We start from the raw sequence: 46,080 nt of genomic DNA on the forward strand, positions 1-46,080 counted from the left end.
GCGCGCTGCCGAACGAGAAATTCCCGCTGGATGCCATCGACATCAGCAAGGTCGACAAGCGCTACCTGCGCCAGCAGGTCGCCTACCAGACGCACGAGCCGCCGGGAACGATCGTCATCGACACCCAGAACCGCTTCCTCTACCTGGTCCAGGACGGCGGCATGGCGATGCGCTACGGCATCGGCGTCGGCAAAGCCGGCCTCGAATTCGAAGGCGAGGCGCGCATCGCGCGCAAGGCCGAATGGCCGCGCTGGACGCCGACGCAGGAGATGGTGGCGCGCGAACCCGAACGCTACGGGCCGCTTGCCGGCGGCATGGAGCCCGGCGTGCGCAACCCGCTCGGACCGCGCGCGCTCTACCTTTTCCAGGGCAACCGCGACACGTTGTTCCGCATCCACGGCACGACCGAAGCCTGGTCGATCGGCAAGGCCGTGTCGAGCGGCTGCATCCGCCTGTTCAACCCCGATATCATCGACCTCTACAGCCGCGTTCCGCTCGATTCGCGCGTCGTCGTGCTGCAAGCGGAACCGCCGATGACCGAGCCTGCCGGCGGCATACCGATGGCGAGCGCCACCAATGGCGGACTGCCCCCGGTCTACTAAGACTACATTTTGCAGCGGAGGTCGGGCGCCTGCAAGGCGTCCGGCGCCGGATGAACGGCGTTAGCCTTGCGGCTCGAGCGCCGGCTTGCCGGAGAGTTCGCTGAGGTAATAGCCGTCGCGCAGGTTGATGCCGTATTCGAGCCACGCCTTCATGCAGGCCAGCATCTGCGACCAGCCTTCGCAGTTGACGTAGGAGCTCTTCTGCCCCTGCCCGTTCTCGCGCCAGCCCGTTTCGGCGATCGTCACCATCGTGGCGCCATCCTCCAGCGGCTGGAAGCGCATCTCCACACGGGTCTGGTAGGCGTCCTCGCCGTCGGCGACCATGGCGCCCCAGCGAAAGACGATCCGATCATTCGGTTCGACCACCTCGACCTCGACCGGTACCTCGCCCCACCAGGTCACGGTCGCGCCGGCGACCAGCGGCCCGCTGATGCCGCCGAGCGTCACGAAATAGCGGCTGAGCTGATCCGGATTGACGACGGCATCAAAGACCTCTGCGACAGGGCGACCGATCCGTCCATTCACACGAAATTCAAAGGGCATGGCATATTCCTCCTGTCGAGGCCAACGAGAATATGTTATAGAAACGCAACATGTCAACCGATTCGAAAGACGACCTGGTTTTCAAGGCGCTCGCCAACGGGCTGCGCCGCCAGATGCTCGACGCCATGCAGCAGGAGCCGCAGACCACCGGCATGCTCTGCGAGCGCTTCAGCAATCTTGACCGTTGCACGGTCATGCAGCACCTGAAGGTTCTCGAGCAGGCCGAACTCGTGCTCGTCCGCCGCGAGGGGCGTGAGCGCTGGAACCATCTGAACGCGTTGCCGATCCAGGCGATCCATGATCGCTGGATCAGCCAGTATGCCGGCCATGCGATGTCGATCCTGTCCACCCTGCAACAGGACCTCGACCGGTAACCAGACCGACGGTTTCAGCTTTCAATCGATCGGCTTTCTTCGTATGAACGGCCGACATGCAAATTGGGGACATCGTCGTGCGCTACCTCATCACCGGCACCGCAGGCTTCATCGGCTTTCATCTCGCCAAGCGGTTGATCGACGAAGGGCATTTTGTGGTTGGCTTCGATGGCATGACCCCCTATTACGACGTGACGCTGAAAGAGCATCGGCATGCGATCCTCGCCCGTTCGAACGGCTTCAAGCCGGTCGTCGGCATGCTGGAGGACAGGGACGCGCTACGCCGGGCCGCCGAGCTCGCCGAGCCCGAAGTCATCATCCATCTCGCCGCCCAGGCGGGCGTGCGCTACAGCCTCGAGAACCCGAAGGCCTATGTGGATTCCAATCTGGTCGGCTCCTGGAACATGCTGGAACTGGCGCGGGAGCTTAACCCGAAGCACCTGATGCTGGCTTCGACCTCCTCGATCTACGGCGCCAACGAGAAGATCCCGTTTGCGGAAACCGACCGCGCCGACGAGCCGATGACACTCTATGCCGCTACCAAGAAATCGATGGAGCTGATGGCGCACAGCTATGCCCATCTCTACAAGGTGCCGACGACCGCCTTCCGCTTCTTCACCGTCTACGGCCCCTGGGGCCGGCCCGATATGGCGCTGTTCAAGTTCGTCGATGCCATTCACAAGGGGCAGCCGATCGACATCTACGGCGAAGGCCGCATGAGCCGCGACTTCACCTATATCGACGACCTCGTCGAGGGCATTCTCAGGCTTTCCCATGTCGCGCCGGCGGAGGAAAACCGCGCGCCTCGAGAAAAGGCCGAGGACACGCTGTCACGCCAGGGACCATTCCGCGTGGTCAACATCGGCGGCGGCCAGCCGGTCGAACTGATGACCTTCGTCGAAACGGTCGAAAAGGCCGTCGGCAAGCCGGCGGTGCGCAACATGCTGCCGATGCAGCAGGGCGACGTGCCGCGCACCTATGCCTCCCCCGACCTTCTCGAAGCGCTGACCGATTTCAAGCCCTCGCTTCCTGTCGAAGAGGGCGTGGCGCGCTTCGCTGCCTGGTACAAGGATTACTACAAGGCGAGCCGGTGAACCGCTCACCAGCTACTCACTACTGAGTATTCTGCTGGCGGGACGGCTTGCCTTAAGCGAAATCGAGCATAAATGGGTGTGAACCTGAGCGCATAAGCAATTGCAAAAATACACATTTGCACGTTGTATGATCTGAGCTCGCGATGGGACACAACAAAGGAAAGAGCCTATGAAAATCACGATGATCGGCGCCGGCTATGTTGGCCTTGTTTCCGGCGTGTGTTTTGCGGATTTCGGTCACGACGTCGTCTGCCTCGACAAGGACGAGAGCAAGATCGACGCCTTGATGCAGGGCCGCATCCCGATCTTCGAACCCGGTCTCGACCAATTGGTGGCAAGCAACGTCGCTTCAGGTCGACTCACCTTCACGACCGATCTCGTTGCGGCTGTCGCTGACAGCGACGTCATCTTCATCGCGGTCGGCACCCCGTCGCGGCGCGGTGACGGCCATGCCGACCTTTCCTATGTCCATGCCGCTGCCCGCGAGATTGCCGAGAACCTCAAGGGGTTCACCGTGATCGTGACGAAATCGACCGTTCCGGTCGGCACCGGCGACGAGGTTGAGCGCATCATCCGCGAAACCAATCCGGACGCCGATTTCGCCGTCGTCTCCAACCCGGAATTCCTGCGCGAAGGGGCGGCGATCGAAGACTTCAAGCGGCCCGACCGCATCGTCATCGGCCTGGCCGACGACGATGCGCGGGCGCGCGAGGTGATGACCGAGGTCTACCGCCCGCTCTACCTCAACCAGTCGCCGCTCGTCTTCACGTCGCGCCGAACGTCGGAACTGATCAAATATGCAGGCAACGCCTTCCTGGCGATGAAGATTACCTTCATCAACGAGATGGCTGATCTGTGCGAGCGGGTCGGCGCCAATGTCCAGGACGTGGCCCGCGGCATCGGCCTTGACGGCCGCATCGGCTCGAAGTTCCTGCACGCAGGGCCAGGCTATGGCGGCTCATGTTTCCCGAAGGACACCTTGGCGCTGGTCAAGACGGCACAGGACTATGACAGCCCGGTTCGACTGGTCGAGACGACGGTGGCCGTCAACGACAACCGCAAGCGGGCGATGGGACGCAAGGTGATCGCGGCGACCGGCGGCGACGTGCGCGGCCGCAAGATCGCAATCCTCGGCCTCACCTTCAAGCCGAACACCGACGACATGCGCGACAGTCCGGCGATCGCGGTCGTCCAGACGCTGCAGGATGCCGGCGCCCATGTCATCGGATATGACCCGGAAGGCATGGAAAACGCGAAGAAGGTCATCGACGGGATCGACTATGCCAGCGACCCCTACGAGGCCGCCAACGAAGCCGACGCGCTGGTGATCGTTACCGAGTGGAACGAGTTCCGCGCCCTTGATTTCCGTCGCCTGAAGACCGTGATGAAGACGCCCATTCTCGTCGACCTCCGGAACATCTACCGCCAGGACGAGGTGGTGAAGCACGGCTTTACCTATTCGAGCGTCGGCCGGTCGAACTGATCGTCGGCTTCTCGCAAAGCCTAGGCTTTCGGCATCGGCAGCGCCGGCAAGGTCTCCCAGCTCTTGCCGGCGAGAATGACGCAGCTTCGACCGTTGACGTCGGTGACGATCAGCGTCCAGCTGCCATTGTCGGCGGCATAGACCTCCAAGATGGCCTGCGGATTGATCTGGGCGGTCGCGGCCGGCTTCTCCCGGTACTGCCGCGCCAGAAACGCGATCACCTCGGATCGCTCGGCGCAATTGATCGGGGTTTGCGAGACTGCTGGAACGGGGCGGGCCGTGACGCCGGCGAGAAGAAGTGCTGCCAGCGCGAGACCGCGGAACGCCTTGCGTATCATAACGCAACTCCTTTCACCGGGAGCCCGGCGGAGGAGATTCCGCTGACGTGTTCCGCCGCCGACCGGCCGCTACATCGGCACCGCACTCAGGAACGTCAAACAGGTGCCGCCACAAGAAGAGTATGGCGGAAAGCCTGCCTTATTACAATTATCTAATTTATAAATCATGCCATCGGGACACCGAGGTGCCCCGACGGCAATGGCTCATTTGCGCTTCATCGCTTCCATCAGCGCCGCACCGAAGGCGCCCTGAGATGGCGCCTGCGGCTTTTGCTGCGGCCGCGCCGGCGCAGTACCGCGGTTGTTGCCGTTCGGCGCGCTCCCCCGGGCCTCACGGCCGGTCTCGGCGCCACCATCCTTGCGCATGGTCAGGCCGATCCGCTTGCGAGGTACGTCCACTTCGGTAACACGAACCTTCACCACATCGCCGGCCTTTACCACCTCATGCGGATCCTTGACGAAGCGATCCGCGAGCTGCGACACGTGCACGAGGCCGTCCTGATGGACGCCGATATCGACGAAGGCGCCGAAGGCGGCGACATTGGTGACGGTGCCTTCGAGCTGCATGCCGACCTTCAGGTCCTTGATGTCGTCGATACCGTCGGCAAAGGTCGCGGTCTTGAAGCTCGGGCGCGGGTCGCGGCCCGGCTTTTCCAGTTCCGCGAGAATGTCCTTGACCGTCGGCAAGCCGAAGCGCTCGTCGACGAAGGCCTTCGGGTCAAGGCTCTTCAACGCAGCACTGTCGCCCATCAGCGCACGCACGTCGCGACCACAGGCAGCAACGATCTTCTTGGCAACCCCATAGGCCTCCGGATGGACCGAGGAGGCGTCGAGCGGTTCCTTGCCGCTCGGAATGCGCAGGAAGCCCGCGCATTGCTCGAAGGTACGCGCGCCGAGCCGCGGCACGTTCAGCAGCTCCTTGCGGCTCGCAAACGGGCCAGTCGCGTCGCGATGGGCGACGATCGCCTCGGCCGAGGATTTCCCGAGGCCGGACACACGCGCAAGCAGCGGCGCCGAGGCGGTGTTGACGTCGACACCGACGGCATTCACCGCGTCTTCGACAACCGCGTCCAGCGACCGGCTGAGCTTCGACTGGTCGACATCGTGCTGGTATTGGCCGACGCCGATCGACTTCGGCTCGATCTTCACGAGTTCGGCCAGCGGATCCTGCAGGCGGCGGGCGATCGAAACTGCACCGCGCAGCGAAACGTCGAGACCGGGAAACTCCAGGGCGGCCGTTTCGGAGGCCGAGTAGACCGAGGCGCCGGCTTCCGAAACGATGACCTTGGTCGGCTTCGGCGCCGGAAGCTGCTGGAGCATATCGGCCACGAGCTTTTCCGTTTCGCGGCTGCCGGTGCCGTTGCCGATGGCGATCAGCTCCACCTTGTGCTTGCGAACGAGCGACGCCAGTTCGGCCTGGGTGCCGCGCACGTCGTTTTTCGGCGGGAACGGATAGACGGTCGTCGTCTCCAGCAGCTTGCCCGTGCCGTCGACGATGGCGACCTTGACGCCGGTGCGGATGCCCGGATCGAGCCCCATCGTCGCGCGCGAGCCCGCGGGTGCCGCCAGCAGCAGGTCCTTGAGGTTGCGGGCAAAGACGTGGATCGCCTCCTCTTCGGCGCGCTCGCGCAGTTCGCGCATCAGATCGAGCGACAGCGACATCGAGAGCTTCACGCGCCAGGTCCAGCCGATCATTTCGGCGAGCCATTTGTCGCCCGGCAGCTGGGCGCCGACGGTGTAGGCGGCGGCGATCATGCGCTCGACCGGCTTGACCGGCGATGTATCGTCCTGGTCGACGACGATGTCGACGGAGAGCACCTCCTCGTTCCAGCCGCGCAGCATGGCAAGCGCCCGGTGGCCCGGGGTCGTCGCCCAGCGCTCGGAATGATCGAAGTAGTCGGAGAACTTGGCGCCCGCCTCCTGCTTGCCGTCGACGACCTTGGCGCGCAGGAAGGCGGCGCCCTTCATGTGGTTGCGCAGCCGGCCGAGCAGATCGGCATTCTCGGTCATGCCTTCGGCAATGATGTCGCGCGCGCCATCGAGCGCCGTCTTCACGTCGGGCACGTCCGCGGTCAGGAAGGCGGCGGCGCGATCGGCCGGCGCAACCGCGCGGTCGGCAAGGATCGCCTCGGCGAGAGGTCCAAGCCCACGCTCGCGCGCGATCTCGGCCTTGGTGCGGCGCTTCGGCTTATAGGGCAGATAGATGTCCTCGAGCTCCGCCTTGGTTTCGACGGCGGCGATCTTGGCTTCGAGTTCGGCGGTCAGCTTGTCCTGCCCGCGGATCGATTCGAGGATCGACGCCCGGCGCGCCTCGAGTTCGCGCAGATAGGTCAGCCGTTCCGAAAGCACACGCAGCTGCGTATCGTCGAGCCCGCCGGTCACTTCCTTGCGGTAGCGCGCGATGAACGGCACCGTTGCGCCCTCGTCGAGCAGCTCGACCGCTGCAACGACCTGCGATGGTGTCGCCTTGATTTCGCTGGCGATGATGGCGGCGATAGATTTTGCGGGGCTGGCCATAGGGGAGTTCCGTCTTTGCTGTTTGGTCGGCGACCATAAAGGCGCAGACCTTGAAGGCCAAGTGAAGGCCTTCGGCGGAAAACCGGAACTCCACAGAAGATGGATCGGCCGCCCCGCTTTCAGGCGGAACGGCCGAGGATTCAGCACGCCATGGCGGCAGGCTCGACATGCTCTTGTTCAGGCACGACGTCCCAGGTGTTGACGGGTTCAAGCGGCGGCCGGCGCTTTTCGAACTCGATCAATTGCCGTTCCCTTTCCTCGATATAGCCGCGCGAGACCGGCACCGCACCGAGAGACGGCGAGATCTGCAGCTGGAAGATGAAATGCTTGTCGTAGAGGAAAGCCGTCTCCGACGCGGCCAGATAGAACTCCCACATGCGGAAGAACCGCTCGTCATAGAGCTTGATCGCCTCTTCGCGTCGGGCGACGAAGCGCTCGCGCCAAGCCCGGAGCGTCCAGGCATAGTGCATCGGCAGCACTTCGACATCCTTCACCAGCAGCCGCGTGCGCTCGACCGAGGGCAGAACCTCCGAAAGCGCCGGAATGTAGCCGCCTGGGAAGATGTACTTCTCGATCCACGGGTTGGTGGCCCAGGGCTTGTAGATCTGGCCGATCGAGTGCAGCAGCATGACGCCGTCCGGTTTCAACAGCTCCTTCATCTTGTCGAAGAAGTTGCCGTAGTTGCCGATGCCGACATGCTCGAACATGCCGACCGAGACGATGCGGTCGAACTGCCGACCTTGCAGCGTGCGGTAGTCCTGCAGTTCGAAGCGGACCCGATCGGAGAGCCCGCGCCTGGCGGCACGATCGCGCGAAACCTTCAGCTGCTCTTCGCTGAGCGTGATGCCGGTGACCTCCACTCCGGAGGATTCGGCCAGATACATCGCCATGCCGCCCCAGCCGGAGCCGACCTCGAGCACCTTCTGGCCCGGTTCGAGCAGGAGCTTTGCTGCGACGTGCCGTTTCTTGGCGAGTTGGGCGGCATCCAGCGATATGCCCCGCGGCTGAAAATAGGCGCAGGAGTATTGCCAGTCCTCATCGAGGAACAGATTGAAGAGCTTGCGATCGAGATCATAGTGATGGGCGACATTGTGCCGGTTGCGATTGACCGGCAGGCGGCTTACCACCTGTTGGCGCAGGACATGCCAGAGCGCCGTCAACGTATTGGTCGCCGTTACCGCGTTCTCGAGCCCGTTCTTTTTCACGATCGAGATCACGTCAAAGATGTCGCCCTTTTCGATGACGACACGCCCGTCCATGTACAATTCACCGAAGCGAAGCCCGGGATCCCGAACGATCGCCGCCTCCGCCTCCGCATCGACGATGCGGATTGATGCCGGCTTTCCGCTGCCGTCACCCAGTTGCACTTCTTCACCGGAAGAAAAGACAACCGCCAGGTTACCGTTGCGCACCAGACGGCGAAGCATTGTCAACAACGCTGCATTCATATCTCACCCCTACCAGACCGACCTGTCGTGTCCTGGTGCATGAGAGATGCGAAGGGTCGGCTCCTTCGGGGCTTCCGGAGTAGTGGCGCAGGGCGCATCGGGAACAGGCGCCAGCGCGTCCGGAAGCGGCGAGAACCGGCACGGGCATAGCCTCACGGGTATCCGGCGGGCACATCTGGCTCCTCGTGCGTGCATCGCCGCGAATTCGTCAGGCAGCCGCCATCGGGCTCCTATCCATCAGAACTCAAGTTAAGGTAGGAAGTTTCGATCGCTTGACAATGGGTTCTTTATGGCCCCTCATAAATTTGTTTCCTTAGCAAATACTGAGAAACAAACCGAGAGCATGTCGCGCGAAGGTGCGCAGCGGCTTGCGGCGACGACATGCGCCAAATCCATAACCCAAAGCGCATCGACGCGCTTCAGGCGCCGGCGACGGCCCGACCGGGCAGGCGCGCACGGTCATGCGGCCGGTCGAAATCAAGCACAGGGCCTGCCGGCACGACGCGGGTCGGGTTGATGTGGGCGATACCGTAGTAGCCGCGCTTGATATGGTCGACGCGCACGCTGTCGCGGATGCCCGGCCATTGGTAGATCTCGCGCAGGTAGTTCGACAGCGCCGGATAATCCTCGATCCGGCGGATGTTGCATTTGAACGCGCCGTGATAAGCCGCATCGAAACGTACGAGCGTGACGAAGAGGCGAATGTCGGCCTCGGTCAGGTTCTGGTCGGCGAGGTACCGGTTGTCCGCAAGGTGGGCCTCCAGCTCGTCGAGCATGCCAAACAGGCTTGCCACCGCCTCGTCATAGGCGTCTTGCGTCTTGGCGAAGCCGGCGCGATAGACGCCGTTGTTGACGCGCTCGTAGATCGGGCCGTTCCAGCGATCGATCTCGGCACGCAGCGCCTCGGGGTAGAAATCCAGGCGGTTGCCGGTAAGCCCGTCAAAGGCGGAATTCAGGATGCGGATGATATCGGCGGACTCGTTGTTGACGATCCGCCCTTCGCGCATATCCCAGAGCACGGGGACGGAGGCCTTGCCGGTGTAGGTCGGGTCGCTCGCCACGTAGAGCTCGTAATGGAAGCGGATCTTGCCGACGCGCTCGCCGGCATCGACCGGCTCGTCATAGACCCAGCCGTCGTCTCCGAGTTCCGGATGAGAAACAGTCAGACCAACAATGTCCTGCAAGCCCTTGAGATTGCGGAAGGCAATCGTGCGCGAAGCCCAGGGGCAGAGATAGGAGACGAACAGCCGGAAGCGACCGGCCTCGGCCGGCAAGGCCTCCTGTCCGTCCGGGCCGGGCCTGCCATCCGGCGTGATCCAGCGGTGAAAGCGTGTCGGCTCGCGATGGAACGCACCACCCTTCATTTCGCTTGCCGCAACGTCGCCTTTGACCCATTTTCCCTCGACAAGCTGCGGCATCTCTCTTCTCCCGGATTGCAAGTCAGTGACGGCTACCTCTCACGGGCCTTGGGCCACGGTCAACCGCGCGCGCGGGTGACACATTGTTCGCAATCCGCGACCCGCCCGCACGCGATACGTGCAAAACATCATCGTCGCGCCACAATGTCGGGCAATCCCGATTCCAAGAGGAGAATCAGGATGAAGAAAGCTCTTGCCATCGTCGTGCTGTTTGTCGCGGTCGTGTGGTTGATGAACACATCGCTGTTTATCGCGCCGCCGGCGGGCACCGCAAAGCTGCTTGCCCACCGGGGCATGCACCAAACCTATCCAAAGGAGAACGTCGGCAGGGATACGTGTACCGCCACGATCATAAATACGCCGGCGCATCCCTATCTCGAAAACACGATCGCCTCGATGCAGGCTGCCTTCGACGCCGGCGCCGATGTCGTCGAACTCGACGTGCATCTGACCCCGGACAGACAGTTCGCCGTCTTCCACGACTGGACGCTCGATTGCCGGACCGAAGCCAAGGGCGTGACCGAGGAAACGCCGATGGCAACCCTGAAGTCTCTCGACATCGGCTACGGCTATACGGCCGACGGCGGCAAGACCTTCCCCTTCCGCGGCAAGGGCGTCGGCCAGATGCCGACGCTCGAGGAAGTGCTGGCCGCCCTGCCCGACCGCAAGTTCCTGATCAACTTCAAGAGCCGTCGCGCCGAGGAAGGTGCTGAACTCGCAGCACGGGCCGAAGCGCAACCGCAATGGCGGGAGGCGGTGTTCGGGGTCTATGGCGGCGAGGAGCCGACCCGCGAGACGCTAAAGCGCCTGCAAGGCATGCGCGGTTACGATAGGACGTCAACGATGGCCTGCCTCACCCGCTATCTCGGCTATGGCTGGACCGGCCTGATGCCGGACGCCTGCAAGAACACGTTTGTGATCGTGCCCGGCAACTATGCGCCGTTTCTCTGGGGCTGGCCCGACCGTTTCGCTGCGCGGATGAAAGCGGCCGGCAGCGAGATCATCCTGCTCGGCCCCTATGATGGTGGTGACTCCACCACCGGCATCGACACGATGCAGGACCTGGAAATGGTGCCGCCGGGGTTTTCCGGTTACATCTGGACAAACCGCATCGAGATGATCGGCCCGGTGCTCGCAAAGCGGCAGGTGGCCGAAGCGAGCGTGAACTGACACCGCAGGCGGCCGACTTGCCTCCAGGCGGCTTCGACCCTATGGCTTTGAGAAACCGTTAGGACCGGCGGAAATGCCGGTCTTAACTTCGCGGAAGGCAAGCGCATGACTGTCACGATCTACCACAATCCCGCCTGCGGCACCTCGCGCAACACGCTGGCGATGATCCGCAACGCCGGCATCGAGCCGACGGTGATCGCGTATCTGCAGGCGCCGCCGTCGCGGCAGGCACTGGAAAGGATGATCGCGGATGCCGGCCTGACCGCGCGTGAGGTCATCCGCGAGAAAGGCACACCCTATGCGGAACTCGGGCTTGCCGACCCCACCGTCAGCGACGAGCAGCTGCTCGACGCGATGATCGCGCATCCGATCCTCATCAATCGTCCCTTCGTCATAACACCGATGGGTACGAGACTGTGCCGCCCGTCCGAACGGGTGCTCGACATCCTGCCCGACACCCACGAGGGACCGTTCTCGAAGGAGGACGGCGAAGCGGTTCTCGATGCGAATGGAAAGCGCATAGCCGGCGCTTGAGACCGCCTGCGGCGGTGAGCGGTACGGCACCCGTTTCAACGGGTGCCGAAAACATCACACCGGACGGTGTGCGTGCGGCCTTATCGCGGGAATTCCAGGCCCATTTCGCGGAAGCGTTCGGGGTCGTCGCCCCAGTTCTCGCGTACCTTGACGAACAGGAACAGGTGCACCGGCTGCTCGAGGATCTCGGAGATTTCCTTGCGCGATGCCGTCGAGATCGCCTTGATCGCATCGCCGTTCTTACCGAGTGCGATCTTCTTCTGGCTCTCGCGCTCGACATAGATCACCTGCTCGATGCGCACCGAGCCGTCCTTGCGCTCTTCCCACTTCTCGGTCTCGACATGCGAGGCATAGGGAAGTTCCTGGTGCAGCCGCAGGAAGAGCTTTTCGCGGGTGATTTCGGCGGCAAGCTGGCGCATCGGCAGATCGGAGATCTGGTCTTCCGGATAGTACCAGGGGCCTTCCGGCAGCGTCTCGGCCAGGTAATCCATCAGATCCGCACAGCCCGAGCCGTTCAGCGCCGAGATCATGAAGGTGCGCTCGAACTTGATCGTCTCGTTGGCGGCGGCCGCCAGCTTCAAGAGGTCTTCGGGACGAACCTGGTCGATCTTGTTCAGCACCAGGATCTTCGGCTGGTGCACTTCCTTCAACCCCTCAAGGATCGCTTCCGCATCGCCCTTCAGGCCGCGCTCGCTGTCGATCAGGAACATGATCACGTCCGCATCCTTGGCGCCGCCCCAGGCGGTCGTGACCATGGCGCGGTCGAGCCGGCGGCGCGGCTTGAAGATGCCGGGCGTGTCCATGAAGACGATCTGGGCGTTGTCATGAATGGCAATGCCACGCACGATCGCGCGCGTCGTCTGCACCTTGTGGCTGACGATCGAAACCTTGGCTCCGACGAGGCGGTTAACCAGGGTCGACTTGCCGGCGTTGGTCGCGCCGATCATCGCCACGAAACCCGAGTGGGTCGGCGCGCCTTCGGCGGCCGTATCTTTTTCCATGTCCGTCATGTTTTCCGTCAATTTCCGGCGGAACTCTTCCGCCACACGCCTTCGCGTTCCAATAATTTCGTCGCGGCCACCTGCTCGGCTCCGCGCTTGGACCTGTCCGTTCCGGTCTCCGGCGCGACACCCGCGACTTCGACGGTTACCGTGAAGCGGGGGTCGTGGTCGGGGCCGGAGCGCTCATCCGTCCGGTAGGCCGGGGCGATGCCGAACTTGGCATGCGCCCATTCCTGCAATTCGGTCTTTGCATCGCGACGCGCGCCGTCGGCGCGCACCGCGCGATCTTTCCAGTGACGCAGCACGAAACCGCGGGCAGCTTCGAGACCGCCATCGAGATAGATGGCGGCAATCAGCGACTCTACCACATCGGCGCGCACATTCATCATCGCCTTGCCGGTTATCTTCTTGACGTCCGAGCCGGTGCGGATGAACTGGTGCAGCTCCAGGTCGTCGGCGACCTTGGCGCAGCTTTCGGCGCTGACGAGCTGGTTCAGCCGGACCGAAAGCTCGCCTTCGTTGGCATCGCGGAAGATCTGGAACAGAAGCTCCGCCACGCATAGCCCGAGCACGCGGTCGCCGAGGAATTCGAGGCGCTGGTAGTTGGAACCCTTGGCGCTGCGCGCGCTGGAATGGGTGAGCGCCCGGTCAAGGCGCTCCTTCTCCGCGAACTGGTAACCGATCACGGCCTCAAGCTTTACCCGATCCTCCGCGCCCAGCGACCGAGACTTCATCATTCGACCGCCTTGAACAGACGGTCGTAGCGCAGGTTCGCCGGCCACTTCCACACTTCGCGGAACGACGTGTCGTTGCCCAGCGAGAAGAAGATCATGCTGGCGCGGCCGACAAGGTTTTCGGCGGGCACGAAGCCGACGTCGAAGCGGCTGTCAGCCGAGTTGTCGCGGTTGTCGCCCATCATGAAATAGTGGCCCTCAGGCACGATGAATTCGCGCGTGTTGTCGCCACGCGAGTCCGGGAACTGGTCAAGCGTGTCGTAGGATACGCCATTGTCCATCGTTTCGCGGAAAACCGGAACGTCGCCGCCGGTGTCGTACTGGTCGTCGGCGCGGAAGGCGCCGTCCGGCGCGCGCTCGATCGGCTTGTCGTTGATGTAGAGGATGCTGTTGCGCACCTGAACGCGGTCGCCCGGCAGGCCGACGAGGCGCTTGATGTAGTCGATATCCGGGTTCGGCGGGAAGCGGAAGACGACGATATCGCCGCGCTTCGGTTCGCTTGCGAAAATGCGTCCGGAGAAGAGATCGGGCGAGAGCGGCAGCGAATACTTGGAGAAGCCGTAGGCGAACTTGTTGACGAAGATGTAGTCGCCGACGAGCAGGGTCGGCATCATCGAGCCCGAGGGAATGGTGAAGGGCTGAAAGAGAACCGTACGGATGACCACGGCCAGGAGCAACGCCTGGATGACGACCTTCACGTTCTCCCAGAGGCCGCTCTGCTTCGCTTCTGTCTTTTCTGCCACGCTACTGTCTTCCTTTATCATCGCAACGCCCGCGCGGGGCCTGCTCTCAACTTTCATCCGCACTCTCGGTCCGGCTTTGGACTGCGCGCAATCCCGGTCTCATATGCTGCAAACCGCCGCCCCTTCAATCGGTCCGGGCCGGTTTTTCCAGCGGAATGCTCTAAACCGTTCCCTCAATCGGGGCAACGGGCAGCGCCTCGATAATCACGAAGGCCTGGGCCAGGGGAAAATCATCGGTAATCGTCAGGTGAATGGCGGCGCGATGATGCGGCGGCAGCATCTGCGCCAGACGTGCTGCCGCACCGCCGGTCAGGTTCATTGTCGGCTTGCCGCCGGGCAAATTGATGACACCCATGTCCTTCCAGAAGACGCCCTGCGCAAGCCCCGTGCCGAGCGCCTTCGAACAGGCTTCCTTGGCGGCAAAGCGCTTGGCGTAGGATGCCGCGCGGTTCTTCCGCCCTTCGGACTTTGCAATCTCGATCTCGGTGAAACAGCGCTGAACGAAGCGCTCGCCGAAGCGGGAAAGCGAGTTTTCGATCCGCCTGATGTCGATCAGATCGCTGCCAATGCCTATGATCATGAAGGGGATCCGAGCTCCTTGGTGCGTGCCCGGCGGCGCTTCTGGAAGAGCCGGGCTGCCTGGTAGGCCGCGATGTAGGAAACGAGGGCGCCGGCTGCCGCCAGCGGCAGTGACCCGACCAGCATCGGCTTGAACACCGGGCCCCAGAGGGCCGAAAGATCGAGGTGCTCGACCATGCGCATGACGTCGGCCGGGCTTGCGGCATGCGCGCTCTCCACGCCCAGGATTGCCGTCCCGAGTTCGTAGGACGCCGTCAGGATCATCGGAATCGTCACGGGATTGGCGAGCGCGGTCGTGATCGCCGCTGCGACCAGATTGCCCGAAAGAACGAAGGCCAGCGCCACGGCGATGACGATGTGCAGGCCGAAGAACGGTGTGAAGGAGGATGCGGCACCCGCCGCCACGCCGACGGCAATCGAATGCGGGGTCGAGGACAGGCGCAGCACGCGCAGCGTCACGTAGCGCAGGCCGCGCGCAAAGCCCTTGCGCGGCCAGATGATAGACCGCAGCCTTTCGGAAATCGTAACCGGTTTTCTGCGCCTGAATAACATTATGCCGTCATGACCGCGTCTTGAAGCCATCAGCCGGCACAAGACCGCGCGTCCGCCTGTTTGCTGGCCGCAAGATAGGCGTCCTGCCTGTTGCTTGCAACCCGCCCAAGCGCCGCGCACAGGTCGCAGACGTGCCATCTGTGCAACGCATGGCTCACCATCCCGCCAGAAGACGGGACGCGACGGGCTTAGTAGTTGCGGAACAGGCCGCGATCGATCTGGCGCTGACGGTATTCGAGATCGATACGGTCGACCGAGCTATTGAGATAGGCGAGCTCGCGCTCTTCCTGGGTGGGGACGCGCAGAGCGCGGGTGATCTTCTTCAACTGATTGAACATGGCAAACCTCTTTGTTTACCTCCCGACCGAGAAGATAGTTTAGAGGTCCCTGTTCTACCAGAGCCAGGAAATGGCGGCAGCCATGCACAAGTGACATGGCTTGCCGCTTCGCCATGCGGTTCGTGCCTGTTTTGCAGGCACATGCCCGGCAGATGCGCGTGTGAGCCTTCGACCTCGGCGGTTCACACGCAGATCGCGACGCCCGCTCTGCCTATTCGAACAGGCGCTTGACCATCGACACGCTCGGCAGTTCCTTGAGCTGCGTGATCAGGTGGTTGAGCTGGCGCAGGTCCCAGACCTCGAGGTCGAACTGTAGTTCGCTGAAGTCGGCAGCCACGCGGCCCATCGACAGCGACCGGATGTTGACGTCGCTGGTGGCGATCGCCTGCGCCACTTCCGCCAGCGTCCCCGGCTCGTTCAGGGCGCTGATCGCGATGCGCGCGATGAAGCGGCTGCTGTTGGCCTCGTCCAGATCCCAGCGCACGTCGATCCAGCGCTCCGGCTCGTCATCGAACTTCTGCAGGATCGGCGACTGGATCGGATAGATGGTGATCCCCTTGTCCTTCTCCATGATACCGACGATGCGGTCGCCCGGGATGGCCCCGGCCGGGCTGAAATGCACCTCGGCATTGCCGGAAAGACCGCGGATCGGCAGGGCTTCCGGGCCTTCGGCCTGGGCGACGCCGTTGGCATCCTTGCCGCGGCCCGGCAGCTTGAACACCATGCCGGCGGCACTGCGCATGTTGAACCAGCCGTCGTCGGCGCTGGGCTTCACGGTCACCCGCTCGTCCTGATGATCCGGGAACACAGCACGCAGCACGTCGAGCGAGGAAAGCTCGCCACGGCCGACGGACGCGATCGCGTCTTCGACTTCCTTCTGACCGAGCCGATGCAGCGCCGGTTTCAGCGCCTCGCGGGAAAAGCTCTTGCCGGCGCGCTCGAAGGTGCGCTCGAGAATGCGGTAGCCGAGGCCGGCATATTGCTTGCGGATGGCCGCACGCGTCGCACGGCGGATCGCCGAGCGGGCCTTGCCGGTGACGACGATTTCCTCCCAGGCCGGCGGCGGCACCTGGATGCCCGAGCGGATGATCTCAACCTCGTCGCCGTTGTTGAGGCGGGTGACCAGCGGCATGATGCGGCCGTTGATCTTGGCACCGACGCAGGTATCGCCGATGTTGGTGTGAACGGCATAGGCAAAGTCGATCGGCGTTGCGCCGCGCGGCAACGCGATCAGCTGGCCCTTGGGCGTGAAGCAGAACACCTGGTCCTGGAAGAGTTCGAGCTTGGTGTGCTCCAGGAACTCTTCGGGGTTGTCGCCCTCGGCAAGCGATTCGATCGTGCGCCTGAGCCAGGAATAGGCGTTCGACGTAGGCGAAAGCGCCTGGTCCGCCGATGCGCCCTCCTTCCCCTCCCCGTCCTTGTAGAGCGAGTGCGCCGCGATGCCGTATTCGGCAATGTCGTTCATGCGTCGGGTGCGGATCTGCAGCTCGATGCGCTGGCGCGACGGACCGACGATGGTGGTGTGGATCGACTGGTAGTCGTTCTGCTTCGGCGTCGAAATGTAATCCTTGAAGCGCCCCGGAACGACGCGCCAGCGCGTATGGACGATGCCGAGAGCGCGGTAGCATGACGGTATGTCGTCGACGATGATGCGGAAGCCCCAGACGTCAGACAATTGCTCGAAGGACAGCGACTTCGACTGCATCTTGCGGAAGACCGAATAGGGCTTCTTCTGCCGGCCCTTGACCTGCGCCGCCTTCAGGCCCTCGGCCTGAAGCAGTTCCCTGAGTTCGTCCTCGATCTTCTTGATCAGGCCCTCGTTGCGCTCGGACAGTTCCTCCAGCCGCCGGGTGACCGTCTCGAACGCCTCGGGATTGATATGGCGGAAGGAGAGATTTTCGAGCTCCTCGCGCATGTCCTGCATACCCATGCGACCGGCGAGCGGCGCGTAGATATCCATCGTCTCCTCGGAGATGCGGGCGCGCTTTTCCGCCGACATGTGGTCGAGCGTACGCATATTGTGCAGGCGATCGGCCAGCTTGACCAAGAGCACGCGCACGTCGTCGGAGATGGCGAGCAGCAGCTTGCGCAGGTTCTCCGCCTGCTTGGCCTTCTTGGTGACGAGATCGAGCTTCTTGATCTTCGTCAGGCCCTCGACCAGTGCGCCGATATCCTCGCCGAAGAGATCGTCGATCTCCTGCCGCGTCGCCGTCGTGTCCTCGATCGTATCATGCAGAAGCGCGACGGCGATGGTTGACTCGTCGAGACGCATCTCGGTCAGGATCGCCGCCACCTCCAGGGGGTGGGATATGTAGGGGTCGCCGCTTGCCCGCTTCTGCTGGCCATGCTTCTGCATCGCATAGACGTAAGCCTTGTTGAGCAAGGCCTCATTGACGTCGGGCTTGTACTTCTGCACGCGCTCAACGAGCTCGTATTGGCGCATCATTCGCTGGCGGTCCCTTGGAAGAAATCAATAAAAAAGTGCGCCAATCATACGAGTGGCGCACTGCTTTGAAAACACGTGGGAACGGGCGTTCCGCGACGGATCTCAGTAGTCGTCGCTCTTTTCCGGCGGTACCAGACCTTCGATCCCGGCAAGCAGTTCTTCTTCCGACATGCGGTCGAAGGTGATGGCTTCCGGCTGATCTTCGTCTTCGGCGACTTCGGTAAACGTCGTCTCTGCATCGGTCTGAAGCAGCGAAGCCGGATCGGGCTCAGGCTCGTCAACTTCGACATGCTTCTGCAGCGAGTGGATCAGATCTTCCTTGAGGTCGCCGGGAGACAGTGTCTCGTCTGCGATCTCGCGGAGCGCGACGACAGGGTTCTTGTCGTTGTCGCGGTCGATGGTGATGGCGGCGCCCTGGGAAATCAGGCGCGCGCGGTGGCTGGCAAGCAGAACGAGTTCGAAACGGTTATCGACCTTGTCGATGCAATCTTCGACGGTGACGCGGGCCATTGCCTGTCCTTTTGGGCTCGAAGCGCGGCGGCATCGCCGCTGCACGGATTGACAACACGAAACCGGAGCAGTCGCCTGAGGCGCCTCATCGGATCCGATTTCTGGAATTAAGCGCCCGGATACAATCAAAACAAGGCAAGTTCAAGTTTTTCCTTCAAGGGACGCTCACGTAACGTCACACTTCGTGATAAAATGCGATGGGAATGGGCTGGAGACGCCTTTTGCACATTAGGGTTGCATATTTGAGCGACCGACGAAGCTCCTGATAGAAAAGGCGACCCAGAGGTGTGGACGATCTATAGCAACTGCTAAAACTAGCTATATTCGCGAGCGCGCCGCTGGAATAATGCAATACATAAGCTACATTATTTGCCATATCAGCAATTATTAATGTAATCGACTTACTTTTGCGCACCCGCCGGCAGGCGGTCTTTGACGCGCCGCCATTAAAAAAGGAAAGACGATGTTCGACCCCCGCGAAAAAATCGCACTTTTTATCGACGGCGCGAATCTTTACGCGGCATCGAAAAGCCTCGGCTTCGACATCGACTACCGCAAGCTCCTGAAAGCATTCCAGAAACGCGGTTATCTGCTGCGCGCCTACTACTACACGGCCCTCATCGAAGATCAGGAATACTCTTCCATCCGCCCGCTCATCGATTGGCTAGACTATAACGGTTACAAGGTCGTGACGAAGCCGGCCAAGGAGTTCACCGACTCCCTCGGCCGCCGCAAGATCAAGGGCAACATGGATATCGAATTGGCGATCGATGCCATGGAACAATCCGAAACCGTCGATCACCTCGTCATTTTTTCCGGCGACGGCGATTTCACCACGCTGGTGGAAGCGCTGCAGCGCAAGGGACGCAAGGTTTCCGTCGTCTCGACCATGTCGACGCAGCCGCCGATGATTGCCGACGACCTGCGCCGCCAGGCCGACCACTTTATCGACCTCGCGACACTTCGTGCCGAAATCGGCCGCGAACCCTCCGAGCGCACCCCTCGGCACAACAGCGAACCGGTGGCGGATCCGGTCGAGATCTGAAACGCTCCTCTGAGCGCATCCGCTCTGTCGCCATGGCGCTGCAAGGACCGTCCCGCATCAGCGACGTCGATCGTTGAGTTCTCTCAATAAATCTCAAAGATTGCCAGGTTTTCAGCGCCGTGAGCGAGCGCCGCGTTGCATCGGCCCGTCCTTGGCGGATGCAACGCAAAGACTTGTCTCTTAACCGCGGTCCTTCAGAAGCCGGTTCTTCTGGCGGTTCCAGTCGCGTTCCTTCGACGTCTCGCGCTTGTCGTGCAGCTTCTTGCCCTTGCCGAGCGCCAGTTCCAGCTTGGCGCGGCCGCGATCGTTGAAGTAGATCTTCAGCGGAATGAGCGACATGCCTTCGCGGTTGACCGCGCCCTGCAGCCGGTTGACCTCGCGCTTCGACAGAAGCAGCTTCCGCCGCCGCCGCGTTTCATGGTTGAAGCGGTTCGCCTGCAGGTATTCCGGCAGATAGGAATTGATCAGCCAGATCTCGCCGCCCTCGTCCGTCGCGTAGGATTCGGCAATATTGGCCTTGCCTTCGCGCAACGACTTGACCTCGGTGCCGGTCAAAACCAGACCGGCCTCGTAGGTGTCGACGATCTCGTAGTTGAAGCGGGCCTTTCGGTTCTCCGCCACAACCTTGTTGACCGTGCGCTGGCTTCCTTTGGGTGCCATCAGTTCATCAATCCTGCGTGTCTGAGCGCCGCATCGATTGCGGCCTCGGTTGCCGGTTCGAGCGTCGGCAACAGCGGCGAGCGCACGGCGCGGCTCATGCGGCCGAGGCGGTTCAACGCATATTTCGCGCCGCAGAGGCCCGGCTCCATGAAGATCGCCTTGTGCAGCGGCATCAGCTTGTCCTGATAGGCGAGCGCCTTGGCGTAATCGCCGGCAAGCGTTGCCTCCTGGAATTCGGCGCAAAGGCGCGGCGCGACGTTTGCAGTCACCGAAATACAGCCGACGCCGCCATGGGCGTTGAAGCCGAGCGCGGTCGCGTCTTCGCCGGAAAGCTGGACAAATTCCGGCCCACAGGCCATGCGCTGCTCGGATACGCGCTCGATCTTGCCGGTCGCGTCCTTGACGCCGATGATGTTGGCATAGGCCTTGCTGAGGGCTGCCATGGTCTCGACACTCATATCCACGACCGAGCGGCCGGGGATGTTGTAGATAACGATCGGCAGCTTCACGCTTTCGGCGATCGCGGCATAGTGCGCGAACAGGCCCTTCTGCGTCGGCTTGTTGTAGTAGGGCGTGACCACCAGGATGGCGTCAGCGCCGGCCTTTTCGGCGTGCTGGGCAAGCTCGACCGCTTCCGTCGTATTGTTGGAGCCGGCGCCCGCGATAACAGGCACGCGCTTGGCGGCCGCTTCGATGCAGAGCTCCACCACCTTCTTGTGCTCGTCATGCGATAGGGTCGGAGACTCGCCGGTGGTGCCGACGGGCACCAGACCATGGCTGCCTTCTTTTATCTGCCATTCCACATGCGCGACGAAACCATCCGCATCCACCGCGCCGGCCGCGGTGAACGGTGTTACGAGAGCGGGAATGGAACCCTTGAACATGCACAACTCCTGACGGCGTAAAAGCGAGCCTGCACTCATGCTTTGGCCGTAATCGACGGTTAAAAAACTGCCGCACCATAATCATGTGACGTGGCTGCGGCAAGCGTTGTAACACGGCATTTCACGCCGGTTTTCATGCAAAAGCTTGATGTTTCGCCCGCATAATCGCAACCGCCCAACCGGGGCGGGAACGGGATTGGCGCAATTTTTATCATCGATACTGGCCGCTCGGCTTGTCCTCGGGCAATCTGCGGCGGATGACACGGGGAACACGGGGCTCTTGATGCGCGGCACAATCTATCTGCCTGTTGCCGCCATCATCGGCGCGGTGCTTCTGGCCGCGCCGGCAGGCAACGCAGAAGCGCTCGACCGCGTCCCGGTTCCATCGCGCAAGCCCGAATTTTCGAACAGGGCGGCACCCGTTGCCGAAAGCGAAACCACGAACGCCATCGCGGCAACCGCTTCGCCAGTCAGCAGCGCGCTCAAGACGGGGCTCGACGCACTCTCCAACAAGCAGCCCGCCGTGGCGATCGCCGTGCGCGATGCCATGGACGCAGGCGCGCTCGACCGGCATATATTGACCTGGGCGATCGCCGTTTCCGGCCAGCGAGGCGTTCCGTCCTTCGAAATCGCCGACGCCCAACGCGAATTGCAGGGGTGGCCCGGGCTGAAATCTCTGCGCGCCAACTCCGAACGGGCGCTTTATCGAGAAGACCCGGCGGCGGCGGATGTGCTTGCAGCCTTTGGCAACACCCAGCCTGAGACGACCGAAGGCGCACTCGTTCTTGCCCGCGCGCTCGTGGCCAGCGGAAAGGCCGATACGGCTGCGAAAAACCTGCGCGCGATCTGGCAGCGCGACACACTCGACAAGGACATCGAGACCAAGATCCTCGACGAGTTTTCCAGTCTCCTGGCCACCGAAAACCACCAGCGCCGGATGGTGATGCTTCTCTACCGCAATCGCGTCGAGCAGGCCGAACGGTTCGGAGAGCTCGGCAAGGCCCAATCGCTCTATCGCGCGTGGGCGGCGGTGGGCCGCGGCAACGACAAGGCGCCTGCGCTCATCGCCGCGGTCGATCCGACCTGGCGCAAGGACCCCGCCTATCTCTTCATTCAGATCGAATACCTGCGCAAACAGAAGAAATATGAGGAAGCGGCCAAGCTCCTTGCCCGCATGCCCAAGGACAAGAGCAGCCTGGTCAACCCCGGCGAATGGTGGGTCGAACAACGTGTCGTCAGCCGGGGCCTGCTCGACGGCGGCGACTTTCGAAGCGCCTACCGGATCGCCGCCAGCCATCTCGCGACGGAGCCGACCGACATCATCGACGCCGAGTTTCATGCGGGGTGGTACGCGTTGCGCGGGATGGAGGATCCGGCAACGGCGGCGCGTCATTTCCGCCGCATTCTGGACGTTTCGAGCCGTCCCCTCTCCGCTTCGCGCGCGTGGTACTGGCTCGGGCGGTCCGCCGAAGCGGGCGGACCGGGTGACGCCGGCGAATATTTCGCCAATGCGGCCCGCTATCCCGGAACGTTCTATGGGCAACTTGCGGCTGCCCGGCTCGGTCGCAAGACGCTGAACGTCGCCTATCCCGCCCCGACGGTGGAGGATCGATCACGGTTCGACAACCGCGAGGCGGTGCGCGCGATCGCACGGCTAGAAGGCACAGGCCACGCCTGGCGCGCCGACAGCATCTATCGGGCGCTTGCCGACGAACTGACAAGTCCGGGCGAACTGGCATTGCTTTCGGCACGCGCGGAAAAAACCGGCAATCACCAGCTTTCGCTCCAGGTCGGCAAGATCGCCTTCGGGCGCGGGATCGATGTCGCGGCACTCGCCTTTCCCGTCGGCGTAATCCCGTCGAGCGCCAATATCGACGGCTCCGGCAAGGCACTCGCCTATGCGATCGCGCGCCAGGAGAGCGCCTTCAACCCGGGCGCCATCTCCACCGCCAACGCGCGCGGCCTGCTGCAACTCATGCCGGGGACAGCCAAGGGTGTTGCCAGCCGATACGGGCTTGCTTATTCGCAGGACCGGCTGACGAGCGACGCCGGCTACAACGCCACGCTCGGCGCTCACTACCTCGGCGAGCAGATCAGCAGCTTCGGCGGTTCCTACATCCTCACCTTCATCGCCTACAACGCCGGTCCCCGCCGCGTTCCGGAATGGCTTGACCGCTACGGCGATCCGCGGGGCAAGCCGATCGACGAGGTCGTCGACTGGATCGAGCGCATTCCGTTTCAGGAAACACGCAACTATGTCCAGCGGGTGATGGAGAATTATCAGGTCTACAAGTCGCGGCTCGGGCAAAAAGCCGATATCGTCGAAGATCTGAGGATGGGGCGGCAATAGTAACCGGCGCACCGATCAAATAATTGTGATCGGTATTGGCGGCACAAACCGCGGCTTCAACCATTTCCTCGTTAAAGCCCGGATTTCCGAAGGAAATGGTGAGCATCATGAGGACCTTGACAATCGCTGCCCTTTCGCTGGTGACCGCATTGACCAGCGTGCCGCCCGCCAGCGCGCTCCCGAACGTTCCGTCAGTCGTCTCCGCCCCGAGCAATGTGCAACAGGTTCAGTTCAACTATGAGCGCGGGGAAGAACGCAAGAACCGTTCCAGCTGCGCCGTTCCCTATTGCGAACTTCGCGGGCGATATGGCGACTACCGCGATCGGGATAGGAACTACCGCGGCGGCTACTATCGTGACGGATACTACAGAGATCGATATCGCCGCCACTATGACCATGACGACAACGACGTCGGGGCGGTCATCGGCGGATTGGCCGCGGGCGCGATCATCGGCGGCCTGCTGAGCCAACCCCGTTATTACAACGGCCCGAGATACTATAACGGGCCACGAGCGGTCAGCGGTACCGCACATCAGCGCTGGTGCTACGCACGCTATCGGTCCTACAGGGCCTGGGACAACAGTTACCAGCCCTATGGCGGCCCGCGACGCCAGTGCAACTCGCCCTATTGAGGGACGATCACACCGATCGGTGCCGACAGCGGCGGATAAGCCAGGACAAATGGCCGATCCGCCGTCGCATGTTCTTGACGGACTGAAGACGTCCACCTCGGCTCGCATTGCTTGCCCTTCGCCTTCAAACGGTTAGGATTTCAACCGCCTGAAGGGGGGGAGCAACATGAGCCAGTGCGTATTCCGCGAACACCACTTCCACAGTTCCGACGGCTTGACGCTGTACGCGCGAAGCTACGGCCCTGCCCCCTCGGCATCCGCGGCAACACCGATCATCTGTCTACCCGGGCTCACCCGCAACAGCCGGGACTTTCACCAGCTCGCAAGCTTTCTTTCGATCTCGCGGGAAATTCCTGTCATCTCGCTGGATTACCGCGGCCGCGGCAACGCGCAGCGCGACGCGGACAAGAGCCGCTATACGGTCCCCGTCGAAATGGCCGACGTCATGACGGCCTGCGCTCACTTTGCGGTCGAAAAGGCAATCTTCATCGGCACATCCCGCGGCGGCCTGATCCTCCATCATCTCATCGGCAGCGCCCCATCATTGATTGCAGCAGCGACCCTCAACGACATCGGTCCCGTGATCGAAATCGAGGGATTGCTTGCGATCCGGGACTATCTCAACTCCAAGGACGCTCCGACCAGCTGGGCGACCGTCGCCGCCTACCTGAGAACGTTACACGGCGCGGACTTTCCAGCGTTAAGCGACGCAGATTGGTCCGACATGGCGAAGGCTATTTATCGCGACGAGGATGGCGTCCCGGTCGCCGATTTCGATCCGGCAATCGCGCTGCCACTGCGCGGCCTGACGCCCGAAACACCCTTGCCCGATCTCTGGAAATCGTTCGACGCCCTGAGCCAGGTCCCCCTCCTGGTCGTCAGAGGCGAACACTCACGGCTTCTTTCGGGCGCCACGGTGCGCGAAATGCACCGGCGACATCCTGGAATGACCGACTTCACCGCACCTGGTCAGGGGCACGCGCCGCTGCTTCACCTCGACGGTCCGCGCGAAGCCGTTGCCGCGTTTATCGACGGCGTCGCGCGCGCACGCTGACGGCCCGGCGGTCCGCGGCCCCCAACTTGCCGTCGTTTCCCGAGTACGGCCGAAGTGCACCCGCGTCTAGGGTCGGTGGCACGAGCGGCACGGTCTGCCATCGAAGACGAAACACCAAAACGAAAAAACCCGGCTCGAAAGCCGGGTCTCTCTCCTCTGACCGAAGTCAGACGATCTTAGAAGTCGCGCTGCAGGCGGACGAAGCCAAATACCTGGTCTTCAGCACCGTCAGCATCTTCGTACTGAACCGACACGCGGGTCGCGAGACCTTCGGTGATCTTGTAGTCGAGGGTTACGCCAGCGCGCCATGCGTCGTCGTTGGTGAAGTCGAACGTGCCATGGCTCAGGCCGTCGAAGTACTGAACGCCGGGGGTGATGGCGAGCTTGTCGGTGGCGTTGAAGCGGTACGACGCAGCAACGGTCCACTCAGACTTTTCCCAGTAAGCGTTCGGGTCCGAAGCCCAGATACCAGCGAGCTGGAAGACGCCCGGGCCGAGGTCAGCCGAGAGCAGAGCGCGGATTGCGCCTTCTTCGAGTTCCGAGTCGTAACCGCCGAGCAGGTCGAAGGAAACGCCGCCGAGCGAAGCCGAAACGATACCGGAAACGCCTACGCCGTTCGGGTGAGTCGTAGCACCTTCGAGTTCGTCGATCGAGAGACCGGCCTGGAACGAACCGCCGTCATAGAGGTAGGCGATCGAGTTGAATTCGGTGACGTTGCCGAGCGAGTCGGTTTCGCCGTTCAGGCCCTTATCCCACCAGTTGTAGAAGAAACCGGCCTTGAGGCCACCGAGCTGGATGTAGGCTTCATCAACGTCGATCAGGCTGTCGCCAACGTCGGAGTCGTTGTCGGCGTTGAACTCAGCGGCGAAGAAGCCGGTGAGCGTGCCGTACTCGGTGTCGCTCTTGGCGTCGAACGAGATGTATGCGCGCGAGAAGGCATCCCAATCGGAGTCGCCTGCTGCGCCCCAACCCTGACGCTTGTTAACAGCGTGATCACCGTAGTCTACCTGGAAGCGGATGAAGCCACCGATCTTGAGGCAGGTTTCGGTGCCCGGGATGTAGAAGTAGCCAGTGCCGAAAGCGTCGCAAACGCGAACGTATTCCATGGGCTCCGGCTCGGCTGCGACGATTGCGTCGGCTGCCTGTGCGCCGGAAACTGCTGCGAGAGCAGCAGCGGAGCCGAGAAGAAGGCTCTTGATGTTCATTTCTGACCTCCAGTCAAAAGTTTCAAACGGGTCTGGGTATTTTGCTGAAGGACAGCTTTCCCTGCCCCATCCCCTAACGTTCAAGAAGTCGGACGATCAACCGCCCTTGCTTCCGGAGTTGAAAATACAAGACCGGATCACCGGCGCAACGTCCAACTGGCGAGATCACGTCCTTTGCATCGCCCTTCGCCGAGGCCTGTTGCTGAAACGACACAAAATCGCCGCAGACCCCCGGAGAAAATTAACAAACCATTAAGAAAACCCTTTACTGACGGGGGGTTAGCATAAGGAAGACAGGGGTAGCCTGTTTCAGAAAGAGGCAGAAAGCCGCCCAAAACAGGGGAAAAGCCGGGCGCGGACTTCGATTCAGAAGGTCCATCGAATGCCTAAAACAGCAATCTCTCCCCAAATGCGCTTCGTGAAGAAATCATCGAGACCTGAAGAATCGTCAGAATCGGCAAAGAGATTCGCGAACCAGACCGCACGGGTGATTCTGAGCGGCGCAAGATTGGCCACTGCGAAGCATCAAGGATGCGCAGGTGACCAAGACGACGATTGCCGCCACGACCAACGAACCACGACAAATGGAAATTCTGCAGAGAGCCCGCGGAGACCGACCGGTGAGGTGGGACATGAGACAAGCGGGGCTTTGAGGATACTGGCGGAGAAGAAGGGATTCGAACCCTCGATACCGTTTCCGGTATACTCCCTTAGCAGGGGAGCGCCTTCGACCACTCGGCCACCTCTCCGTTAGCGCCTGACTAGTGTCACTCAGCGACCAATGCAAGATTTTTTTGTCGGATTACGGGAATTCCTCGCATTTTCGTGTGGGCCGATCGGTAGCGCCGGCCGCGCAGCGTCAGGTCGCGCCGATCTCTTTGAGCAAGAACCGCGGAGCGCGGCGGCGCCAATCCCCTTCGGCGCAGCCGCTTGCGCCTAGGATTTGCGCGCGAGGCGCTCGATTGCCTGCTGGGTCGCCGCGCCGAACTCACCGTCGACCGGACCGCCATAATACCCGCGATCTTTCAAGAGGTTCTGCATTTCCTTGCGAAATGCCGGTGTGAAGTTGTTCGGCTGGTTCTTCACCTCGTCGAGCTTGGCCGGATCGCCGCCCTCGATGCTGGCGGCCGCCCAGCGGACTGCTTCCTTCGCGTCGGCTTTGGTGCCGAGGCCGTAATCATAGAGGCGACTCAAGTTGCCCATCGCATAGGCGCTGCCGGCGTTGGCGGCCATCTCGTACCAGGTGCGGGCCTGCACGTAATCCTGAGCGACGCCGTTGCCGATATCGTAGAACCAGCCAAGCAGCGCCATGGAGTAGGAATCGCCCATATTGGCCGCCTTCTCGTACCAAGCCTTGGCTTCCGGATAGCTCTGCTCGGTTCCCAGCCCATTTTGATAGGCCCAGCCGAGCGACGACATCGCATTGGCGTCGCCGCTTTCGGCTGCCTTCTTGTACCAGGCGAGCGATTGCCCGAGGTCCTTCGGCAGGCCAAGCCCTTCCCGGTAGAACCAGCCCATCGTCGCCATGGCGTTGGCATAACCCTGATTGGCGGCCAGCTCATACCACCGGGCGGCCTCGGCATAGTCCTGCGCAATGTCGCCATAGCCTTCGCGATAGAGCCAGCCCAGTGACGCCTGCCCATAGGCATTGCCAGCGCGAGCCGCCTGGTCAAACATGCGCTTGCCCTGATCTACATCCACCGGCCCATCGGTCCCGTAGACCGAAAACCAGGCGAGATTGGTCAGCGCATACATATTGCCGCCATCGGCCGCCTTCTGGTAGTTGCGCCGCGCCTCGACATAGTTGCGTCCGGCGTCCTGTGCGCGGCCCAACATGTTGACGAGCATCATATCGTCGGGATTTTCGTTGACCGCCTGGGCACAGGCGGTCAACGCCCTCTCGGCATCGAGCTTCAGGAAGTTCACCCCGAGGAAGCCGGGCATCGACTGCGGCTCGCCGGCGAGCAGATAGCAATCGCGCGAAGCCTGGGTGTCCTTGCCGGTCGGCGAAACGTTGAGGCCTTTCTGCGGCTCGAGGGCTGCAATCTGCTTTTCGGCTTCGGCCTTGTGCTTGCTGTCGGGATAGCGCTCGATGAAGCGCGTCAGCGCCGCCGCGTCGGTCGACTGCTTCAAGGCTTCCCACGCAATCTCGTCCGGCGTCACGTTCGATGTCTGCTCGGTTTCGGTCAGAAGCTTCAGCTTCTTTTCCGCAAGCATCCTGTAGACCGGGTCCGAGCCGTGCTTGGCCAGGAAGGCGGTCAAAAGGTCCTTGTCGGCGAGGTCGCGGATGTTCTGCCAGTCGGCAGCCGCCTCCGACTGGCTGTTGGGCGAAAGCTGTCCGCCATTGGTGGTGACGTTGATGTTCACCTCTTTGATATTGAGGAAGATCTGGGCGCCGCCGAGCGAACCGTAGACGAACGGCTCCTGGCCGCGATTGGTCACCGACACCACCTCGTCGCGAACCTTGCCAAGCGCGATGCGGACATCGACACCCGGTTCCGTCAGATACTTGGCGAGGGCTGTCGCGAAGGGGCTGTTCCTGCCCTCCCCGTCGAGCGCGACCGTGCCGGCCTTCGAAGCAAAGGCAACGAGCAGATCGGCCGATTCCGGCTCGACGCGCGCCAGTCCGCGGGAGACCGCCCGGGTCGAGATCGAGCGCGTCATGCTCTGCTCGAAGGGATTGTTGCGACAGGCGTCGAGGATGACGAGCTTGAGCCGGGTCGCGCCCTCCAGCGACCGTTGAACGCGGTCGAGGCCGATCGCCTCGTCCTCGACGTCCTTGTCCGTCTTCAACTGCACATCGACGGGAAGCAGGAAGTTCTCGCCGTTCATCTCCATGCCATGACCGGAGTAATAGACGATTGCGACTTCGGCACCGCTCGCCAGATCCTCGAAGTCGCGCAGCGCCTTGACCATGTCCTGGCGACCGACGTCGTGCACTGTCGTGACCGAATCGAAGCCCGCGTCCTCGAAGGAGGCCTTCATCAGCTCCACGTCGTTGGCGGGATTGTTGAGCGGCGAGGTCGCCTCATATTTCTCGTTGCCGATCAGGAGCGCGACGCGCTTGGCAGCCCATGCCCCTGATGGCATCGACGCCAGCAGCGCCACACAGATGATAGAAAGCGGCAGCCACCGCCGCAAAAGCCCCAAGGCCATGCCCTTCCCTCCGGCGCCGACCATCGTTTCCGCCTTGCCCGGCTCGAACGACGGACGATGCCTCGCCCGATTGCCTTCGGAGCCGCCCACAGGACGCCCCGGTCATGCCTGACGAAAGTATTACGTATGAGGTTGGGGCTTTCAATGTGCGCGGATGCCATAATTTGGCGAAGGCGCCTGCCGGGGCCACAAGCTCGAAGCAAGTCGGCGTGCTTAGCTCAATCACTGTCGCCAAGCGGAAACGAGTCCGCCAAGAACACCACAGATCCGCCGAGGGCTGCGCTGATACGGAGCTTGCCATGTCGATGAAGATGCATGTCGCCGAGGGAAAGCCCGGCCAGCTCGCCACGACCCATCAGCATTATTTCATCGAGCGGCCGTGTCGGATCCTCGTCATTGGCCAGCACCTGAAGGCAAAGACAAAGTATCGGTGCCTGTTGCGCCATATCTCGATTGCCGGCGCGATGCTCGACTTCAATGCGACGATCCCGCTGCCGAAACACTTCTTTCTCGAGATCGAGGGCTTCAAAGAGGAAATCGGCAGCTCCGAGGTCTACCGCGAAGGCACGGAACTAGGCGTGCGTTTCAACATGCTGCTCTCGCCGGATTTCCTGAGACGCCTGATCCGCATGCAGTTTTCCAGCGGCGGACTTTGATCTCTCCTCAAATCAAGCAAGCCCCGACATTAGATTTTTAGTGATCGATTTCAGGGGATTGCAAGTTTCTTCTGCAAAACTGATTCTAGCATCGGTGGAAATCGCCCACCGATATGATGTGGGACAAATGAATTGTCCGGGGTCCAGGAATGCGGTCAGAGGCTGATCGCTCCGTCCGACCCGGCACTGGCGGAGAAAGACGCATGCAGAACCAGACCATGTATTCCTGCGTCCCCTCGCCTTTTTACGAGCGGCGCTACGAGCGTTTCTCCATCGGGCACGCGGGCACGCTGACGGCCGTGCAGCCGGGTCTCGGCAATGTCTCGGTGCGGTCCTGCCGCATGATCGACATATCGCGCGGCGGCGCCAGCTTTGCCGTCGACACCAATATCGGCCTGCCGCAACATTATTATCTGCATATCGTCGGCACATCGCTTCGGATCGGCTGCGCCGAGGTCTATCGCAACGGCGAGCGCATCGGCGTCCAGTTCATCAAGCCGATCGAACAGACCCTGCTCAGGGAGATCATCCGGCAAGAGTTCTTCACCGGGCAGGTCAAGAACGCAAAGCCGCGGCGATAGGCGGGCAACGCACCGCGACGGAATTCAGCAGCTTTTCTTGCGGTAACGATTCCGAATTGCCGAAGCATGCGATAAGTTCCTCGCTACGTCATTCGAACGGGGCCCTATCTTCAGCATGTCCGCATTCTCTCGCTTCACGCCGCTCATCCAATCCCTTCCATCCACCATTCCCTTCGTCGGGCCGGAGGCGATCGAACGCCAGCGCGGCCGCGCGATCGCAGCGCGCATCGGCGCCAATGAAAGCGGCTTCGGTCCGGCCGAAAGCGTGCTTGCGGCGATCAGGGAAGCGGCCGGTGGAACCTGGAAATATGCCGACCCCGAGAACCACGACCTGAAGCAGGCGCTTGCTGCCACTCTCGGCACCACGCCAGCCAATCTCGCGATCGGCGAAGGCATCGACGGGCTGCTCGGCCAGATCGTCCGCATGGTCATCGAGCCGGGCATGCCGGTCGTCACCTCGCTTGGGGCCTACCCCACCTTCAACTATCACGTCGTCGGCCATGGCGGTCGGCTGGTCACGGTGCCCTACGCCGGCGACCGGGAAGATCTCGACGGCTTGCTGGCGGCGGTAAAGCGCGAAAACGCGCCGCTCGTCTATTTCGCCAATCCCGACAATCCGATGGGAAGCTGGTGGCCCGCCGATCGCATCGCCGAATTTGCGAGAGCCCTGCCCGAGACGACGCTTTTCATTCTGGACGAAGCCTATTGCGAAACGGCGCCGGTGAACGCGCTGCCGCCGATCGACGCTTTGATCGACATGCCAAACGTCGTGCGCACGCGCACGTTTTCGAAGGCCTACGGGCTTGCCGGTTCGCGGGTCGGGTATGTGATCTCCACGCCGGGCACGGCTCAGGCCTTCGACAAGATCCGCAACCATTTCGGCATGAACCGAATCGGGGTTGCCGCAGCAATCGCAGCACTTGCGGACCAGGGCTATCTGAAGGAAGTGACGGAAAAGATTGCTGCATCCCGGCAGCGCATTACGGCCATCGCCGTGGAGAGTGGCCTTGCGCCGCTCGGCTCGGCCACCAATTTCGTGGCGGTCGACTGCGGCCGGGACGCGGTTTACGCCCGCGCGATCGTCGATACCTTGATGAGCGACCACGGCATCTTCATCCGCATGCCGGGGGTAGCACCGCTTAATCGCTGCATCCGCATCAGCACCGGACCGGAAGCGGAGATGGCGCTGCTCGCGGCAGCCCTGCCCGCGGTTCTGAAGAAACTCGCCTGAGGCGGATTTCAAGTTCCGGCCGTTCCGCGGCGCCTTCGGGCGCCGCCCGTCCGATCAGTGAACGGTCATCCATTCGCGAGCGGCGCGCAGGGCCGCTGCGAGGTCCGACTTGCTCATCGTCATCGCCAGGTCGGCGCGCAGATCGACGGCGCGGTCGCAGCCCTTGATCGCCGCAATGTTCAGCCACTTGTGGGCGGCGACCAGATCGACCGGGCGTCCGTGGCCGGTCGCGTAGGCCAGACCCATGTCGCAAAAGATTTCCGCCTGGTTGTCACCACCCATCGCGGCATCCGAAGCAATCTGCATATCAAAGCGTGCCATTGTCGTGTCCCTGTCTTGCCTGGTTGGTTTTTCCGAAGCGGCCCGCCCGTTTGGGGCGGACCATGCTCCAGATCAGCACTTGTTTTTGGTCCCTGTTCGACCTTGCCTCTTTGCGGGCCTTTCCGAAGCGCGCCGTCTTTTGCGGTGTCGTCCTCGGTGGTTTGTCGGAGCGTTTCGTTCCGCTCGTCTTATGGCTTCATTATGCAGCAGGCGCTTCAATGGGCGCTTAAAATGCATGCTTAATTTGCGACAAACAAAGTTCAAACGCTTGGTAAACTTGAGTTTTTGTTAAACATCAGAAGGCCGGAAATCCGGCGCATTCGCCTCAAAATTTACGAAAAATTCAACCCGCGATTTCAACCAAACGCTAACCACGAAAAAGATCGGTACCAGCAAGGTCCGCGCAATTCCTTGCGCAAAAAGCGCTCAAAACCGGCCAGGAAAAGCAGCGAAAGCCGCGATTCGGCTTGTTTACCTTTACGTGCGCGTAAGCTATCGTGCCCGCGGCGGTGAGGAGACTGCCTTTTCATACGAGGACATCTAAAGCTGCCGGCGGAGCGGACCACGCCGGCAGCCTCGATCTGGAGGATAATAATGCTACGTACATTGCTCATCACCGCGACGCTGGCTCTCGGCGTTGCCGGAACGGCGGCGGCGGCGGAACCGATCGTCGGCAACTGGAAGACGGCGAGCGGCGCGACCGCAGAGATCGTTCCTTGCGGCGGCGCTTTCTGTGTGACGCTCAAGACCGGCAAGCACGCCGGCAAGCGCATCGGCAATCTCGCCGGCACAGGCGGCTCCTACTCCGGCGAAATCACCGATCCGGATACCGACAAGACCTACAGCGGCTCTGGAGCCGTCAACGGCAACTCGCTCAAGATGAAGGGCTGCGTGCTGAAGGTGCTGTGCAAATCGCAGACCTGGACGCGCCTCTAGAAGGGCGAGCATCGCAGACAAGGGGAGAGTTGAGGGCGGCCAATGGCCGCCCTTTTTGCATGGGAGCCAATCCTGCGCCGGCAATCAGAGCGTTTCACGACCGCCGTGCATCTTGGGCGCTGCTCAACCGAAGATGAACGCCAGATGAACGGACATCTCAGCATCAATTCAGTTTGGGTATGCGAAAACACACTCAATCGATTTGAACCTGCCTCCAAACAACGGACAGAACCATGGATATCCTCGCTCGGCGCCTCACCATCATCAGCCTTCTGATGGTCGTTTTCGCTGTCACTCTTGCCGCCGCAGTCAGCGCAGATACCGAACGTCGCCGCAGCAACACGTATCTTGGTTCGCTGACGGATTGCACCGCTCACACGGCGCAATACTGCCAGGCCAAGCTCTAACGCAGCAGGCCGACGCAAGTTCCAAGGCCCCAAACCGAAACCGATCACCTCGTGATCCGATGGAGAGACGAACATGCTGGCAGCACTTTCGACTTCCGCGTTTCTATCGCTGCGGGTGCTGGCACTCGCCAGCCTGCTGATGGCACCGGTCGGGGCGCTCGCTTACTCCAAGGCGAGCGGCAACGGCATCGGCAAGCAAGGCGCCGGCCTCGTCCTCTTCGTCACGCTGCAGCGCCAGGCCATGACCTGACGCACCGCGACGAACCGGAGCCATGAGTTGAAAAGGGCGCCCATTGCGCCCTTTTGTTTTGGTCGACTTGCGCATCAGCGCGCCGCTTTCCTATTCTTGTGCCTCAAGAGGATTCGTCAAAGCCAAGGCCGCCAGACCCCGAACCGATGCCCGCCTATCTCATCTACGCCCTCGCCGCCCTTGCCGAAATCGCCGGCTGCTTTGCCTTCTGGGCGTGGCTGAAGCTCGACAAGTCGGCCCTCTGGCTCGTTCCCGGCGTGGCGTCGCTGGCGCTCTTCGCCTGGCTGCTGACGTTGATCGACAGCGAGGCCGCGGGCCGTGCCTACGCGGCCTATGGCGGCGTCTACATCGCCGCGTCGCTGATCTGGCTCTGGCTGGCGGAAGGCGTCAAGCCGGACCGCTGGGATCTCACCGGCATGACCGTCGCGCTGATCGGCAGCGCGATCATCCTTGCCGGGCCGCGCTGAACCGCGCGCCCCAGATCGCCTCGCGGTTGTGAGCGCCGCCATCTTGTCGTTTGCTTGTCAGAAGCCGCAGCCTATAATGCGACATGAACAAGCGAATCTCTTCACACTCCGTGCTTTCCACCGCCACGCCCGAACCCTTCGAGCCGCAGTATTTCGATGATCCTGCGGCCGCTGTCGATTGCCTTGAGGCGCTTTACGAGCGCAACACCCGGTTCCTCTGCGAAGCCTTCGAGGGGTTGGGCAAGACCGACAAGCCGTTGACCCGCTATCGCGCCTGCTACCCGCAGGTCAGCATCGAAACGAGCAGCTTCGGCCATGTCGATTCCCGCCTCTCCTATGGTTATGTCAGCGCGCCCGGCGTCTACACGACGACGATCACGCGGCCGAAGCTCTTCCGGCACTATCTGAAGGAACAGCTCGGCCTGTTGACGCGCAACCACGGGCTCGGCGTCACCGTGTCGGAATCGGCCACCCCGATCCCGCTGCATTTCGCCTTTGGCGAAGGGGCCCATGTCGAGGCATCGGCAGCGAGCACCATCGACATCCCCTTGCGCGACCTGTTCGATGCGCCCGACCTGACGACCACGGACGACGAGATCGCCAACGGCTCCTACGAGCCGGGTCCGGGCGAACCGTCGCCGCTGGCGCCGTTCACGGCGCAGCGCATCGATTACTCGCTGGCGCGGCTCAGCCACTACACGGCAACGAACGCCAATCATTTCCAGAACTTCGTGCTTTTTACCAACTACCAGTTCTACATCGACGAGTTCTGCGCCTGGGCCCGCCAGCAGATGGCGGAAGGCGGTAACGGTTACACGGCCTTCGTCGAGCCCGGCAACATCATCACCCCGGCCGGGGCCGACAAGCCGGAGACGGACTTTACCCTTCCCCGGCTGCCGCAAATGCCTGCCTATCACCTGAAGAAGAAGGGCCACGGCGGCATCACCATGGTCAATATCGGCGTCGGCCCGTCCAACGCCAAGACGATCACCGACCATATCGCCGTGCTGCGCCCGCATGTCTGGCTGATGCTCGGCCATTGCGCGGGCCTCAGAAACAGCCAGCGCCTCGGCGACTACGTTCTTGCCCATGCCTATATGCGCGAGGATCACGTCCTTGATGATGACCTGCCGGTCTGGATCCCTCTGCCGGCACTCGCCGAGGTGCAGGTGGCGCTGCAGGATGCGGTGGCCGAAGTGACGGGCTACCGTGACTACGATCTCAAGCAGATCATGCGCACCGGGACCGTCGCCACCATCGACAATCGCAACTGGGAACTTCGCGACCAGCGCGGCCCGGTCAAGCGGCTCTCGCAGGCGCGCGCCATCGCGCTCGACATGGAATCGGCAACGATCGCCGCCAACGGCTTCCGCTTCCGCGTGCCCTATGGAACGCTGTTGTGCGTCTCCGACAAGCCGCTGCATGGCGAATTGAAGCTTCCGGGCATGGCGACAGCCTTCTACAAGACGCAGGTCAGCCAGCACCTGAAGATCGGCATCCTGGCACTGCAGAAGCTCGCGGCCATGCCGCCGGAAAAGCTGCACTCCCGCAAGCTCAGAAGCTTCTACGAAACCTCGTTCCAGTAACGGTCAAAACGTCGCTAGGGCACTGCGCCCAAGCCATCGCTCTAGCGACGTTTCCCCAGAACCATCGACAACAGCGTGCCCGCGACCGCGGACACGATGATCAGAAGATGCGCGTTGACGCCGGCCGTCGCGAGCAGTTCGAGACCCGCCTTGCCGGCGGGAGCGCCGAAGGAGACGGCACCGGCCGCGATCGCCGCGGGATAGGTGCCGACGCCGGCCGGCGCATGCATCGGCAGCACCGAGGAAAGCTCGCCTCCGAGCGCGCCGCCAAAGCAGGCGGCCAGCGGCGCGACCCCCATGAAGGCCAGCACCCAGGCAAGGACGATCACCTTGACCGCCCAGTTGAGGATGGTCATACCCCAGGCGCGCAGGAATGCGGCCAAGGTGCCCGGCAGGCCCGCCTCCAGTTCATCCACGATCGACTCAAGTCTTGTCGGCAGCAGCCGGCGCGCGAGCGCAATTGCACGATCCTTGAGGAGAAAGAAGAGAAGCGGCGAGCCGAGCGCCGCAAACCAGATGACCCAGAGCGCGATCGACCCTCTGCCGAAGACGAGCCCGACGACAGCGACGACAAGGAGCGCATGCAGGTCGAGCAGGCGCATGACGAGCAAAGCGGCCGTGCCCCTGGCGAGCGGAACGGAAAACTCCGAACGCATCAGCAGCGGAAAGCTGGTCTCGCCGGCGCGAAACGGCAGCATGATGTTCAGGAGATTGTGGACCTGCGTGACGCGAAAGAGCGGCAGGAAGCGGCCCGAGGTTTCGTTCGGGAAGTAGTCATAGATGCGATAGCAGCGGATGAAGTAGGTCGCGATGAGAAGCACGAGGGCCGAAAATGCGGCGCTGAGGCCGATTTCCGACCATTGGCGCAGCAGTGCCGGCCATCCCCAGAACCATTCGACAAAGGCCGCATAGGCCGCAATGGCGCCCGCCGACAGCAATGTCATCCGGTTGCGGACGAGCCAGGATCGCCGGTCAGGCTCGCAATCCGATATCATCAGGCCTCGATTTCCCGTGTTGAAGGGCAAGATTGAACGTTGGTTATCACTGATAACTATGCAAGAAAACGATTATGTAAGCACAGTCCAATCCCTGCGGCAGCGCGAGCGCCGCATGTATGAGCGGTTCCCATGCATTCTATCGAACTATCCGTCGTCATTCCCGTGTTCAACGAAGAAGACAGCATTCAACCGCTCATCACGCGGGTCCGTGATGCGCTTGCAAGTTTTCCGTCCCCCTGGGAACTGATCCTCATCGACGATGGCAGCACCGACCGAACGCTCGTGAATGCAAGGCGGGCTCTTTCCGATCCGGGCCTCGACCTCAAGATCGTCGAGCTGCAGAAAAACTTCGGGCAGACGGCCGCCATGCAGGCTGGCATCGACGCCGCCGCCGGCCGCCTGATCGCCACACTCGACGGCGACCTGCAGAACGATCCGGCCGATATTCCCGAGATGGTCGCGGCGATCGAGGAACGGCAGCTCGACCTGCTCGTCGGCTGGCGAAAGAACCGGCAGGATGGCCTCCTGCTTCGCAAGATCCCGTCCTGGTGCGCCAATCGCCTGATCGGCAAGATCACCGGCGTCAGGCTTCACGACTATGGCTGCAGCCTGAAGGTCTATCGCGCGTCGATCATCAAGCAGGTGAAGCTGATGGGGGAAATGCACCGCTTCATCCCCGCCTGGGTCGCGGGCGTCGTGCCGAGCAGCCGCATCGGCGAGATGCCGGTCACCCATCACGCGCGGCAGCACGGCCAGTCCAAGTATGGGATCTCGCGAACCTTCCGGGTGATCCTCGACCTTCTGTCAGTGCTGTTCTTCATGCGCTACAAGGCGCGCCCGGGACATTTCTTCGGCTCGATCGGCCTTGCAGCGGGGGCACTCAGCGGGCTGATCCTGCTCTATCTCGGCTTCGACAAGTTCATTCTCGGCAACGATATCGGAACCCGGCCGCTGCTGATCGTCGGCGTCATGCTGTTCCTGTCCTCCGTGCAGCTCATCACCACGGGCATTCTCGCGGAGATGATGGCGCGCACCTATTTCAGCGACGACGGCACCACCAACTACATCGTGCGGCAGGTGTTCGAGCGGGACGAGACCGATGCTTGAGGTCGTCAACCGCCGGCCGAACCTGGTCATTGCACTGATTGCGGGCTACTTCCTGCTTTGCATCGCGCTCAGGCTATCCGCCTCGACGTCGCTTGAGATCGACGAGTCCGAGCAGGCCTTCGTCTCGCAGTTCCTGATGCTCGGCTACGGTTCGCAGCCGCCCTTCTACAATTGGCTGCAGTATGGCCTGACCGCGCTTTTCGGCCCGTCCGTCGCAACGATAACGGTGCTCAAGAACGGCCTGCTGTTCCTCTGTTGCCTCTTCTTCGGCCTGGCCTCACGCGAGGTCCTCGTCGACCGGCGCCTTGCGGCAAGCACGACGATAGGCATCCTGGCTCTTCCGCCCATCTTCCTGCTTGCCCAGCGCGACCTCTCGCACACGGTCGCCGCGCTGTTTGCCGTCTCCCTGTTCCTGTACGCCTTCCTGCGCACCATGACCCGGCCGACGCTCTTTGCCTATGCGCTCACGGGCGTGGCCGTCGGGCTCGGCGTCATCTCGAAGTACAATTTCGTGCTTGTTCCCGCCGCCGCGATCATCGCGATCCTGCCGGAGCCGAAGCTTCGCGCCCGGCTGTTCGACTGGCGCATCCTCGTCGCGATCGCCGTCTGCGCGCTGATTGCTCTGCCGCACGGAACCTGGATCCTTCAAAATATCGGCGCCGCATCGAGCAATACCTTCAAGGAAATGGGAACGGCGCAGGACGCAGGCTTCGCGTCGAAGGCGCTCAAGGCGCTGGTCGCGCTTGCTGCCGCGACGCTGCGCGGCTCCGCGATCATCCTCGTCGTCTTCGCCGTCGTGTTTCGCAAGGACCTGCCGGCGATCTGGCGCGCAGACAGCCTCTGGGCTCGCGTCGTCGGGCGCATGCTCGTCATTTGTCTCGGTGCCGTCCTCGTCATCATGCTCGTCGCCGGCGCCACCCATATGCGGGAAAAGTGGCTGGTTCTCTTCCTTGCCCTGCTGCCGCTCTACCTGGCTCTCAAGGTCGAGGCGTCCGGCGTCGACACGACCCGCAGCGTCCGCCCCATCGTGCTGATGATCGGCTTCGTGATCGTGACGACGCTGGTGGTGGTTTCCACCCGCGCCGTCGTCCGCCCGTGGATCGGCAAGGTTTCGAGATTGAGCATTCCCTATAGCACGCTCGTCGACACCATCGTTCAGCAGCAGGGACAAGAACCCGCAATGGTTCTGGCCGCGAACAAGCAGGTGGCCGGCAATCTGCGCACGCGTCTGCACGGGGCCAAGGTTTTCGTGCCGGGCAACAGCAGCAGCCCTGCGATCGACCATCTTGCCGGACCGCTTCTCGTTGTCTGGAGCGAGGACGGCAAGGCCGGCACGCCGCCGGCGCAACTCGTCGACACGCTGAAATCGCTGGGCGTGCCGGAAACCGCGCTCAGCCCGCAGCAGCTAACCCTGCCCTATCTCCACGGCACGCTCGAGGATCGCTACGGTTTCGGCTACTTCTGGATCGACGATCCGTCACGATCCGCGCCGACGAGCAGCTTGAGTTCGCCGGGGTGAATGCGAAGCGCGACGTCGCGGCCCATGGGCAGAAGTTCGCCATCTATGACGCAGTTGATCCTGCGCTCGACCTTCGGGAAATGCAGATCGAGCGCGTGGCCGTTCATGGCCGTGATCAGCGGGCTGTCACGAAACTTGCCGCGCATCACATCAAGCGCGAGCTTGGCGACACCCGGCGGGCTCAGGGGCGGCGCCGTGTAAAAGCCGAGATGGCCGGCAGTCACGTCGTCGGCATACATCAGGGTATCGCGGCCGAACGGGTTGTTGGACACCGAGACCGCCGAGACATGGCGGCTCTCCTTGTGACCATCGACATCGAACTCGATCTCGAAATCCGGAGGGTTGAGAATCACCCCGACCGCAGCACGGGTGCTGGCGGCGATCTTTCCCGCCCTTGAGCGAAAACTGTAGGATTCGCGGTAGCGCACCATGCGCGCATGCAGCCCCATGGAAAACTGATGCACGAAGGCACGGCCATCGGCGCTGCCGATGTCACCGTCGATGATCACGCCACGCGCCAGCACTTCCGGCACTTTCCAGATATCGAGCGGCAGTTTTAGCGTGCGGGCGAAGAGGTTCATCGTTCCGGCAGGAACGACGCCGAGCGGCATGCGGTTCTTCCAGGCCACACCAGCGGCAGCCGAAATCGTGCCGTCGCCTCCGCCGGCAAGAATGGCATCGAGGTCGTCGCGACGGCATGTCCGCTCCAACGCATCTTGCATTTCGCTTCCGGAGACCGCCGCAATCTCGATCTCGTGCCCCGCGGCGTGGAAGACGTCTTCGACCTTCTGGCCATAGGCGGCCATGTCCGTCGTGCGGAACGTTCCGCCGTCGCGATTGAAGATTGCCTTGATTTTCATGAACGGGTCATCGGCTCCATCGCCGCGGCAATGCGGCTCACCGCGATCAGATAAGCGCGATCGCGGCCAATTCCAGAACCTTACCGAAACTTAACGGGAGCGCCGGCCCCTTCGCCCGTTCCATCGCAGCGGCACAATGGAAGCCGAAAGGCTCAGGCTGCGCAACGCTCATCGCGGTTCGGGCAACTTCAGCGGTCCACCCGTCTTGATCGAGCGGATCGCGAAATTGGACCGGATGTCCGTCACGCCGGGCAAGGCCAGCAGCGTCTCGGTCAAGAGCTTCTCGTAGGCAGGCAGATCCTCGACGACGACCTCGGCGAGGAAATCGGCATTGCCCGAGATCAGGAAGCAGGACACCACCTCGGGGATGGCGAGCAGTGCCTCCTGCTGCTGCTGCGCGTTCTCGCGGCTATGGCGCCCGACCTTGATTTCGACGAAGACGGTGAGCCCGAGGCCGGCTTCCTTACGATCGATGTCGGCTCTGTAGCCACGCAGGATGCCGGATTTTTCCAGGTTGCGGATGCGCCGCAGGCAGGGTGACGGCGAAAGATTGACCTTTTCGGCAATCTCGACGTTCGTTGCGCGCGCGTCCTCCTGAAGGATTCTAAGGATGGCGAGGTCGAATTTATCGATACTTGGCATTTTTACAAACTTCAGTGGTTGTTATTGGCACATTGTTGCTGACGATAGTCTATTTCAGGCACAAATCGCAAGGACATGCCCCGCTATCAGAGCGTAATCTTCCTTCCAGACCCAAAAGCCTCTCAGGTATCCAATTCGGGAAGGAAATTCAAATGGTTGCGCTCGCTCTCGATCGCGGCAATACGACGTCTGTCGCCGCCGGCTACGCCGGCGCCTTCATAACGGTCCTCATCTGGGCGGGCTGGATTCTCGCGACGCGCCATTCCGCCGGCACCGCGCTTGGCACGATCGATCTCGGCCTGATCCGCTACGGCGTGCCTGCGCTCCTTCTTGCACCGGTCTGGCTGAAGACCGGGCTCCTGCCGCGCAAGCTGCCGATCCTGCTGCTCGTCCTGATGGTCGCAGGCTCCGGCGCCCTGTTCTTCCAGGTTTCGGCCTACGCAATCCACGCGGTTCCCGCCTCCTCTGTCGGCGTTCTCCTCGGGGGCTCGATGCCGCTTGCCACCGCGCTCATCGGCATCACGGTCTTCGGCGAGCGGCCAGACCGGATGCGGGTGCTCGGCTTTGCCGCAATCCTTTGCGGCGTCGCCATTCTGTTGGCGCGCAGCCTCGGCAGTGGGGCATCGTCGGGCTGGAGCGGTTACGCGCTGCTTCCGGCGGCAGCGACACTCTGGGCGATCTATACCCACGCCTTCCGCCGCTCCGGCCTCAGCCCGCTGCAGGGAAGCGCCCTGATCGCCATCTGGTCGTTCCTGATCCATCTGGGCCTTGCCGCCTGTTTCGGCAGCACCCTTGCCAGCGTTCCGGTCGAGGAGATCGCCTTGCAGGTCACCAGCCAGGGTATCCTGTCCGGCCTCGTCGCCATGGTGGCCTACGGCTTTGCCGTGAAGAGCCTCGGCAGCACGCAGGCCGCCGCCTTCACGGCGCTGACCCCTGTTCTCGCGATGATCGGCGGCGCCATCATTCTTGGCGAACAGATCGGCCCCTTCGAGATCCTCGCCGCGGTCGTCACCGCTACCGGCGTCGCGCTTTCGACCGGCATTCTCTCGTCCAGGGCCTGAACGACGCCCCTAAGATAGAAAGGCCCCGGGGCGTGTCCGCTCCGGGGCCTTCTCTGTTTCAAAGGCAGGCTCAGCCGTGAATGATCTCGCGGTGCTTCTGCAGGCGGTGGCCATAGGCCTGGCTGACGCGATCGAAGATGATGGCGATGCCGACGATCGCAAGGCCGTTGAAGATGCCGAGCGTGAAGTACTGGTTGGCGATCGCCTTCAGCACCGGCTGGCCGAGGCCCTGAACGCCGATCATCGAGGCGATGACCACCATGGCAAGCGCCATCATGATCGTCTGGTTGATGCCGGCCATGATCGTCGGCAGAGCAAGCGGCATCTGCACGTTCTTGAGCTTCTGCCAGGCGGAGGATCCGAAGGCGTCCGCCGCCTCCAGCACATCCTTGTCGACGAGCCGGATGCCGAGGTTTGTCAGACGGATCATCGGCGGGATCGCGTAGATCACCACGGCGATCAGCCCCGGAACCTTGCCGATGCCGAGCAGCATCACGACCGGGATCAGATAGACGAAACTCGGCATGGTCTGCATGACGTCGAGAATCGGATTGACGATATTCTGAAACCGATCCGATCGGGACATGACGATGCCAATCGGTATGCCGATGGCGATCGACAGGACGGTACAGACGAAGATCATCGAGACCGTCTTCATCGTGTCGTCCCACATGTCGAAGTAGCCGATCAGCAGGAGCGTGCCGATGCAGCCGGCGACGATCTTCCAGTTGCGGCTTGCCACCCAGGCGATGAAAGCGATCAAGATCAGGATGATCGGCCAGGGCGTCTTCGTCATGAAACGCTCGGACTGGATGAGGAAAAACTGCAGCGGCTCGAAGAACCCCTCGATCGCATCGCCATAGGCGCGCGTGAAGCCGCGAAACCCTTCGTCGATCGCCTTTTTCAGCGCCCTCAGGCTTTCGTCGTCCATATGCGGAAACTGGGTCAACCAGTCCATTCCAATTCCCCTTCACATCTTCCCGGCCGCGATTGTTGTTTTGCTGTTGCCGGACATCGAACATGAGGCGGCGCAAGGACTGCGCCGCCATGGTTCAAACGCTCGCGATCAGAGCGCGGCCTTCACCTTCTCGGCGACTTCAGGGGAAACCCACGGGGTCCAGATATCGGGGTTCTCCTGCAGGAAGTGCTTGGCGCCCTCCTCGCCGCTCGCCTGGTTGTCGGTCATCCAGGCCATCAGCTTGTTGACCGTGTCGTTGGTCCAAGCACGCTTGTTGAGATAGTCCATGGCCGGGCCGGCGCGATCGGCAAAGGCCTTGGTCACCAGCGTCTGGACCTTGTCCTTCGGCCAGTCGTTCTTCTTCGGATCCGGGCAGTCGGCAACGGTGTTGCAGCGCTTCCACTCGGCCGCATCCGCTTCGACGCCATGGCCGAGCTTCACCATCTCGTATTTGCCGAGAAGTGCAGTCGGCGCCCAATAGTAGCCGACCCAGCCCTGCTTGCGCTCATAGGCCTTGGCGATCGAGCCATCGAGGCCTGCGGCCGAGCCGGTATCGACCAGCGTGAAGCCGGCGGCTTCACCGCCATAGGCCTTGTAGAGCTGCGTCGTCACCACCGTGCCGCCCCAGCCCTGCGGGCCATTGAAGACGGCGCCCTTGCCCGCGTCTTCCGGATCCGGGAACAGCTCCTTGTGCTTCAGGGCGTCATCGATCGTCTTGATGTCGGGATTGGCGTCGACGATGTACTTCGGCACCCACCAGCCCTGGACGGCACCATCGGAAAGCGCCACGGCGGCGCCGACGAGCTTGCCTTCCTCGAGACCGCGGTTGACGACGTCAGGAAGCAGGTCGACCCAGCCTTCCGGCGCCACATCCGGCTGCCCCTTCTCGATCATCGAGGTGATCGTCGGCACCGTGTCGCCTACCACCAGGTCGGCATTGCAGCCGTAGCCTTCCGTCAGGATGATCTTGTCGACACTCGCCAGCACCTCGGCGCTCTGCCAGTTCATGTTGGCGATCGTCACGTCGCCGCATTCGGCGGCCGAAGCGGCGCCGGCAAGGCCAAGGAGGCCGGCGGCCAGGCAGGTGGTTGCAAGAAGCTTCTTCATTTCCGTTCCCTTGTTTTGGCGGTGCATCCCGTCGCACTGCCGATCTCACCGCGGGGATCGACAGCGTCACAGGGCTCGGTCCAACTCAACACAACAGGGACCGAGAGGCCTGCAGATCCGTCGGTTTCAAGCCGATGACACCATGAAAGCTAACGGGCTTTTCCGGCAAGGACTTTCCCATTTGCGTCAACGCGTGCCTTTACTAATGTTTGAATATGGTTGAGGCCGGCGTCAGGACGACTTGCTGCGCTGATAGTAACGCGACACGCGGATCCGGTTTCCGCAACGCGCCGCCGAGCACCAGCGCCGCCGGGCGTTGTTGCCGACGAACAGCATGACGCAGTCGTCCGCCTCGCATTTGCGGATCAGCCGGCCTCCCGCCCCCGCCAGGAGCGCCGCCGCATCCTCCGCAAGGAAAGCTGCGAGGCGCACGGCCGTTGATCCTTCCCTGCGGCTGCCAAGCGTTGGCGGGTCGCCCCAGTCGAGCTGGCGGATGGCGGGTGCCGCGCGGATTGCGGCATTGAGCCCCTCTACGGCTGTCGCAGGCACATCAAGCCCACGCATCTGACGGTCGATGGCTGTCGCCACATGGTCGCGAACGGCATGGATGAGCCTCAGATCGGCGGCCGAGATCGAGGCGGTCTCTGGCGAAAACACCTCTGAAAGGCGATCCTTCTCCAGTTCCAGCCAGGCTTGCAGCCCTTTGCCATCGGCGATCAGGTCGACGATTTCCGCCGAAACCTGCGGTCGCGTGTTGACGAGATCGAGCGCCAACGGCTCCCCGACGAACGGCGTCACATCCATTTCGACCCCATGCGCTTCTAATGTCTATTTTTATAATTGACACATTAGTTCAGCCGATGCAATTCTAATGCATAAATTTAGAAACAAGGAGTGTTAAATGCCCATCGCTCGCATTCCAGTCATTCGTCATCGCTCCATTGATATCGACGGTGTCCGTCTGTTCTACCGGGAAAGCGTACCGAACAACGCAGACGCTCCCATCGTTCTGCTCTTGCACGGTTTTCCGTCCTCGTCGCATCAGTACCGCCGCCTGATGGATGCGCTCGGCAACGATTACCGATTGGTCGCGCCTGACTATCCGGGGTTCGGCCACAGCGACGCGCCTGCCTCCGCCACCTCGGGCGGCCGCTTCACCTACAGCTTCGACCGGCTGGCGGATTTGGTAGAGGGCTTTGTCGAGGCGCTGAAACTCCGGCGGTTCATGCTCTACGTCTTCGACTTCGGCGCACCGGTCGGCTTCCGGCTCGCCACTCGCCGTCCGGAATTGATCGCCGGACTGATCGTACAGAACGGCAACGCCTACCACGAAGGCCTGTCGGAGGCTGCACAAGGCTTCATTGCGCTCACGCCAGACGACGTCGACGCCGGCGTCAGGATCGAACAGCTGCTGACGCTGGAAATGACCCGCGCGCAATACGAAGGCGGCACGAGCGACCCCGAGCGCATCGCGCCGGACGGCTGGACGATGGACCAGCATTTCCTCGATCTTCCGGAACGACGCCAGGCGCAATACGACCTGTTCTTCGACTACAAGAGCAACCTTGCGCGCTATGCCGAGTGGCAGGAATGGCTCCGGCGCGATCGCCCGCGGACATTGATTGCCTGGGGCAGGAACGACCCCTTCTTCACCGAGCCTGGCGCCCGTGCATTTCTGCGCGACGTACCGGAGGCAGAGCTGCACCTCTTTGATACCGGCCACTTCGCCCTGGAAGAATTCCTGCCCGAGATTGCGCCGCTGATCGCCGACTTCATCGATCGGACCTGGTAGCGCGGCCATAAAACGAAGCGGCGCCGGAGACTATCTCCGGCGCCGCTTCGTTGTTATCTCGGGAACTCTGCCGAACCTTACATGTTCGGATAGACCGGGCCTTCGCCCGCTTTGCTCACGGAGGTCCGTGCGGCCCGCCTGCCGAACCTTACATGTTCGGATAGACCGGGCCTTCGCCTCCTTGTGGCGGC

General features: G+C 62.3%; 46 protein-coding genes and 1 tRNA gene (1 of these 47 cut by a window edge). 22 read left to right on the forward strand and 25 right to left on the reverse strand.

Annotated elements, in window-relative coordinates:
• Window positions 1–602, forward strand: partial view of a L,D-transpeptidase gene (locus C1A35_RS19330; protein ID WP_199772973.1) — the 3' portion only. It extends 142 nt beyond the left edge of the window; the window shows 602 of its 744 coding nt (coding positions 143–744); the start codon falls outside the window, past its left edge; the stop codon is at window positions 600–602.
• Between the two features lie 60 nt (window positions 603–662).
• Here C1A35_RS19330 and C1A35_RS19335 read toward each other — a convergent pair whose 3' ends face one another.
• Window positions 663–1,145 carry an SRPBCC domain-containing protein gene (locus C1A35_RS19335; protein ID WP_104665865.1) on the reverse strand — a complete coding sequence of 161 codons (483 nt, stop codon included), beginning with the start codon at window positions 1,143–1,145 and terminating at the stop codon, window positions 663–665.
• Window positions 1,146–1,195: 50 nt separating this feature from the next.
• Here C1A35_RS19335 and C1A35_RS19340 point away from each other — a divergent pair, with 50 nt between their 5' ends.
• The 3 genes from C1A35_RS19340 to rkpK all read left to right on the forward strand — a co-directional run bounded on the left by C1A35_RS19340 (window position 1,196) and on the right by rkpK (window position 4,096).
• Window positions 1,196–1,519 carry an ArsR/SmtB family transcription factor gene (locus C1A35_RS19340; protein WP_104665866.1) on the forward strand — a complete coding sequence of 108 codons (324 nt, stop codon included), beginning with the start codon at window positions 1,196–1,198 and terminating at the stop codon, window positions 1,517–1,519.
• Window positions 1,520–1,596: 77 nt separating this feature from the next.
• Window positions 1,597–2,613 (forward strand): NAD-dependent epimerase, encoded by a 1,017-nt coding sequence (locus tag C1A35_RS19345; protein ID WP_104665917.1) that lies wholly within the window; start codon window positions 1,597–1,599, stop codon window positions 2,611–2,613.
• 169 nt (window positions 2,614–2,782) lie between these two features.
• Window positions 2,783–4,096 carry a UDP-glucose 6-dehydrogenase gene (gene rkpK / locus C1A35_RS19350; protein ID WP_104665867.1) on the forward strand — a complete coding sequence of 438 codons (1,314 nt, stop codon included), beginning with the start codon at window positions 2,783–2,785 and terminating at the stop codon, window positions 4,094–4,096.
• A 20-nt stretch (window positions 4,097–4,116) separates the two neighbouring features.
• Here the strand turns inward: rkpK and C1A35_RS19355 are convergent, their stop codons facing one another.
• From C1A35_RS19355 to C1A35_RS19370, 4 genes are all read right to left on the reverse strand, one after another.
• Window positions 4,117–4,434 (reverse strand): hypothetical protein, encoded by a 318-nt coding sequence (locus C1A35_RS19355; protein ID WP_104665868.1) that lies wholly within the window; start codon window positions 4,432–4,434, stop codon window positions 4,117–4,119.
• 204 nt (window positions 4,435–4,638) lie between these two features.
• The gene (locus tag C1A35_RS19360) at window positions 4,639–6,951 is read right to left on the reverse strand and encodes a Tex family protein (RefSeq protein ID WP_104665869.1); all 2,313 of its coding nucleotides are present in this window, start codon (window positions 6,949–6,951) and stop codon (window positions 4,639–4,641) included.
• A 140-nt stretch (window positions 6,952–7,091) separates the two neighbouring features.
• Window positions 7,092–8,399, reverse strand: coding sequence for an SAM-dependent methyltransferase (locus tag C1A35_RS19365; RefSeq protein ID WP_104665870.1), 1,308 nt, complete (start codon window positions 8,397–8,399; stop codon window positions 7,092–7,094).
• 419 nt (window positions 8,400–8,818) lie between these two features.
• On the reverse strand, window positions 8,819–9,817 hold the full coding sequence (locus C1A35_RS19370) for a glutathione S-transferase family protein (RefSeq protein WP_104665871.1): 999 nt from the start codon (window positions 9,815–9,817) through the stop codon (window positions 8,819–8,821).
• A 180-nt stretch (window positions 9,818–9,997) separates the two neighbouring features.
• On the opposite strand from C1A35_RS19370, the gene C1A35_RS19375 reads away from it, so the two are divergent.
• Both C1A35_RS19375 and arsC read left to right on the forward strand, forming a co-directional pair.
• Window positions 9,998–10,987 carry a glycerophosphodiester phosphodiesterase family protein gene (locus C1A35_RS19375; RefSeq protein WP_104665872.1) on the forward strand — a complete coding sequence of 330 codons (990 nt, stop codon included), beginning with the start codon at window positions 9,998–10,000 and terminating at the stop codon, window positions 10,985–10,987.
• 105 nt (window positions 10,988–11,092) lie between these two features.
• A complete protein-coding gene (gene arsC, locus C1A35_RS19380; RefSeq protein WP_104665873.1) occupies window positions 11,093–11,521 on the forward strand; it encodes an arsenate reductase (glutaredoxin) in 429 nt (142 codons plus the stop codon).
• An 80-nt stretch (window positions 11,522–11,601) separates the two neighbouring features.
• On the opposite strand, the gene era is transcribed toward arsC, so the two are convergent.
• From era to rpoZ, 8 genes are all read right to left on the reverse strand, one after another.
• The gene (gene era, locus C1A35_RS19385; RefSeq protein WP_104665918.1) at window positions 11,602–12,531 is read right to left on the reverse strand and encodes a GTPase Era; all 930 of its coding nucleotides are present in this window, start codon (window positions 12,529–12,531) and stop codon (window positions 11,602–11,604) included.
• A gap of 8 nt (window positions 12,532–12,539) precedes the next feature.
• A complete protein-coding gene (gene rnc, locus C1A35_RS19390; protein ID WP_104665919.1) occupies window positions 12,540–13,256 on the reverse strand; it encodes a ribonuclease III in 717 nt (238 codons plus the stop codon).
• Window positions 13,256–13,999 carry a signal peptidase I gene (gene lepB / locus C1A35_RS19395; RefSeq protein WP_077961832.1) on the reverse strand — a complete coding sequence of 248 codons (744 nt, stop codon included), beginning with the start codon at window positions 13,997–13,999 and terminating at the stop codon, window positions 13,256–13,258. Before lepB ends, rnc begins: the two co-directional genes overlap by 1 nt.
• Window positions 14,000–14,159: 160 nt before the next feature.
• Window positions 14,160–14,579: a holo-ACP synthase gene (gene acpS / locus C1A35_RS19400; protein WP_104665874.1), complete on the reverse strand. Its 420-nt coding sequence runs from the start codon at window positions 14,577–14,579 to the stop codon at window positions 14,160–14,162.
• On the reverse strand, window positions 14,576–15,130 hold the full coding sequence (locus tag C1A35_RS19405; protein WP_104665875.1) for a DUF2062 domain-containing protein: 555 nt from the start codon (window positions 15,128–15,130) through the stop codon (window positions 14,576–14,578). The genes acpS and C1A35_RS19405 overlap by 4 nt, the downstream gene beginning before the upstream one ends.
• A 188-nt stretch (window positions 15,131–15,318) precedes the next feature.
• The gene (locus C1A35_RS19410) at window positions 15,319–15,468 is read right to left on the reverse strand and encodes a DUF3563 family protein (RefSeq protein ID WP_065377015.1); all 150 of its coding nucleotides are present in this window, start codon (window positions 15,466–15,468) and stop codon (window positions 15,319–15,321) included.
• 211 nt (window positions 15,469–15,679) lie between these two features.
• On the reverse strand, window positions 15,680–17,914 hold the full coding sequence (locus C1A35_RS19415; RefSeq protein ID WP_104665876.1) for a RelA/SpoT family protein: 2,235 nt from the start codon (window positions 17,912–17,914) through the stop codon (window positions 15,680–15,682).
• A gap of 102 nt (window positions 17,915–18,016) precedes the next feature.
• Window positions 18,017–18,424: a DNA-directed RNA polymerase subunit omega gene (gene rpoZ / locus C1A35_RS19420; RefSeq protein ID WP_034804144.1), complete on the reverse strand. Its 408-nt coding sequence runs from the start codon at window positions 18,422–18,424 to the stop codon at window positions 18,017–18,019.
• A gap of 463 nt (window positions 18,425–18,887) precedes the next feature.
• Here rpoZ and C1A35_RS19425 point away from each other — a divergent pair, with 463 nt between their 5' ends.
• On the forward strand, window positions 18,888–19,469 hold the full coding sequence (locus C1A35_RS19425; RefSeq protein ID WP_077961837.1) for a LabA-like NYN domain-containing protein: 582 nt from the start codon (window positions 18,888–18,890) through the stop codon (window positions 19,467–19,469).
• Between the two features lie 180 nt (window positions 19,470–19,649).
• Here C1A35_RS19425 and smpB read toward each other — a convergent pair whose 3' ends face one another.
• Window positions 19,650–20,129 carry an SsrA-binding protein SmpB gene (gene smpB, locus C1A35_RS19430; RefSeq protein ID WP_043616668.1) on the reverse strand — a complete coding sequence of 160 codons (480 nt, stop codon included), beginning with the start codon at window positions 20,127–20,129 and terminating at the stop codon, window positions 19,650–19,652.
• On the reverse strand, window positions 20,129–21,013 hold the full coding sequence (gene dapA, locus C1A35_RS19435) for a 4-hydroxy-tetrahydrodipicolinate synthase (protein WP_104665877.1): 885 nt from the start codon (window positions 21,011–21,013) through the stop codon (window positions 20,129–20,131). Before dapA ends, smpB begins: the two co-directional genes overlap by 1 nt.
• Before the next feature lie 283 nt (window positions 21,014–21,296).
• Between dapA and C1A35_RS19440 the strand changes: the two genes are divergently transcribed.
• The 3 genes from C1A35_RS19440 to C1A35_RS19450 all read left to right on the forward strand — a co-directional run bounded on the left by C1A35_RS19440 (window position 21,297) and on the right by C1A35_RS19450 (window position 25,049).
• Window positions 21,297–23,363 carry a lytic transglycosylase domain-containing protein gene (locus C1A35_RS19440; protein ID WP_199772975.1) on the forward strand — a complete coding sequence of 689 codons (2,067 nt, stop codon included), beginning with the start codon at window positions 21,297–21,299 and terminating at the stop codon, window positions 23,361–23,363.
• 107 nt (window positions 23,364–23,470) lie between these two features.
• The gene (locus C1A35_RS19445) at window positions 23,471–23,995 is read left to right on the forward strand and encodes a BA14K family protein (RefSeq protein ID WP_104665920.1); all 525 of its coding nucleotides are present in this window, start codon (window positions 23,471–23,473) and stop codon (window positions 23,993–23,995) included.
• Between the two features lie 166 nt (window positions 23,996–24,161).
• Complete coding sequence (locus tag C1A35_RS19450) at window positions 24,162–25,049, forward strand: alpha/beta fold hydrolase (RefSeq protein WP_104665879.1); 888 nt, start codon at window positions 24,162–24,164, stop codon at window positions 25,047–25,049.
• Window positions 25,050–25,225: 176 nt separating this feature from the next.
• On the opposite strand, the gene C1A35_RS19455 is transcribed toward C1A35_RS19450, so the two are convergent.
• The 3 genes from C1A35_RS19455 to C1A35_RS19465 all read right to left on the reverse strand — a co-directional run bounded on the left by C1A35_RS19455 (window position 25,226) and on the right by C1A35_RS19465 (window position 29,410).
• The gene (locus C1A35_RS19455; protein ID WP_104665880.1) at window positions 25,226–26,254 is read right to left on the reverse strand and encodes a porin; all 1,029 of its coding nucleotides are present in this window, start codon (window positions 26,252–26,254) and stop codon (window positions 25,226–25,228) included.
• Between the two features lie 659 nt (window positions 26,255–26,913).
• A tRNA-Ser gene (locus C1A35_RS19460) sits at window positions 26,914–27,003 on the reverse strand.
• Between the two features lie 187 nt (window positions 27,004–27,190).
• A complete protein-coding gene (locus C1A35_RS19465; RefSeq protein WP_158665097.1) occupies window positions 27,191–29,410 on the reverse strand; it encodes a caspase family protein in 2,220 nt (739 codons plus the stop codon).
• A 299-nt stretch (window positions 29,411–29,709) separates the two neighbouring features.
• On the opposite strand from C1A35_RS19465, the gene C1A35_RS19470 reads away from it, so the two are divergent.
• From C1A35_RS19470 to C1A35_RS19480, 3 genes are all read left to right on the forward strand, one after another.
• The gene (locus tag C1A35_RS19470) at window positions 29,710–30,066 is read left to right on the forward strand and encodes a hypothetical protein (RefSeq protein ID WP_077961844.1); all 357 of its coding nucleotides are present in this window, start codon (window positions 29,710–29,712) and stop codon (window positions 30,064–30,066) included.
• Between the two features lie 203 nt (window positions 30,067–30,269).
• On the forward strand, window positions 30,270–30,647 hold the full coding sequence (locus tag C1A35_RS19475) for a PilZ domain-containing protein (protein WP_104665882.1): 378 nt from the start codon (window positions 30,270–30,272) through the stop codon (window positions 30,645–30,647).
• 115 nt (window positions 30,648–30,762) lie between these two features.
• Complete coding sequence (locus C1A35_RS19480) at window positions 30,763–31,878, forward strand: pyridoxal phosphate-dependent aminotransferase (RefSeq protein WP_104665883.1); 1,116 nt, start codon at window positions 30,763–30,765, stop codon at window positions 31,876–31,878.
• A gap of 54 nt (window positions 31,879–31,932) precedes the next feature.
• Here the strand turns inward: C1A35_RS19480 and C1A35_RS19485 are convergent, their stop codons facing one another.
• Window positions 31,933–32,199, reverse strand: coding sequence for a sel1 repeat family protein (locus C1A35_RS19485; protein ID WP_104665884.1), 267 nt, complete (start codon window positions 32,197–32,199; stop codon window positions 31,933–31,935).
• Between the two features lie 594 nt (window positions 32,200–32,793).
• Between C1A35_RS19485 and C1A35_RS19490 the strand changes: the two genes are divergently transcribed.
• From C1A35_RS19490 to C1A35_RS19510, 5 genes are all read left to right on the forward strand, one after another.
• Window positions 32,794–33,135, forward strand: a complete 342-nt coding sequence (locus tag C1A35_RS19490; RefSeq protein ID WP_104665885.1) for a DUF2147 domain-containing protein — start codon at window positions 32,794–32,796, stop codon at window positions 33,133–33,135.
• Window positions 33,136–33,368: 233 nt separating this feature from the next.
• On the forward strand, window positions 33,369–33,542 hold the full coding sequence (locus C1A35_RS19495; RefSeq protein ID WP_034804185.1) for a hypothetical protein: 174 nt from the start codon (window positions 33,369–33,371) through the stop codon (window positions 33,540–33,542).
• Between the two features lie 73 nt (window positions 33,543–33,615).
• The gene (locus tag C1A35_RS19500; RefSeq protein WP_179119521.1) at window positions 33,616–33,792 is read left to right on the forward strand and encodes a hypothetical protein; all 177 of its coding nucleotides are present in this window, start codon (window positions 33,616–33,618) and stop codon (window positions 33,790–33,792) included.
• A 146-nt stretch (window positions 33,793–33,938) separates the two neighbouring features.
• A complete protein-coding gene (locus C1A35_RS19505) occupies window positions 33,939–34,259 on the forward strand; it encodes a YnfA family protein (protein WP_104665886.1) in 321 nt (106 codons plus the stop codon).
• A gap of 83 nt (window positions 34,260–34,342) precedes the next feature.
• A complete protein-coding gene (locus C1A35_RS19510; RefSeq protein ID WP_077961848.1) occupies window positions 34,343–35,845 on the forward strand; it encodes an AMP nucleosidase in 1,503 nt (500 codons plus the stop codon).
• A gap of 41 nt (window positions 35,846–35,886) precedes the next feature.
• Here C1A35_RS19510 and C1A35_RS19515 read toward each other — a convergent pair whose 3' ends face one another.
• Window positions 35,887–36,840 (reverse strand): lysylphosphatidylglycerol synthase domain-containing protein, encoded by a 954-nt coding sequence (locus C1A35_RS19515; RefSeq protein WP_104665887.1) that lies wholly within the window; start codon window positions 36,838–36,840, stop codon window positions 35,887–35,889.
• A 132-nt stretch (window positions 36,841–36,972) separates the two neighbouring features.
• Here C1A35_RS19515 and C1A35_RS19520 point away from each other — a divergent pair, with 132 nt between their 5' ends.
• Together C1A35_RS19520 and C1A35_RS19525 are read left to right on the forward strand one after the other, a co-directional pair.
• Window positions 36,973–37,950 carry a glycosyltransferase family 2 protein gene (locus C1A35_RS19520; protein WP_104665888.1) on the forward strand — a complete coding sequence of 326 codons (978 nt, stop codon included), beginning with the start codon at window positions 36,973–36,975 and terminating at the stop codon, window positions 37,948–37,950.
• Window positions 37,943–39,469, forward strand: coding sequence for an ArnT family glycosyltransferase (locus tag C1A35_RS19525; RefSeq protein ID WP_104665889.1), 1,527 nt, complete (start codon window positions 37,943–37,945; stop codon window positions 39,467–39,469). The genes C1A35_RS19520 and C1A35_RS19525 overlap by 8 nt, the downstream gene beginning before the upstream one ends.
• Here C1A35_RS19525 and C1A35_RS19530 read toward each other — a convergent pair.
• Both C1A35_RS19530 and C1A35_RS19535 read right to left on the reverse strand, forming a co-directional pair.
• Window positions 39,406–40,329 (reverse strand): diacylglycerol/lipid kinase family protein, encoded by a 924-nt coding sequence (locus tag C1A35_RS19530; RefSeq protein WP_104665890.1) that lies wholly within the window; start codon window positions 40,327–40,329, stop codon window positions 39,406–39,408. The two genes, C1A35_RS19525 and C1A35_RS19530, sit on opposite strands and share 64 nt — an antisense overlap.
• A 168-nt stretch (window positions 40,330–40,497) precedes the next feature.
• Entirely contained in the window at window positions 40,498–40,971 is a 474-nt protein-coding gene (locus tag C1A35_RS19535) for an Lrp/AsnC family transcriptional regulator (protein WP_104665891.1), read from the reverse strand.
• Between the two features lie 152 nt (window positions 40,972–41,123).
• Here C1A35_RS19535 and C1A35_RS19540 point away from each other — a divergent pair, with 152 nt between their 5' ends.
• Window positions 41,124–42,032, forward strand: a complete 909-nt coding sequence (locus C1A35_RS19540; RefSeq protein WP_104665892.1) for a DMT family transporter — start codon at window positions 41,124–41,126, stop codon at window positions 42,030–42,032.
• 70 nt (window positions 42,033–42,102) lie between these two features.
• Here C1A35_RS19540 and C1A35_RS19545 read toward each other — a convergent pair whose 3' ends face one another.
• The 3 genes from C1A35_RS19545 to C1A35_RS19555 form a co-directional block, all read right to left on the reverse strand.
• Complete coding sequence (locus tag C1A35_RS19545) at window positions 42,103–42,990, reverse strand: ABC transporter permease (RefSeq protein ID WP_060522087.1); 888 nt, start codon at window positions 42,988–42,990, stop codon at window positions 42,103–42,105.
• A 108-nt stretch (window positions 42,991–43,098) separates the two neighbouring features.
• Window positions 43,099–44,097 (reverse strand): ABC transporter substrate-binding protein, encoded by a 999-nt coding sequence (locus tag C1A35_RS19550; RefSeq protein WP_104665922.1) that lies wholly within the window; start codon window positions 44,095–44,097, stop codon window positions 43,099–43,101.
• Window positions 44,098–44,328: 231 nt separating this feature from the next.
• Entirely contained in the window at window positions 44,329–44,901 is a 573-nt protein-coding gene (locus tag C1A35_RS19555; protein ID WP_104665893.1) for a CGNR zinc finger domain-containing protein, read from the reverse strand.
• A gap of 97 nt (window positions 44,902–44,998) precedes the next feature.
• Between C1A35_RS19555 and C1A35_RS19560 the strand changes: the two genes are divergently transcribed.
• Complete coding sequence (locus C1A35_RS19560; RefSeq protein ID WP_104665894.1) at window positions 44,999–45,889, forward strand: alpha/beta fold hydrolase; 891 nt, start codon at window positions 44,999–45,001, stop codon at window positions 45,887–45,889.
• Window positions 45,890–46,080 lie beyond the last annotated feature (191 nt).

The organism is Ensifer adhaerens (assembly GCF_002940685.1).
Taxonomy (GTDB): domain Bacteria; phylum Pseudomonadota; class Alphaproteobacteria; order Rhizobiales; family Rhizobiaceae; genus Ensifer; species Ensifer adhaerens_E.

Bases quoted from the DNA above. Each gene is read 5' to 3' on its own strand.
- C1A35_RS19550 (WP_104665922.1), bottom strand. From the start codon at position 44,097: ATGAAGAAGCTTCTTGCAACCACCTGCCTGGCCGCCGGCCTCCTTGGC.
- dapA (WP_104665877.1), bottom strand. From the start codon at position 21,013: ATGTTCAAGGGTTCCATTCCCGCTCTCGTAACACCGTTCACCGCGGCC.
- smpB (WP_043616668.1), bottom strand. From the start codon at position 20,129: ATGGCACCCAAAGGAAGCCAGCGCACGGTCAACAAGGTTGTGGCGGAG.
- C1A35_RS19540 (WP_104665892.1), top strand. From the start codon at position 41,124: ATGGTTGCGCTCGCTCTCGATCGCGGCAATACGACGTCTGTCGCCGCC.
- C1A35_RS19505 (WP_104665886.1), top strand. From the start codon at position 33,939: ATGCCCGCCTATCTCATCTACGCCCTCGCCGCCCTTGCCGAAATCGCC.
- C1A35_RS19535 (WP_104665891.1), bottom strand. From the start codon at position 40,971: ATGCCAAGTATCGATAAATTCGACCTCGCCATCCTTAGAATCCTTCAG.
- C1A35_RS19485 (WP_104665884.1), bottom strand. From the start codon at position 32,199: ATGGCACGCTTTGATATGCAGATTGCTTCGGATGCCGCGATGGGTGGT.
- C1A35_RS19360 (WP_104665869.1), bottom strand. From the start codon at position 6,951: ATGGCCAGCCCCGCAAAATCTATCGCCGCCATCATCGCCAGCGAAATC.
- C1A35_RS19470 (WP_077961844.1), top strand. From the start codon at position 29,710: ATGTCGATGAAGATGCATGTCGCCGAGGGAAAGCCCGGCCAGCTCGCC.
- C1A35_RS19415 (WP_104665876.1), bottom strand. From the start codon at position 17,914: ATGATGCGCCAATACGAGCTCGTTGAGCGCGTGCAGAAGTACAAGCCC.
- C1A35_RS19560 (WP_104665894.1), top strand. From the start codon at position 44,999: ATGCCCATCGCTCGCATTCCAGTCATTCGTCATCGCTCCATTGATATC.
- C1A35_RS19480 (WP_104665883.1), top strand. From the start codon at position 30,763: ATGTCCGCATTCTCTCGCTTCACGCCGCTCATCCAATCCCTTCCATCC.
- C1A35_RS19490 (WP_104665885.1), top strand. From the start codon at position 32,794: ATGCTACGTACATTGCTCATCACCGCGACGCTGGCTCTCGGCGTTGCC.
- C1A35_RS19340 (WP_104665866.1), top strand. From the start codon at position 1,196: ATGTCAACCGATTCGAAAGACGACCTGGTTTTCAAGGCGCTCGCCAAC.
- C1A35_RS19510 (WP_077961848.1), top strand. From the start codon at position 34,343: ATGAACAAGCGAATCTCTTCACACTCCGTGCTTTCCACCGCCACGCCC.
- C1A35_RS19445 (WP_104665920.1), top strand. From the start codon at position 23,471: ATGAGGACCTTGACAATCGCTGCCCTTTCGCTGGTGACCGCATTGACC.
- era (WP_104665918.1), bottom strand. From the start codon at position 12,531: ATGACGGACATGGAAAAAGATACGGCCGCCGAAGGCGCGCCGACCCAC.
- rkpK (WP_104665867.1), top strand. From the start codon at position 2,783: ATGAAAATCACGATGATCGGCGCCGGCTATGTTGGCCTTGTTTCCGGC.
- C1A35_RS19375 (WP_104665872.1), top strand. From the start codon at position 9,998: ATGAAGAAAGCTCTTGCCATCGTCGTGCTGTTTGTCGCGGTCGTGTGG.
- C1A35_RS19365 (WP_104665870.1), bottom strand. From the start codon at position 8,399: ATGAATGCAGCGTTGTTGACAATGCTTCGCCGTCTGGTGCGCAACGGT.
- C1A35_RS19440 (WP_199772975.1), top strand. From the start codon at position 21,297: ATGCGCGGCACAATCTATCTGCCTGTTGCCGCCATCATCGGCGCGGTG.
- rpoZ (WP_034804144.1), bottom strand. From the start codon at position 18,424: ATGGCCCGCGTCACCGTCGAAGATTGCATCGACAAGGTCGATAACCGT.
- C1A35_RS19405 (WP_104665875.1), bottom strand. From the start codon at position 15,130: ATGTTATTCAGGCGCAGAAAACCGGTTACGATTTCCGAAAGGCTGCGG.
- C1A35_RS19495 (WP_034804185.1), top strand. From the start codon at position 33,369: ATGGATATCCTCGCTCGGCGCCTCACCATCATCAGCCTTCTGATGGTC.
- C1A35_RS19555 (WP_104665893.1), bottom strand. From the start codon at position 44,901: ATGGATGTGACGCCGTTCGTCGGGGAGCCGTTGGCGCTCGATCTCGTC.
- C1A35_RS19515 (WP_104665887.1), bottom strand. From the start codon at position 36,840: ATGATATCGGATTGCGAGCCTGACCGGCGATCCTGGCTCGTCCGCAAC.
- C1A35_RS19410 (WP_065377015.1), bottom strand. From the start codon at position 15,468: ATGTTCAATCAGTTGAAGAAGATCACCCGCGCTCTGCGCGTCCCCACC.
- C1A35_RS19335 (WP_104665865.1), bottom strand. From the start codon at position 1,145: ATGCCCTTTGAATTTCGTGTGAATGGACGGATCGGTCGCCCTGTCGCA.
- rnc (WP_104665919.1), bottom strand. From the start codon at position 13,256: ATGAAGTCTCGGTCGCTGGGCGCGGAGGATCGGGTAAAGCTTGAGGCC.
- C1A35_RS19545 (WP_060522087.1), bottom strand. From the start codon at position 42,990: ATGGACTGGTTGACCCAGTTTCCGCATATGGACGACGAAAGCCTGAGG.
- C1A35_RS19355 (WP_104665868.1), bottom strand. From the start codon at position 4,434: ATGATACGCAAGGCGTTCCGCGGTCTCGCGCTGGCAGCACTTCTTCTC.
- arsC (WP_104665873.1), top strand. From the start codon at position 11,093: ATGACTGTCACGATCTACCACAATCCCGCCTGCGGCACCTCGCGCAAC.
- C1A35_RS19370 (WP_104665871.1), bottom strand. From the start codon at position 9,817: ATGCCGCAGCTTGTCGAGGGAAAATGGGTCAAAGGCGACGTTGCGGCA.
- C1A35_RS19530 (WP_104665890.1), bottom strand. From the start codon at position 40,329: ATGAAAATCAAGGCAATCTTCAATCGCGACGGCGGAACGTTCCGCACG.
- C1A35_RS19520 (WP_104665888.1), top strand. From the start codon at position 36,973: ATGCATTCTATCGAACTATCCGTCGTCATTCCCGTGTTCAACGAAGAA.
- C1A35_RS19500 (WP_179119521.1), top strand. From the start codon at position 33,616: ATGCTGGCAGCACTTTCGACTTCCGCGTTTCTATCGCTGCGGGTGCTG.
- C1A35_RS19525 (WP_104665889.1), top strand. From the start codon at position 37,943: ATGCTTGAGGTCGTCAACCGCCGGCCGAACCTGGTCATTGCACTGATT.
- C1A35_RS19450 (WP_104665879.1), top strand. From the start codon at position 24,162: ATGAGCCAGTGCGTATTCCGCGAACACCACTTCCACAGTTCCGACGGC.
- acpS (WP_104665874.1), bottom strand. From the start codon at position 14,579: ATGATCATAGGCATTGGCAGCGATCTGATCGACATCAGGCGGATCGAA.
- C1A35_RS19465 (WP_158665097.1), bottom strand. From the start codon at position 29,410: ATGGCCTTGGGGCTTTTGCGGCGGTGGCTGCCGCTTTCTATCATCTGT.
- C1A35_RS19475 (WP_104665882.1), top strand. From the start codon at position 30,270: ATGCAGAACCAGACCATGTATTCCTGCGTCCCCTCGCCTTTTTACGAG.
- C1A35_RS19425 (WP_077961837.1), top strand. From the start codon at position 18,888: ATGTTCGACCCCCGCGAAAAAATCGCACTTTTTATCGACGGCGCGAAT.
- C1A35_RS19455 (WP_104665880.1), bottom strand. From the start codon at position 26,254: ATGAACATCAAGAGCCTTCTTCTCGGCTCCGCTGCTGCTCTCGCAGCA.